At 43.0% G+C, this 44,551-nt stretch carries 38 protein-coding genes and 1 riboswitch; of the genes, 16 read left to right on the forward strand and 22 right to left on the reverse strand.

Going from position 1 to position 44,551, the window contains the following annotated elements; genetic code table 11:
* The first annotated feature begins 134 nt into the window (after positions 1 to 134).
* The gene (gene pncB, locus INT03_RS05270) at positions 135 to 1,376 is read left to right on the forward strand and encodes a nicotinate phosphoribosyltransferase (RefSeq protein ID WP_193007904.1); all 1,242 of its coding nucleotides are present in this window, start codon (positions 135 to 137) and stop codon (positions 1,374 to 1,376) included.
* Positions 1,377 to 1,383: 7 nt separating this feature from the next.
* Here pncB and xseB read toward each other — a convergent pair whose 3' ends face one another.
* From xseB to INT03_RS05285, 3 genes are all read right to left on the reverse strand, one after another.
* Positions 1,384 to 1,629 carry an exodeoxyribonuclease VII small subunit gene (gene xseB, locus INT03_RS05275; protein WP_193007906.1) on the reverse strand — a complete coding sequence of 82 codons (246 nt, stop codon included), beginning with the start codon at positions 1,627 to 1,629 and terminating at the stop codon, positions 1,384 to 1,386.
* Positions 1,630 to 1,691: 62 nt separating this feature from the next.
* On the reverse strand, positions 1,692 to 3,206 hold the full coding sequence (xseA, locus tag INT03_RS05280; protein ID WP_193007908.1) for an exodeoxyribonuclease VII large subunit: 1,515 nt from the start codon (positions 3,204 to 3,206) through the stop codon (positions 1,692 to 1,694).
* Positions 3,207 to 3,439: 233 nt separating this feature from the next.
* A complete protein-coding gene (locus INT03_RS05285; RefSeq protein WP_055124199.1) occupies positions 3,440 to 3,808 on the reverse strand; it encodes a hypothetical protein in 369 nt (122 codons plus the stop codon).
* A 314-nt stretch (positions 3,809 to 4,122) separates the two neighbouring features.
* On the opposite strand from INT03_RS05285, the gene INT03_RS05290 reads away from it, so the two are divergent.
* The 11 genes from INT03_RS05290 (at position 4,123) to purF (ending at position 15,570) form a co-directional block, all read left to right on the forward strand.
* The gene (locus INT03_RS05290; protein ID WP_193007909.1) at positions 4,123 to 4,782 is read left to right on the forward strand and encodes an alpha/beta hydrolase; all 660 of its coding nucleotides are present in this window, start codon (positions 4,123 to 4,125) and stop codon (positions 4,780 to 4,782) included.
* Positions 4,783 to 5,082: 300 nt separating this feature from the next.
* Positions 5,083 to 6,183, forward strand: a complete 1,101-nt coding sequence (gene zapE, locus INT03_RS05295; RefSeq protein WP_193007911.1) for a cell division protein ZapE — start codon at positions 5,083 to 5,085, stop codon at positions 6,181 to 6,183.
* A gap of 248 nt (positions 6,184 to 6,431) precedes the next feature.
* Complete coding sequence (locus INT03_RS05300) at positions 6,432 to 7,016, forward strand: nitroreductase (protein WP_413469133.1); 585 nt, start codon at positions 6,432 to 6,434, stop codon at positions 7,014 to 7,016.
* Between the two features lie 185 nt (positions 7,017 to 7,201).
* Positions 7,202 to 8,497 (forward strand): NAD(P)H-dependent glycerol-3-phosphate dehydrogenase, encoded by a 1,296-nt coding sequence (locus INT03_RS05305; RefSeq protein WP_193007915.1) that lies wholly within the window; start codon positions 7,202 to 7,204, stop codon positions 8,495 to 8,497.
* Between the two features lie 84 nt (positions 8,498 to 8,581).
* Entirely contained in the window at positions 8,582 to 9,040 is a 459-nt protein-coding gene (locus INT03_RS05310) for a SixA phosphatase family protein (RefSeq protein WP_193007917.1), read from the forward strand.
* 230 nt (positions 9,041 to 9,270) lie between these two features.
* On the forward strand, positions 9,271 to 10,527 hold the full coding sequence (gspL, locus tag INT03_RS05315; RefSeq protein ID WP_193007919.1) for a type II secretion system protein GspL: 1,257 nt from the start codon (positions 9,271 to 9,273) through the stop codon (positions 10,525 to 10,527).
* Between the two features lie 65 nt (positions 10,528 to 10,592).
* Positions 10,593 to 11,159 (forward strand): type II secretion system protein GspM, encoded by a 567-nt coding sequence (gene gspM, locus INT03_RS05320; RefSeq protein ID WP_193007926.1) that lies wholly within the window; start codon positions 10,593 to 10,595, stop codon positions 11,157 to 11,159.
* A 161-nt stretch (positions 11,160 to 11,320) separates the two neighbouring features.
* Positions 11,321 to 11,866 (forward strand): DUF4870 family protein, encoded by a 546-nt coding sequence (locus INT03_RS05325; protein ID WP_226950349.1) that lies wholly within the window; start codon positions 11,321 to 11,323, stop codon positions 11,864 to 11,866.
* Positions 11,867 to 12,048: 182 nt separating this feature from the next.
* Positions 12,049 to 13,083, forward strand: a complete 1,035-nt coding sequence (locus tag INT03_RS05330; protein ID WP_060490895.1) for a quinone-dependent dihydroorotate dehydrogenase — start codon at positions 12,049 to 12,051, stop codon at positions 13,081 to 13,083.
* Between the two features lie 136 nt (positions 13,084 to 13,219).
* Positions 13,220 to 13,717, forward strand: a complete 498-nt coding sequence (locus INT03_RS05335; RefSeq protein WP_045446136.1) for a CvpA family protein — start codon at positions 13,220 to 13,222, stop codon at positions 13,715 to 13,717.
* A 317-nt stretch (positions 13,718 to 14,034) separates the two neighbouring features.
* Entirely contained in the window at positions 14,035 to 15,570 is a 1,536-nt protein-coding gene (gene purF, locus INT03_RS05340; protein ID WP_055124190.1) for an amidophosphoribosyltransferase, read from the forward strand.
* 182 nt (positions 15,571 to 15,752) lie between these two features.
* On the opposite strand, the gene INT03_RS05345 is transcribed toward purF, so the two are convergent.
* The 6 genes from INT03_RS05345 to yajC all read right to left on the reverse strand — a co-directional run bounded on the left by INT03_RS05345 (position 15,753) and on the right by yajC (position 22,957).
* Complete coding sequence (locus tag INT03_RS05345; RefSeq protein ID WP_193007928.1) at positions 15,753 to 16,118, reverse strand: AzlD domain-containing protein; 366 nt, start codon at positions 16,116 to 16,118, stop codon at positions 15,753 to 15,755.
* Positions 16,108 to 16,839: an AzlC family ABC transporter permease gene (locus INT03_RS05350; RefSeq protein ID WP_055124188.1), complete on the reverse strand. Its 732-nt coding sequence runs from the start codon at positions 16,837 to 16,839 to the stop codon at positions 16,108 to 16,110. The genes INT03_RS05345 and INT03_RS05350 overlap by 11 nt, the downstream gene beginning before the upstream one ends.
* Before the next feature lie 141 nt (positions 16,840 to 16,980).
* On the reverse strand, positions 16,981 to 18,402 hold the full coding sequence (locus INT03_RS05355; RefSeq protein ID WP_390890571.1) for an MATE family efflux transporter: 1,422 nt from the start codon (positions 18,400 to 18,402) through the stop codon (positions 16,981 to 16,983).
* Between the two features lie 485 nt (positions 18,403 to 18,887).
* On the reverse strand, positions 18,888 to 20,141 hold the full coding sequence (gene secF / locus INT03_RS05360) for a protein translocase subunit SecF (RefSeq protein WP_193007930.1): 1,254 nt from the start codon (positions 20,139 to 20,141) through the stop codon (positions 18,888 to 18,890).
* A 9-nt stretch (positions 20,142 to 20,150) separates the two neighbouring features.
* On the reverse strand, positions 20,151 to 22,028 hold the full coding sequence (gene secD, locus INT03_RS05365) for a protein translocase subunit SecD (protein ID WP_193007932.1): 1,878 nt from the start codon (positions 22,026 to 22,028) through the stop codon (positions 20,151 to 20,153).
* Positions 22,029 to 22,627: 599 nt separating this feature from the next.
* Entirely contained in the window at positions 22,628 to 22,957 is a 330-nt protein-coding gene (gene yajC / locus INT03_RS05370) for a preprotein translocase subunit YajC (RefSeq protein ID WP_045446152.1), read from the reverse strand.
* 539 nt (positions 22,958 to 23,496) lie between these two features.
* Between yajC and INT03_RS05375 the strand changes: the two genes are divergently transcribed.
* The 3 genes from INT03_RS05375 (at position 23,497) to INT03_RS05385 (ending at position 29,068) form a co-directional block, all read left to right on the forward strand.
* Complete coding sequence (locus INT03_RS05375; RefSeq protein ID WP_087815657.1) at positions 23,497 to 24,780, forward strand: CNNM domain-containing protein; 1,284 nt, start codon at positions 23,497 to 23,499, stop codon at positions 24,778 to 24,780.
* A 445-nt stretch (positions 24,781 to 25,225) separates the two neighbouring features.
* The gene (locus tag INT03_RS05380) at positions 25,226 to 25,720 is read left to right on the forward strand and encodes a nuclear transport factor 2 family protein (protein ID WP_060490899.1); all 495 of its coding nucleotides are present in this window, start codon (positions 25,226 to 25,228) and stop codon (positions 25,718 to 25,720) included.
* A gap of 348 nt (positions 25,721 to 26,068) precedes the next feature.
* Positions 26,069 to 29,068, forward strand: a complete 3,000-nt coding sequence (locus INT03_RS05385; protein WP_193007934.1) for a LysM peptidoglycan-binding domain-containing protein — start codon at positions 26,069 to 26,071, stop codon at positions 29,066 to 29,068.
* 139 nt (positions 29,069 to 29,207) lie between these two features.
* Here the strand turns inward: INT03_RS05385 and INT03_RS05390 are convergent, their stop codons facing one another.
* Both INT03_RS05390 and INT03_RS05395 read right to left on the reverse strand, forming a co-directional pair.
* Positions 29,208 to 30,416, reverse strand: a complete 1,209-nt coding sequence (locus INT03_RS05390) for a transglycosylase SLT domain-containing protein (RefSeq protein ID WP_193007940.1) — start codon at positions 30,414 to 30,416, stop codon at positions 29,208 to 29,210.
* A 1,064-nt stretch (positions 30,417 to 31,480) separates the two neighbouring features.
* Positions 31,481 to 32,314, reverse strand: coding sequence for a Nif3-like dinuclear metal center hexameric protein (locus tag INT03_RS05395; protein WP_193007950.1), 834 nt, complete (start codon positions 32,312 to 32,314; stop codon positions 31,481 to 31,483).
* Between the two features lie 315 nt (positions 32,315 to 32,629).
* Here INT03_RS05395 and INT03_RS05400 point away from each other — a divergent pair, with 315 nt between their 5' ends.
* Complete coding sequence (locus tag INT03_RS05400) at positions 32,630 to 33,958, forward strand: S1C family serine protease (protein ID WP_193007952.1); 1,329 nt, start codon at positions 32,630 to 32,632, stop codon at positions 33,956 to 33,958.
* Positions 33,959 to 34,099: 141 nt separating this feature from the next.
* Here INT03_RS05400 and yfaE read toward each other — a convergent pair whose 3' ends face one another.
* The 11 genes from yfaE to INT03_RS05455 form a co-directional block, all read right to left on the reverse strand.
* Positions 34,100 to 34,366 carry a class I ribonucleotide reductase maintenance protein YfaE gene (gene yfaE / locus INT03_RS05405; protein ID WP_045446158.1) on the reverse strand — a complete coding sequence of 89 codons (267 nt, stop codon included), beginning with the start codon at positions 34,364 to 34,366 and terminating at the stop codon, positions 34,100 to 34,102.
* Between the two features lie 52 nt (positions 34,367 to 34,418).
* Positions 34,419 to 35,552 carry a class Ia ribonucleoside-diphosphate reductase subunit beta gene (gene nrdB / locus INT03_RS05410; protein ID WP_045446160.1) on the reverse strand — a complete coding sequence of 378 codons (1,134 nt, stop codon included), beginning with the start codon at positions 35,550 to 35,552 and terminating at the stop codon, positions 34,419 to 34,421.
* A gap of 72 nt (positions 35,553 to 35,624) precedes the next feature.
* On the reverse strand, positions 35,625 to 36,008 hold the full coding sequence (locus tag INT03_RS05415) for a hypothetical protein (RefSeq protein WP_193007953.1): 384 nt from the start codon (positions 36,006 to 36,008) through the stop codon (positions 35,625 to 35,627).
* Positions 36,009 to 36,044: 36 nt separating this feature from the next.
* A complete protein-coding gene (locus INT03_RS05420) occupies positions 36,045 to 36,332 on the reverse strand; it encodes a type II toxin-antitoxin system RelE family toxin (RefSeq protein WP_193007955.1) in 288 nt (95 codons plus the stop codon).
* Positions 36,322 to 36,573: a type II toxin-antitoxin system Phd/YefM family antitoxin gene (locus tag INT03_RS05425; RefSeq protein WP_193007957.1), complete on the reverse strand. Its 252-nt coding sequence runs from the start codon at positions 36,571 to 36,573 to the stop codon at positions 36,322 to 36,324. Before INT03_RS05425 ends, INT03_RS05420 begins: the two co-directional genes overlap by 11 nt.
* A gap of 300 nt (positions 36,574 to 36,873) precedes the next feature.
* Positions 36,874 to 37,794 (reverse strand): hypothetical protein, encoded by a 921-nt coding sequence (locus tag INT03_RS05430; protein WP_193007958.1) that lies wholly within the window; start codon positions 37,792 to 37,794, stop codon positions 36,874 to 36,876.
* A gap of 172 nt (positions 37,795 to 37,966) precedes the next feature.
* Complete coding sequence (gene nrdA, locus INT03_RS05435; RefSeq protein WP_193007960.1) at positions 37,967 to 40,243, reverse strand: class 1a ribonucleoside-diphosphate reductase subunit alpha; 2,277 nt, start codon at positions 40,241 to 40,243, stop codon at positions 37,967 to 37,969.
* A gap of 525 nt (positions 40,244 to 40,768) precedes the next feature.
* Positions 40,769 to 41,089 carry a YbeD family protein gene (locus INT03_RS05440; protein ID WP_045446256.1) on the reverse strand — a complete coding sequence of 107 codons (321 nt, stop codon included), beginning with the start codon at positions 41,087 to 41,089 and terminating at the stop codon, positions 40,769 to 40,771.
* A gap of 256 nt (positions 41,090 to 41,345) precedes the next feature.
* Positions 41,346 to 42,044, reverse strand: a complete 699-nt coding sequence (locus tag INT03_RS05445; protein WP_193007962.1) for a class I SAM-dependent DNA methyltransferase — start codon at positions 42,042 to 42,044, stop codon at positions 41,346 to 41,348.
* Positions 42,045 to 42,232: 188 nt separating this feature from the next.
* Entirely contained in the window at positions 42,233 to 42,880 is a 648-nt protein-coding gene (gene tenA / locus INT03_RS05450; protein WP_193007964.1) for a thiaminase II, read from the reverse strand.
* Between the two features lie 138 nt (positions 42,881 to 43,018).
* Positions 43,019 to 43,138: riboswitch (TPP riboswitch) on the reverse strand.
* 373 nt (positions 43,139 to 43,511) lie between these two features.
* Complete coding sequence (locus INT03_RS05455; RefSeq protein WP_193007966.1) at positions 43,512 to 44,438, reverse strand: bestrophin family protein; 927 nt, start codon at positions 44,436 to 44,438, stop codon at positions 43,512 to 43,514.
* Between the last annotated feature and the right edge of the window lie 113 nt (positions 44,439 to 44,551).

Here is a 44,551-nt window from a genome sequence, read left to right on the forward strand (position 1 = left end):
CTTGCGGTCGGGCTTGGCCGTCTTTAGTAGGAATCCCCCTCCTTTGAGGGCGGGGAGGAAGTCAAAGTTATGTATACCTATTTCGTCGCTGGATTTATTTGGCGGCTTTTCATTTTTGTATTTAAGGCTGTAACATGACCGTTACTCATACCTCTAAACCTTTCGAACCTATTATTACCTCTTTACTCGATAATGATTTATATAAATTTACGATGCTGCAAGCCATGCTGCATCAGTTTCCACAGACACATGGTGTTTATCGCTTTCGCTGCCGTAATAACAAAGACACGCTGTATCCATTGGCTGATATTAAAGATGCGCTAGAGCAGCAGTTAGACAATTTATGTGAATTACGATTTTTAGAGGATGAACTAGAGTACTTACGTGGTTTGCGCTTTATGCGCTCAGACTTCGTTGACTATCTAGAATTGTTTAAGTTGAAACGTCGTTTTATTACCGTCAGTACGGATGATAAAGGTCGCTTATTTATCGATATCGAAGGGCCGATGATTCAAGCGATGTTCTTTGAAGTATTTGTACTCGCCATCGTTAATGAGCTGTATTTTGATGCGCTATCGAATGCCGGTGTGATTGAAGAAGGTCAGCGCAGATTGGATGAAAAAGTCACATTGTTGCATCAATATGCGAGAGAGCAGGAAAAATGTGATGCTAATACGCCGCCATTAATCATCGCTGATTTTGGTACTCGCAGACGTTTTAGCAAAGCTTGGCAGGCTCATGTGGTTGAGACTTTGCATAAAGCGGAACCAAAAATAGTGAGCGGTACTTCCAACGTGTATTTAGCGAAAAAGCTGGGAATGACGCCAATCGGTACGATGGCACATGAGTTTATGCAGGCATTTCAGGCTTTGGATGTGCGTTTACGTGATTCACAAAAAGCGGCGCTTGAAGCATGGGTACATGAGTATCGCGGCGATTTGGGTATTGCGCTGACCGACGTAGTTGGCATGGATGCGTTTTTACGCGACTTTGATTTGTATTTCGCTAAGCTGTTTGATGGTCTGCGTCACGATAGCGGCGACCCGTATATCTGGGGTGATAAGGCGATTGCTCATTATAAAAACCTTAAAATAGACCCAAGAACGAAGATTTTGACCTTTAGTGATGGCTTAGATTTGGATAAAGCTTGGGATTTACATCAGTATTTTAAAGGTCAAATAAAGACCAGCTTTGGTATTGGTACCAACCTCACCAATGATATGGGTATCACCCCGATAAATATCGTCTTAAAATTGGTTGAATGCAATGGGCAGCCAGTCGCTAAACTGTCAGACAGTCCAGGCAAGACCATGATTAATAACGACACGTATCTTGCCTATTTGCGCCAAGTATTTGAAGTCGACGAGCCTGAATAGAATTGACTTAACTGTCGCTATTCTCTGTGTTATCTTCTTCAGCAAAAGCGGCATCTAGTGCTTGCTGTACCGCATTGATACGGGTTTCGCAAACGCGATAAGCAGCAATTGACTCTTCCACTGTGGTCATCAGATTATCAATATCTGGCTCATCTTGTTGCTGTAATTCAGCGGCATTGGTTTTTAGAATATCATAAGCCGCCTTAAAGGTTTTTGGGGCGGCTTTTTTGCGTTTGCGAGTAGGGGTTGTCATAAGGTTTCCTAATTTTAAAATAAAGTCTTTGATTAAGTTGAATCGACGGTAGGTTGTACTTCTTATTTATTAATATTTACGTCAATAATCTGTGCTTTTGCTTTACCGTCCTTTAAGAGGATGTGCACCGTTTGTTCTGGATGGAGCTGGATACCGCTGGTCAGTATTTGCTTATCTTTTGCATCAGTAAGCATGGTATAGCCTTGCTTGAGCACCCGAGAAGGGCGATGCAGGAGCACAATATCACGCAGATGTTCGCTATCACGCTGTGCTTGTATTAACTGCTGCTGTGCCGAATGCATAATCGTTTTTTGGTTATTTTGACTGGCGCTAGCAGCCACTGTTAACTGCTGATAGGCAGCCGTTTGAGTCTGTGAGCGTAGCTCGCTGGTGAGTCTGGCGGCTTGCTTGACTTGGCGCTGAGCGCTTTGCTGAATACTACGCCACGCATAATCACTGTCTTTTTGCAGAGCGGTTAATTGACCAATCGTCTGTGATTGTATTTGGCTCAACTGGCGTGTCGTTTGCTGCTCAGCGGTGTTTAATTGACGCTGAGCCGCTTGTTTGATTTGCGCTTGGTATTGCAGCGTTTGAGTGACGAGCTGGGCTAAATGCGTCATGATAGCGGCAATCACCTTTGATGGGGTATCAAAGCTAGTATGCGCGACTTCATCTAAGATCACTTTATCACGCTCGTGACCAATGCCAACCCAGACAGGGATAGGCTGCTCGGCAACCAATGCTGCCAATTCATAATCATTTAGATAGGCTAAATCACCGACCGCACCGCCGCCGCGAATAATGACTAATAAGTCTGGCAGGTGCTCATAAGTATCAAAAAACTGCTGCTGAGCGTTAACGATTGCTTGGCGGATCTCGATTGGCGCATGATTACCCTGAAAGGTCGCATTATGATAATGGAAATGACAGGCACCTGTGCGCGCTAAGCGATCAGCGTCAGCTTGAAAATCACCTAATCCAGCGGCTTTTTCAGGGGCAATGACCAGCACATGCTCAATATCAAATGGAACAGGTAGCTGTTGATTCAGGTTTAATAAACCTTCTCCCGTCAAGCGATCGACCATTTCGGCATATTGCCGTGCTAAGTCGCCTAACGTGTAGCTAGGGTCAATATCTTCAATAGTGAGAGAGAAACCATATTGCGCATGGAAGCCTGCGGATACTTTGAGCAATACCGTCAAATTACGGTCAAGCGGCATGCCAGTTGCGCGCTCAAATTTTGCTAAGACGCGTGCTGCTTTAAAGCGCCAAAGATTGCCGCGGCAGCTAGCAATGACCTTACCGTCATCATCTTTTTCTGCCAGCTCAAAGTAATAATGCCCGCCTTTGCTAGATAGATTGCGAATCTCTGCTTTCACCCATACACGGTGGTTAAAGGTCTGTTTGATAACCATATCAACGGCTGATAAATAGTCACTTAACCGCAGAACGGTATCCTCTAAATTGACTTCTATATTGTTTTCTTGCTCAGCTAACTCGGCCTCCAAGGTCGCTAAATCTTTAGCAGGCGCTAATACCTTAGCTGGTTTCATATTTGACAGGTTGGGTTTGCGCATAATAATAGACCAAAAGTAAGGGAGCTTAAAAACGGGCTGTTTATAGAGTAAGAGTCATAAAAAATCTGAAAGGGTAGTTTACCCCAAAAGCGAGCACACAAAAAGAGAAGCCAACCAGTCAGCGACTAATATATTCTTATCGCTGATTGGTTGGCTACATGCTTTATTAAATAACAAGATGCTTTATTAAATAACAAGCCGCCAAATAAGTGCTTTATGAAATAATAATTATTTTATTGGCAACGAAAGTTGATTTTATACTCGTAATCGTCGTCACGTGATAAGTTCGGCGAGCCCGTACCAAGGATCGTACCGAGGACGGCACTGGCTTGCCCAATCATCCGACCGGTATTTTCATCTAAAATACCGTTATAAGTGACTTTGTCATCGACGATAATAACTTGCTTACCTCTGCAAGTCTTTTGTGCGCTGTCTATCGCATTTTGCTGTGCTTTTACTTTGCTATCGGCGATGCCAGTCGTCTCATAAATAGAGTTGGCACGCTGGATAACTGGTGATGAAGGCGTAGTTTGGCAAGCACTTAGGGCGAGTGCTGTCGCCAAAGTAGCAGTCAGTGCAGCGGTTTTATTAATAGTATTCATAAACGATTCCTAATGTCTGTCAGTCATACATAAAGTTGAATATCACAGCAAAGTTGAGGATACGCCATGCACGTATCCGTCCATAGGTGGCTCAACAACTATGATGAATCTACCCTATTCGGCTCTGGGGTGTCTAGTCGGTTATTGTGTGCGGTATTGCAGAGACCGCACATATTCATCATATATTCATAGGCGACGTTTACTTATGATGAGCGAAAATGAAAATAAGCGGTACTATGACACAGCAAATCACTTGAAATATAAACCATATCTAGGATAATTGACCTATTCATTTTTAATCAATAAGTAATTTTATGCCATTAATTCCTGCTCCTGCTGGCGTGCTCGAAGTCGACGCGCTTTGGCAACAAGACAATCCTAACAATCCAAATACTGATACAGTGGCGTTACTGTGTCATCCCAATCCGTTATTCGACGGCACGATGAATAATAAAGTGGTGACGACGATGTATCGCTTTGCTCGTGATAATGGTATGCACGTGGTACGCTTTAACTTTCGCGGTGTCGGGCAGTCGACTGGCGAGCACGATTATGCGGATGGTGAAGTCGTAGATGCAATGACCGTGCTACAATGGATTGCAGAGCAAACCAATGCGCGCAAGTTATGGTTGGGTGGTTTCTCTTTTGGCGGTTATGTGACAGCACGGGTGGCTGAGCAGGTGCTTGAAGCCCCTCATATTTGGGGGCTAGGCGATTTTGAGATTACTAAAATCGCCCTTATTGCTCCATCCGTTGAAAAAAATGACAGCAGTGATATAAGCTTGCCAGCCGATAAAACGTTTGAGATTTATGGCAATGCTGATGAAGTGATTGACCCTGATAATATGCAAGCATTTGCGGAGCGATTGGGGATTGCTGTCAGCATCGTAGATGGCGCAGGGCACTTTTTTCATGGACGTCTGTCAGAATTGAAAGGCTTATTAGAAAAGCATACCTTTGGTAGCGACGCTTAGTTGTTACCTAGGGCGTGTCATCAATTAGCACATGAATACATTTAGTGGTCTTAAAATGGCTAAATTTTGCTAAACATCGTCAGAAATTTTGTCAATATGTTCATATTAACGGCAATTTCTTCCTTGTTTATCTACAATTTTTCTCATTTTAAGCCTCACAATCTAATTGATGACACACCCTAGTAATATTAGGATAGAGAACCGCTATCAAGTCATGAACTCTGATCGCTTTACTTTGACGAGTTCATGCAGAATCAACCATTACCTTACTATTTATTTTGTCTAATGATGAGTCGTATTATGAGTTTATCTCCATTGCAACGTTACGAGCAAGCCGTCAGTACAGATGAGTTTACTCGAGATGAGCAGCAATTTAAGGCCATGAGCTATCTTGATGAGATACATCATCAGCTCATCAATAGTGCGCCACAGAAGAAAGGCTTTTTTAGCTTTTTAAAGTCCAAGCCGACAGCACCAACGGGTTTGTATATGTGGGGCGGGGTAGGTCGTGGTAAAACATGGATGATGGACATGTTTTATGATTCATTGACCATTGATCGCAAGATGCGTCTGCATTTTCATCATTTCATGCAGCGTGTTCATCAAGAGCTAAATAAGCTGCAAGGTGAGAGTGACCCATTAGAAAAAGTCGCCGACATCATTTATGCAGAAGCGGTTATTATCTGTTTCGATGAGTTCTTTGTTTCTAACGTTTCTGATGCCATGATTTTGGGTGATTTATTTACCATGCTATTCAATCGTGGTATTACATTGGTCGCCACCTCAAATATTGAGCCATCAGGGTTGTATAAAGACGGCTTACATCGTGACCGTTTTATGCCCGCTATCGCTGAAGTGGAGCGTCATACTACGGTGATGAATATCGATTCTGGTATCGACTATCGTTTGCGCGTATTGCAGCAGGCAGAGCTATATGAATCGCCTATGACGAAAGCGAATCATCATTGGTTAGCCAACCGTTTTGCCAGTTTATCCAATAACCAAAAAATCAGTAATGAGCCGATTACGATTAATGGTCGCGAAATTAGAATTAACGCTCGCACTGAGGATATTTTATTCTGTGATTTCCGTCATTTATGTATGGAGCCACGATCAGCGTCTGATTTCATCGAAATTGCCAAGCAGTTCAGTACAGTATTGGTCAATGCCGTGCCTGCCTTAGACGATGACTTACGTGATCCGACCCGTCGGTTTATTTATCTGGTTGATGAGTTTTATGATCGCCGTGTTAAGTTGCTGGTTAGAGCACAGCAGTCGATTTTGGACCTATATCAAGGAGAGAAGTTGGCGTTTGAGATTGAACGGACACGCTCGCGCTTGCTTGAGATGCAGTCAGAGGATTATCTGCGCATGGAGCATCGGGTCGATGATGCGGCATAATCAAAGCCTCTTCATAGCCGATGATAATCTACAAGTTGTCGATTAAAGCACTCATGGTTTTTCATTCAAGTCACTCATACTCAATATTGGCATATATTCGTTTGACATAACATGTTTTTTGACAGTATTGAGAGCAAACCAAAGCATTGGTTTTTTGCATAAAAGATAATAATAAATAAGGAGCGGTAATGACTATATCCGACGAAAATGATAAAAAACTGTCGACCAAAGACATCGCCACAGACAGTATGCCGATTAGCAGTGAAGAAATGATTGGTTGGATCAACTCAAGGCGCAGTATGGGTAATTTGGATACGCCAGCACCCACACATGCCCAAATCGAAACAGCGATTGAGTGTGCGGCGACAGCGCCAGATCATAAAAAACTGCGTCCATGGCATTTTATAGTGACACAGGGGGACGCCCGTCATGAATTGGGCAATGCCTTGGTCGAAGCGGCTCAAGCCAAAGCGGTGCAAGAGGGCGAAACGCTGTCCGAAAAGGACATCGCAAAAACTCAGGCAATGCCATTAAGAGCGCCCGTCATCATCACGGTTGTCACAAAAATACAAGCGCACAAAAAAGTTCCTCCTTTTGAACAAATGCTAAGTGCGGGTGCAGCTGTACAAAACCTGATTTTGGCGCTAAAAGCCCAAGGTTTTAGTACAGTGTGGCGTACGGGACTGCTATGTAATGAAGCTGCTGTTAAATCATATTTTGACGTTGGTCCAGATGATTATGTAACGGCTTTTGTTTATACTGGCACCAGTCCCAAAAATGAACCCGCCCGTAAACCGATTGATATCGAGTCTTTAGTGCGATTTGAGTCATAATATATCTAAGCGCTGTTTAGTGGCGCTTTTCTCTTGACGAATACCGCTCTCTAAGAAGACAGTCGGTCGTGTAGCAAAAAGATAGATAGCCTCAATACTCTAAAGCTCTAAAGCGTCATAAGTCATGATAAATAACCCATGATAAATTCTATTAATAATAAATTAGCCAATACGGATAACAGCAAATGACCAGCCCTAATGAGAGCAATAAAGACATCAGTAGCGATAATACTGAGGTGAATACGAATGCCCCTGAAAAGCAAAACAGTCTGCTGGCAGGTATCATCGAACGTGCTACCAAATCGGGTATTGGTCGTAAAAAACTCAATCCTAGCGCGGTAGAATCAGCAGTGGCAAAAAACATGGCGGATATTCACAGTAATCCTACCAAGCTACGTTTGGCGTTTTTAGGCGGTGGTAGTTTTGGTACAGCAATGGCAAACTTGGCTGCACGCAATGGCTGTGATACCACGCTATGGGTACGTAACAAGCGTACGGTAAAGGCGATGATAAAGACACAGACCAATAAAAAATATTTACCAGGTTATAAGCTTGATGACAGCCTTAAATACAGCCATGACTTGGCAGCAGCCGTCAAAGATAAAGATATCGTTTTTATTGCGGTGCCTGGTTTGGCTTTTCGTGAGACCCTAAAGAATATTGCACCATTTATCAGTGGTCAGTCTATTGTGTCATTGACCAAAGGTATGGAAAAAGATACTTTTGCCATGATGAGCGACATTATTAAAGATGAGCTACCTGAAGTGAATTTTGGTGTCATGTCGGGGCCAAACCTTGCGATAGAGATTATGAAAAACATGCCATCGGCGACCGTTATCGCCAGTGAGTCTGAGCCATTGCGCCATGCCGTACAAGCCGCGCTACATAGTGCGTTTTTTCGAGTGTTTGCCAGTGATGATGTCAAAGGTGTGGAGCTTGGCGGCGCGCTAAAGAATATCTATGCGATTGCCATGGGAATGGCGGCGGCCTATGATGTCGGTGAAAATACCAAGGCAATGATATTGACTCGTGCTTTGGCAGAGATGAGCCGCTTTGGGGTTGAGGCGGGTGCGAATCCGCTTACCTTCTTAGGATTGTCTGGTGTGGGTGATTTATACGCCACTTGTAGCTCAGAGCTCAGTCGTAACTATCGTATCGGCAACATGCTCGGTCGCGGTATGAGTATTGAGGCTGCGGTGAAAAAACTCGGTCAAACGGCTGAAGGGGTTAATACTATTCAGCAAGTGCATGAGAAAGCCACCAAAGAAGGCATCTACATGCCTATTACCCATGCATTGTATGCGGTCATTTATGAAGATAAAGCAGCATTAGGTGTGGCGTTACATCTCATGGAAGCGGGCTTCCGTAGTGATGTTGAATTTGTAATGGCACATGACCATAGTAATGCGGCGCTAACTGCGCAGATGAAGACGTCAAGCGATAGCACTGATGATGAAAGTGGCAATACTGACAGTAAGTAAAAACCCCAATGTTAAATGATGACGTTGTTCTAAGAATGATTATTCTGTAAACAACGTCATCATGACAATGCATAAAGGAAGGTTATGAAAATTATACTAGTACGTCATGGTCAAGCAGAAGATGAATCGCGTCCAGACAGCGCGCGCCAGTTAACTGACTTTGGTCAACAGCAAGCAGTGCAGACGGCAGAGTATGTGATGACTCACTATCATCCTGATTATTTTGTCGTCAGTCCCTATGATAGAGCGCAGCAGACGCTAGCAGCATTTCAGACGCGCGCGCCCAAGGTTCCAGTAATCGTACAGGGAAATATCACGCCTTCTGATGATGCGCGTCAAGCTTTAATAGATATTGCGAATATTGACGCTGAGTGTCTGGTAGTGGTGTGTCATATGTCTATCGTTGCTTATATCGCTGGTCTATTAACCGGTGATTATCCTGAATCATTTTCTCTTGCAGAAGCAAGGATGTTTGAGATGGACTTTGTAATGGCAGGTATGGCAAGAGAGATTGATCGTTTTGTGCCTGAGCAGCCGTATTGAGATTAGGTCGAATCGTCAGTGATACTGTTGGCACTTAGTCTATTGATGCTTAGTGGTGTTAAACTGGCTAGATAAGGGTTGGCTACTAAAATTTCAGTCGCCAATGCATCAGGTTTTAGCTATTACAGGAGAACAATGATGATAGTAGACCAACCTGCATCAGCATGAAATTGTCTGAATCCTACCTTATCCTACCTTTAAAACAGCTTTAATAATTAAGGACACGCTTAGTGTTACATGTTTGGTTACGAGCGCAGCATAGCCCGCTAGCTGTCTGGCATGAAGATATTCAGCAATGGCAAACGGTCGATGGTTGGCAACAGCTGCAAACGATCTATGGCAATTATAAAACCAATGCACAGAAGACTTTGTGTCTATATTTTCCATCAAGCCATATATTGCAGGTAGATACTGAGCTGAATGCGACTCAGCTTAAACAGCTGGGCAATAGCGGCAAGCAATACTTGTTTGAAGAGACATCCTTGACCCCTGTTGAGCAATTGGCGATTCGGCAAATCAGTGAAGCCGATAATCACCAACTGTATGCACTGGCACAAAGCGATATCGAGTCATGGCAGCAGAGTGCTAAGCTCGCTGGTATGAGCATAACGGCGTTACTGCCTGATTTTTTATTGCTGCCAACGCCGGATGAAGGGGCAGGTCAGCAAGTAACACTGTATCAAGATGAGCACACCATGCTACTGCGTCAGTCATTGCGACAAGGTATGGCTGTCAGTTATTTGCCCTTGATTTTTGAACGTTTCCCGCATTTAAGTGAAGTGAATATATTGCCGCCCATAACGGCTTTAGATGATTTTTCAAAGCCAACAAATTCGGCAATGCCCACGAGCTTTATGACAGAAACGGCCGCGCTTGTTGCAGATCACCAGTTATTATTAACCACATTGACCACGCCGCCCAAGCCTGTTGACAGCCCTGAGCGTCACGCGCTTAACTTCTTTATTAAATCAACGGACTCAAAGCTCTCACCGTATTTGCGTGTGGCAGCGATGGTCGCGTTATCGGCACTGGTATTACAGATGGCGACCGATGGTCTGCAGTGGTATCAGTATAATAAGGCGACGGTAGCGACCAAAGCTGAGATTGCGGCGCAGTATCAAGCTTGGTTTCCAAACGAGCCATTAAGCTCGCGCACCAAACTGCAAGTGCAGTTGCAACCAAAGCTGCGCAGTGACAGCCAAGCACCAGCCTCTCATATGGCAGCATTGACTCGCATATCCCCGTTAATCAAGCAGTCTTCACTGCGGGCGCAAGCGTTAGTGATGGAGCCATCAGCACTCAGCTTTACCTTGATTGCCCCTGATCGTAATAGTCTTGATAAGTTTACGAGCACACTTGTTGCGCAGGGTTTAAATGCCAAGCTTGCACAGGTAAACAGTAATGAGCAAGGGCAGTTTAGTGGTCAAGTTACGGTGAATGTCGTAGAAAATAATGACACGACGCAAACCAATGTAGCGGCATCATAATTTATTTGCCAACTAAGCAGTGGTAATAAATAGGCAGTGGTAATAAAAGTCAAAAAGGTTGGAAAATGAAACGATTACAGCGCCGCACCAAACGTAATAACATCACGCTAGAGACTAGTAACAGTATTGGAACCAATGTGCTGTCAACGCGTGTAAATAATTTCCAACAGATGCTATCGTTACGCTGGCAGGCACTTTCGCCACGTGATCAGTTGGCATTGGCCGTCCTGTCTATTTTCTTATTATTGTTCATTGGTGGCTATGGTGGTTATAGTATTCATCAAGCGGCAAACGATAGTAAGCGCGACTATCAAGAGCAAGTGGCTGATTACTTTTGGTTGCGTGCCCAAGCGGGCAATATCGATAGTAATGCGATGAATACGGCGGATGGTGAAGCCGCCATGCCACCTGCCAATAGTATCAGTGCATTGTTAAACAATTCAGGTATTGCCAACGCCCAAGTCGTTGCGACGGGTGATGCCGTGCAACTGAGCTTCAATCATGCCAGTCAAGCGGTGGTCAGCACCGCACTTGGAAAGCTGGAACAGCAAGGTTGGCAGTTCAGTCAGCTATCGATACAGCAAGACTTGGTTACCAAAGCCATTCAAGTACAAGCGACTGTCACCTCATAAATCGATATGCTGTGGAAACTGGAAGTATTTTAATCCTTGTCTACTATTGCCCCAAATTAACTGATCATCAGTTTCTAAAATAGCCATTTATCATTAGTGTCATTGAAAAATTGCACGTTTGACACAATTAACTATCACACAGCCAGAGATGGATACTTAAGATGAACCAATCTTCTGATCGCAAACCTGACACGCGTAGCCATCAGCAGACCAGAACTGCTGAACACCAGAGTAATGCGTCAGTTGAAGCTGCATTTGATCATGAAATGACTCAGCAAAGGCAGAGCTATGGGGCTAGTGACAATATGAGCAATGGTAAACGCCGTTCTTTAATCACTTATAATCACATTACTTATTTTTTATACGTAATCAGCTATTTTACCGCTGGATTACTGTGGGTTGTACCAATTGTGATGAACTATGCGAAGCGCCATGACGCAGAGGGTTCGTGGTTGTCCACGCATTTTGATTGGCAGATTAAAACCTTTTGGTATAGCATCGTATTTTTCTTCTTAGGCATCATTATCATTACCTTTGCATTAGGGGGTTTTGGCATTAGTATGCTGGCTGATAGTAATAATATTGCCATTGGTTCGGTATTATTAGCGGTATTTGGCCTGCTAATCATGATTTTTACCTTCATATGGCATCTTTATCGTATCGTCCGTGGTTGGATAGCCCTGACGGATGGTCGTCCTGTACCTTAGGGACTGTAGAATACATCTGTCAGTTCCTTAGCCAATATGTAGGTATAGCTATTAGCACTCTAATACAGAAATTTAGCGCATGAAACTTTGCTCTTATTTCTGTTAAGCTGATATAATCGCAGCGCTTGATTTTATTCGCACTATTCACTCACTATTTCTTTCGAGCAGGGTCTGCCATTACTATGTCTTATGCCTTACTTCGCCCTTTTTTGTTTAAGATGGATCCAGAGCACGCCCACGAGATGACCTTATCTTTATTAGATAAAGCTCATAAAGCACGTGTTTTAGGTTTGGTATACGGTCAGTCAATGCAGCCAACAGACTGTATGGGCTTGCAATTCACCAATCCGGTCGGCCTAGCGGCAGGACTGGATAAAAATGGTGATTATATCGATGCGTTGGCTGAGCTGGGCTTTGGTTTTATAGAAGTGGGCACGGTTACGCCAAGACCGCAAATAGGCAATGATAAGCCAAGGTTGTTTAGAATCAAGCAAGCGGACGCTATCATCAATCGAATGGGTTTCAATAACCAAGGTATCGATTATCTGATTGAAAACGTCAAGCGCTGTCAATACAAAGGCAATATTGGGATTAATATTGGTAAAAATGCCGACACGCCAGTAGAGCAAGCTGCCGATGATTATGTCTATTGTTTAGAGCGTGCTTATCCGCATGCCTCCTATATCACCGTTAATATCTCCTCACCAAATACTAAGAATCTGCGTGATTTACAAAGTGGCGAGGCATTGACTCAGCTTTTGGATACGATTAAAAATCGTCACAGCCAATTAGCCACTGAATATGGTTTTTATGTGCCACTGGTATTGAAAGTTGCGCCTGATCTAGAGCCGCTACAAGTGGATTATATCTCGCAGCAATTGCTCGATTTTGAGATAGATGGGTTGATTGCGACCAATACAACATTGAGCCGTGTTGGTGTTGAAGATTTACCTGATGGTGAGCAAGCAGGTGGTCTATCCGGTCGCCCAGTCAGCCACATTAGTACCCAAATTTTACAACAGTTCTCCGATCAGCTAGATGGTAAAGTCGCTTTAATAGGCGTCGGTGGTATTGACAGTGGTGCAAAAGCCGTCAAAAAAATCGAAGCGGGTGCAGATATGGTGCAGCTCTATACGGGGCTCATTTATCGTGGTCCTGGGCTGGTACAGTCTTGTATTCAAGCAATCGGTGGCTATTACGACGCGATGGAGCTATAGCGGATTAATGTCCCTAGCTCATTACCTATCAGATACACAAGACGACTGTATTTTGAGCTGAGTCATCATAGATTAATGTGTCACAAAAACGAAAGTAAGCATCCGATAAAAATCAATAAGGTATGAGGCGTAGAACATGAGTGGTCTGGATATCGTGATTGCTATTGTTGTTTTGATCGGCTTATGGCGCGGCTTTCAAGTCGGATTGATCAAAACAGCCGTTGGTCTAGTCGGTTGGTTTATTGCCCTGATCGCTGCCACGCGTTTGGCAGGAGTAGTTTCGCCGCAACTATCAGGCATGGTACAAAACCCTGTTTTACAAATGGCAATGGCATTTTTATTGGTGGTGATAATCATATTGGCCATCATGCACTTAGTGGCATTTGTATTTTCAGGCGTGCTTAAAACCTTACGCTTGGGTGTCGTTGACAAAATGGCAGGTGGTGTACTGGGTGCTGCTAAAAATGTACTGATGGTCTTAGTTGTGCTTAGCGTCAGTGCGCCGTTACTGGTGCAAATGCCACAATGGCAAACGTCAGTGCTCGCACCTGAGCTATTGCCTTATGCCCCGATGGGTAAAGCGTTGGTCTCAGATGTATTAGGTATGGCTTGGGATCAAGTCAATCAGTCGTAAGTATTTTTACGGTTAACCTTTAATGTTTCAATGCTTCGATGCTGATAGCTTGGGTTTGTGGTGCTAGAGGTTATCGCTTCTATCATATCCTCTTTGTAAGTTATCCTTGATAAAAAATTATTTAATCGCATTTAGAGACCACAAATGCCAATAAATAGTGCATTTTGTTAATAGTCAAAAGATAAATATTCGTTAAATTCTGAACAACAATCATCAGGTCGTCGGTGAGTAACAGTACGCATTTTTGATAATCTACTGTTAGCAGTCTTGCCACTATTGTAGTACTAATTAATGAGTCAAAATAGGATATAGCTATTATGTGTGGAGTCATTGGAGTTGCAGCTCACGAACCAGTCAATCAGATTCTTTATGACGGTTTGACGATGCTACAGCATCGTGGGCAAGATGCAGCGGGTATTGTCACTTTGCAAGATGGACGACTCTATCTACGTAAAGAAAATGGCATGGTACGTGACGTATTTATGAATCGTCATATGATGAAACTGGTTGGTAAGTTTGGTATCGGTCACGTTCGTTACCCAACAGCAGGCACTTCAAGCAGCGCCGAAGCGCAACCATTTTATGTTAACTCACCTTATGGTATTACCCTTGCGCACAATGGTAACTTGACCAATGCTGAGAGTTTAGCCAAGTCTTTATACATCGAAGATCGCCGCCATCTTAATACCGATTCAGATTCAGAAGTATTGCTAAACGTACTTGCCCATGAAATGCAAAACTTGGGTAAAACCAAAGCAACGCCTGCTGATATCTTTGAAGCAGTCACTGCTGTATATGGTCGTGTCGAAGGCGCTTATGGCGTGGTCGCTTTGATTACTGGTCATGGTTTGCTCGCATTTCGTGATCCAAACGGTATTCGTCCGCTTATTTTTGGTAAGCGCATGGCACCGAATGGCGGCACCGAGTATATGGTTGCCTCAGAGTCAGTTGCGCTGACAGGATCAGGATTTAGTATTATCCGTGATGTAAAACCTGGCGAAGCCATATTCATTGATTTAGATCATAAATTGCATACCCATCAGTGTGTTGAGCAGCAAGAATACACGCCTTGTATTTTTGAATATGTGTATTTTGCCCGCCCAGATTCTATCATGGACAACATCTCAGTTTACAAAGCACGCTTACGTATGGGTGAAAAGCTGGCTGATAAAATCCTTGCTGAATGGGGCGAAGATCACGATATCGATGTGGTGATTCCTATTCCAGATACCTCGCGTACGTCAGCGATGGAGCTGGCACTAAAAATGAATATTAAGTACCGTGAAGGGTTTATGAAAAACCGCTATATCGGTCGTACCTTTATCATGCCAGGTCAACAACAACGTAAAAAATCAGTTCGTCAAAAACTCAGCGCCGTACCACTTGAGTTCAAAGGTAAAAACGTCCTGTTGGTTGATGATTCTATCGTTCGTGGTACCACTTGCCATGAAATCATCCAAATGGCACGCGATGCTGGTGCGAATAAAGTGTTTTTTGCTAGCGCCGCGCCACCGGTTAAATATCCAAACGTCTATGGTATCGATATGCCAGTACGCAGTGAGCTTATTGCCTCAGGTCATACGGTAGAAGAAGTACGCGATATCATCGGTGCTGATAGATTGATTTTCCAAGATTTGGACGACTTGATTGATGCGGTAAAAGATACCAAGTACAGCAAAGTTGAAGGTTTTGATTGTGCCGTATTTAATGGTTGCTACATCACTGGGCAGATCAATGAAGCGTATCTTGAGCATCTACAAGAGCAGCGCAATGACACTGCCAAGACGGGCAAAAAAGGCGTACAGATAGTGGCTGATACCCCAGTTGATATGATGGGCGTCGAAGAGCTTTAAGCTATCAATTTCTTAAAAGTATCAGTTTTTTGCAGCACTGTTAGAAAGTAAAAGGCTGGATTCTCATAAGAATCCAGCCTTTTTTCTATTTTGAATATAGTTCAATTACAGGGTTTAAAATTATTCATATGATCTAAATGCTGTCATCCATTCACGTGTTTATCAGTTTTCTACGACACGCCCTAGTATCCACTTAAAAAATTAGTAAATACCCATAGCAAGCCATTAATGGCGGCGATGCCAACGATCATACTGACCAATAACTGACGGCTGATATGATAAACGAACAACACCAAAATAAGGGCACCAATTTGTGCCATCAATAAATGTAGTTCAGCACTATTTAGCCCAGTCGTTGCCGATAAATTTTGATAAGAAAGACTGGTTAAAATAAGCAATACCATGACTGATAGCGGCAAGCTCTCATTGAGCCGATGCAGCCAAGGTGTGTCTAACAGCTTTCTGGGTATTAATGCAGGTAGCGCGCGGGTAATAAAGGTCACGGCGGCCATCGCAAAAGTTGCAAAAATAAGGTAACTACTGGTCATTGTTGGCTCCTGTCATATTACGCTGCGTCCAAAACCCACGAGCTAAAATCAATAGCATACAAATGGTGATCGCCACCAATAACAACCAATTGCTAGTAAATAAGGAGGCCACCGCTAAAGAAATGATAGCAATAGCAATGGGGAAATAACGTTTGATACTTTGGAACTGCTCATAAGCTAAGATCGCAAACAGACAGACTAAGGCAAAATCCAAATGTGGTACTAAATCGCTCAGAGTACTGCCGATCATGACACCAACCGTGCTCGCTAGTACCCACCAGCTTTGATTAAATAAGCTCAATGGTAGTATCAACGCTTGTCTTGACTCATTAGGTAAACTGGTCATAACAGAGAAAGTTTCATCAGTCAGGGCAAATAGGCAATAGGTTTTGGCAAGCTTATGTTCTGGTAGGTATTGCAATAATGGCATACCATAAAATACATGACGTAAATTAATAGCGGCAATATTGGTTGCGATGCTACCAATCGGTAAACCAGCGCTCAGCATCGGCAAACAAGCATATTGAGCGGCGCCCGCATACAGTACAATACTCAGCATAATCGTTGCCCATACAGGAATACCAGCAACTTGTGCCAGCACACCAAAGGCGATACCCGCAGGTAAATAGCCCATCGCCACAGGTAGGCTTTTTTTGAACCCCGCCGCCCAGTCGTAGCTGGTCTCATGCTGTTGATGTAATTCTTTTGAATGAGTAGTCACATGACATCCTAATTTTTGCTGTTTTTTGGTTATTATTAATATTTTGCGGAAAGATTGATGTTAGAAAACTGGTTTTAAAATGAAGCCTAGCCCGAACAATGGCAAAAACACCCTAGAAAAAATGCACTTAATCGAAGAACATTACACAGACGGCTGGAGCTTTTCATAGCTGGCTGTTTGATGAGCTCGGTACAAGAAGCCACCCAAAATAATCAGCCGAAGTAATAACAAACACCACACGCTTAGCCAAATACCAGTCATATCCCACTGTTGGTAGAGCAACCAGCTGAGTGGAAAAAAGATAGCGGCGAGTATCAAAGCTGCGTTACGAATCACATTGCCGGCAGTTAAGCCAAAAAATATACCATCTAGCCAATAGGCACCAACGCCAACGAGAGGTAGCAATACCGCATAAAGATGGTACTCATATGCCAGCGTAAAAACGGACTCGATATTGGTCATAAATTGCAAATATGTTGGCATTGCCAGCCACCATATAGCACTTAACATTATCGCTAGACCATAACTGACGATACCGGTGCGCTTGACGATAGTACGAAAGCGTGGCCAATCCCGTCGTCCTGCTGCTTGACCGCTTAATGTCTCAGCCGATACTGCCACGCCATCAAGAGCAAAGGCTGAGATACTTAATACTTGAAGCAAAATAGCGTTGGCGGCTAGGATGACGTCACCACTTTGAGCCGACAAGCGGGTAATCCAAGCGAAACTCAACGTCAAGATCAGAGTACGGATAAAAATATCTTTATTTAATGAAAATAGCCTAAGCATTTTTTCTTTAGAAAAATGTTGCTTGTCGGCAGTGAATAAGGCTTGCCAAGATATTTGCAAATGCTGACGGCTGAGCCACAATGCTAGTATCACGCCCAGCCAAAAGGCAATAGTGGTTCCTAACGCCACCCCAACCAAGCCCATCTGCATCCCATAGACAAAAAACAAGGTTAGAATGATATTCAGCATGGCGATAAAGCCTTGCTGGTAAAGCATGTAACGAGTCTTACCTTGACCAGCAAACCAACCAATAAAGGCAAAATTCATTAGCTCAGCGATGACGCCCCAAAAGCGTACATCCAAATAAGTCTTTGCCGCTTGCCCACTTTCGGGGTTGGCGGATAGGGCTTGCAAGCCAAAATCTATCAACCAAGGCTTTGCCAGTAACAGAATACTTCCGATAGCAAACGCTAATAATAGGGCACGTTGTAAGATTGATAGTAGGGGTGATGGGGTTGGGCTTGACGATTTTGTGATATGAGTAGAATTATCAACATGATTGACCGATTGTCCTAGCGCTTGAGCCGATAGCCCAGACGATGCGTATTGTAAGAAGTTAAAACTCACGAGTAATAAAGACAATAACTGTATCGCCAAGCCCATACCAGCAAGTTTAGCCGTGTCATTCATGTTACCCACAATCGCGGTATCGATGACGCTCTGTAGTGGCATTGCTAGGTTGGCTAATAACACGGGCAACGCAATAGCAATGATACGTGTATAGCGAGTATCAATCGGTGGCATAGCACTAGGTGGCGAGGTGGTCATTGACATTTTTGGCTCGTTTATCGCTGAAAAACAAGAAGGACAGAGTTAATGTCATTAACGCTATGACATTACCGTATAGTCAATTCACTATAAAGGCGTTACGGCATTAACCTTACTTGAAGTATGACTTATATATTTGTACTTTGTTGCCTTGACTCTGTTTTAAATGGAGTTAGCTCTAGTAGGTGTGATATTCAAGGCAAAAATAGCTACAAAGACAAAAGCACCTAGACTCATTATTCACGAGTCAGGTGCTTTTTTTGATGCTTGCTTAAATACTATCTTAGCTAAGGTATGTCCTCAATCTGAGCATAAAACTTTAAATGGGCTAAAAATGGCTAAATCTTTGCCAAACTGCGTCAAATAGCTGGTTCATATCTCGATATTAACTGTACTATTTTCCTTGTTTAGCTGCGATTTATCTCATTTTTATCACCATTTTCAAAATGAGGACACACCCTAGCGATTAGCTTGAGAAAGTATAAAATTTATTAAGCATTATCTTGTTCAAACATTTTTGGATCATTGAACGTAACAATTTCTTCTTCAAACTCAGGTTTTACTTTCACAATAAAGTCATCGCGTGATAGACCCATACGTAATGGAATCGAGCTTGCAATATACGTTGATGAGTAAGTACCAGCAAGCAGACCAATGAAGAGTGCTACTGAGAACCAATATAGTCCATCACCGCCTAAGAATAGCATGGCAAGTACGACCAGTAAAACAGTGGAGATGGTCATAATGGTACGGCGCAGCGTCTCTGTCAAAGACAAATCAATTGTCTGGCGAGGTGTGATACCACGGACACGACGAAAATTCTCACGAATACGGTCATACACAACAATTGTATCATTGATAGAATAACCAACCAGTGCCAAGACGGCCGCCAAGACGGTTAAGTCGAAAGGAAAGCCAAATAAGGCAAAAACACCAATGGTCACGATAGCATCATGAAACAGCGATAATACCGCACCAAGAGCGAGTTTAAATTGGAAACGTAAGGCAACATAGCCCAACATACAGACCAATGCTAATACCAGTGACATGACTGAGTTTAGATAAATTTCATTACCAACTTGGCTGCCAATAATATTAACGTTACTGATTTCAACATTATTATTAGGCAGGGTTAATGCTTTAGTCAGGCTACTATTTAGGCCGTCTACGTTATCAGACTGTGGTGGCAAGCGTACGAGGAGTTCTTCTCGCGTACCAAGATACTGTACCACGGCATCATCAAAGCCATTATCGGCCAATGCTTGTACGACTTCAACTTGCTCAACAGGCTGCTCGTAACGCACATCTGCGGACACACCACCCGTAAAATCAAGTCCTAAGTTTAGACCGTTTACTGCAATTGCAATGATACTACCAATAACCATCAATAGAGATAAAAGTGCCATTGGCTTTTCTATCTTCATAAACGGAATAATACGCTGGTTGCCAACGGCTTTGATACCGCCTTCAGCGATTGCAGCAGCATCATCAGCGGCATCACCCGATTCTATCTCAGGATTGGCTGACAGTGCTTGACTGCCTTTACCCGCATCCTTACCACTGCTCAGAGCTTTGTCTTTTTTTGATTTAGCGGTAGTTGGGTTATTGGCTTTGGCATTACTACCTTTCCCATCACGGCGTGGTTTTTTACGGCGGTGTGTGCTTGCCTCAACATTTGAGCCACTTGAACCATCTCGATCTGGATTATTCTGCTGTTCTAAAGGATTGTTCTTATCAATCGTCATAATGTTCTCCTAACCGATGCTCAAACGTTTGATAGATTTACGCTTACCATAAGCAATCTGTACCAGCGCACGTGTCACCATAATAGCGGTAAACAGTGAACTGACAATACCAATAGCCAATGTAACCGCAAAGCCTTTAATCGGACCCGTGCCAATTGCAAATAGAATAAAAGCAATCAATAGGGTGGTGATGTTGGCATCGAAAATACTACTAAAGGCTCGATCAAAACCTGCCACGATGGCGGATTTGGGCCGTACCCCGTTTGCTAGCTCTTCACGTATTCGCTCAAAGATCAGTACATTGGCATCGACGGCCATACCGATGGTCAAAACGATACCAGCAATACCAGGCAAGGTAAGTGAAGAGCCTAAGATTGACATAATAGCAACGATGATAATAACGTTCACGGCCAGCGCCACGTTGGCAATCACGCCAAATAGACGATAGAAGATAATCATAAACGCAAACACTAATAGATACCCGACTTGCGTAGAGAATAGACCTTTATCAATATTGTCTTGACCTAATGATGGGCCAATAGTGCGTTCTTCTACAAAGTACATCGGTGCGGCAAGTGCGCCTGAGCGTAGCAGTAGTGCAAGCTCGGCAGCTTCCGCGCTACTATCTAGCCCAGTAATACGGAAAGATGAGCCAAGGACCGCTTGAATATTGGCACGGTTAATGACTTTGGTCTCAGCATAAGGTGTTCTAACTTCGACAGTTTCGCCAGTCTTCGGATCTTCTTCGTAAGTGATTCTTTGCTTGTTTTCGATGAACAACACGGCCATCTGTTTGCCAACGGCGGTACGAGTGGCATTTTGCATGAGCTTACCACCAGCACTATCTAAAGTAATGCTGACTTCAGGAGAGCCGCTTTCATCCACACCAGTTTGTGCATTGGTGACTTTATCACCAGTGACAATCGCTTGACGTTCAAGCAGTACCGGCGGACCATCAAGTGTCTCAAACGGGAAAGCTTCGGTACCCGCTGGAGGGATGCCGCCCGTATAGTTTTCGCTGTCTTCAGCAACCATACGGAACTCAAGGTTTGCGGTGCGCCCTAAGACACGTTTTGCCTCAGCAGTATCTTGTACGCCAGGAAGCTCGACGACGATACGGCTAGCACCTTGAGACTGTACTAAAGCTTCAGTCACACCAAGCTCAGCAATACGATTGCGAAGGGTGGTCAAGTTCTGATTGACCGCATAGCTGTTGATTTCATCAAGCGTTGCATCATTGTACGCTAAAATCAGCGCAGGACCTTGCTCATCAATAGAGGATTGCAAGCTAAACGTATTGCCCATTGAGCCTTGCAAAACATTCTGTGCACGGTTACGAGCATCTGTATCAGCGAAATGTAATACCACACTTCGATCTTCGGTCTTAATGCCTTTGATCGCAATTCGCTCAGCACGTAGCTCGCGACGCATGTCACGACTGGCACTGGTCAAACGCTGTTCAAGCGCCTTATCCATATCGACTTCTAGTACAAAACGCACACCGCCACGTAAATCAAGGCCGAGCTTCATCGGTTTTGCACCGATATCACGTAGCCACTGCGGCGTCGTTTGCGCCAAGTTAAGCGCGACGACATAGTCTTCGCCCAAGTTTTGACGCAGTACTTCCTGAGCTTTGAGCTGATCGACTGGATTGTCAAGACGTACCAGTGCACTATTGCCCTCAAAGGTTCCATCGTGGTTATTGATGCCAGCCTCTTCAAGCAAGCTTTGAGACTCAGTCAAGATACCTTCAGACAGCTGTGTACCTGCAGCGGCGCTTGTAATCTGCACGGCAGGTTCATCAGGATAGAGGTTAGGAGCAGCATATAGACCGGCAATGATTAGCACGACGGCAATAAGTAAGTATTTCCAAGCGGGATATTGCATAATCACTTCTTTAGGTTGATAAACGACTGGCGACGTAGGCCACAAGTTAGCAGATGGGAAGTTAGCGATAGCAATGGTTGAGTGCTGTATCTAGCAGTCGTCATCATGCACCATTGCGATCATCCGCGATGATAGTAAAACAGTAGAGCAAATAATACAGACGTATCTTTATATAATCATCAAAATATAATCATCAAAAATATATAGTCAGCAAAATACCACTGATAAAATCAATAAAGACAGCATGGTCAAAAGCATAAACATAAATTGTCTATACTCTATGAGACTGTTTTTACATCATTGCTCTATAGCGAAAAATGACCGTAAAATAAGGTACGGTCATTCTTAGGCACTGTATTAATCACTATATTTATTAATGAAAGATTAGGGCGTGTCCTCAATTCAATCGATTATCCTCTAAATGGGCTAAAAATGGCTAAATTTTGCCAAACGTCGTCAAATAGCTTATTAATATCTCGATATTATTTGCGCTACTTTCCTTGTTTGACGGCAGTTTATTTCATTTTTACCCCCATTTTTAAAATGAGGACACGCCCTAGTAATCATCAATAAAACACGACTAATATTTCAATCAATCATTAAACGCTTTCGATTGTGCCAGCAGGTAACACTGAAATAACAGAAGCACGTTGTACTTTGACATCAGTATTATTGTTTAGGCTGACCACTGCATAGTCACCTTCAATGGCTTTGATACGACCCATCAAACCACCAGCAAAAATGATTTCGCTACCGACAGTCAATGCATTGACCATGGCACGATGTTCTTTGGTACGCTTAGATTGCGGACGAATGACTAAGAAGTAAAAAATCGCAAAAAAAGCAACAGGTAATAGTATTTGACTAAATAGTGACATCGCACCAGCAGCTTCTGGTGCAGCATGGGCAGCTTGGATAAATAACAACATAATTTCTCTCAGTAAGTCATAGGTAATAATAAAATTAAACGCATAGTAACAAAAAATCCCAGACTTGGTAACTGTTAATCATAGGCTGAGTATGTTTTTCTTAAGGTAATGGCATGCTAGCGGTCATTACTTTTTGCGGTAATATTTTTGCCACATCATATAAGTGACGCCAAAGCGCTGAAAGTATAACAAAATTCAAGCAGCGAATGGATGCTAGGTAGTAGTAGCGTAGCAAAAGATATGGTCAAGGATACCAAAAAACAAAGACTTAACAATAGCGTCTTATTGTGAAATAGCATCATCAATGCTACTATCAAATGGCAATAATTCCCTGCATTTAGCACACGGTTTATTAGTATATAATAGATCCTATTATCTGCTGCTAAATCAGTTTTGAGCAGCGAGTTACCATCGTTTTAGCAGATAACTAATAGCTAGTTAATCATGTTTGTTTTTAGTGATTTAGTATCGTTTGCTCATTATATTATTATCCCTTTTACTTTTTTCTGTTTAGGTTACCTAACTTGTTTACCACTTTTATGTTTGTACCTCGTTTATGTCGTCCGCGCGCTTGTAAAGAAGCGTCTGCTAAACCTCCTCCGACATCACGCTATTCAAAGCGTCTTAGTCGTACCAATTCAATTGCTGGATTATCAGCACTGACGGCGATGCTGCTATTGCCATATCCAGCTTTTGCCGCTGATGCTTTAGCAGAGCCGACCGCGATCAGTGTGCTATTACTCATACTTTTTGTGGTTGTCGCTATCGGTATCTCGTTTGTCTGTTCATTGGCTGAGTCTGCATTACTGAGCATGACGCCGTCTTATATCGCTGATGTTCAAGAAAGCAATCCGAAAAAAGCAAATATGCTAAGACGCTTAAAGGTTGATAATATCGATCAGTCATTGGCGGCTATTTTGACTTTGAATACAGTGGCTCATACATTAGGTTCTATCGGTGCTGGTGCCCAAGCCACGATTGTGTTTGGTAGTGCTTGGTTTGGACTGTTTTCTGCCATTATGACCTTGGCGATTTTGTTTTTATCTGAAATTATTCCAAAAACGCTTGGGACACTATACTGGCGTCAACTAAGCGGTATGGTCGCTTACTTCGTGCGAGGCATTATCCTGCTGTTGTATCCACTTATTTGGATCTCAGAAAAGTTAACCAAATTGCTAGTACGTGGCAAAGAACCCCAAGCATTCAGTCGTCGTGAATTTGCGGCACTTGCCAGTATCGGTGAAGAGTCAGGACAGATTGACCCACTAGAATCGCGCATTATTCGCAATTTACTAGCATTTGGTGCGATCAAAGTCGAAGATATCATGACCCCGCGTTCGGTGATGTTGGCGTTTGAAGAAAACAAAACAGTCGCTGAATTATTGGTTGATCGCCCAAAATTGACGTTTTCACGACTGCCAATTTATGATGGTGACTTAGATAACATCACAGGTTTCGTATTAAAAACAGACATGTTATTAGCAAAAGTAAATCATGCGATGCACAAGCCATTGACTCAGTTTAAACGTGACATTACTTTTGTTTTTTCAAAAATGAAACTGTTTGATTTGTTAGAGCTGATGCTAAAAAACCGTATACATATTGCGATTACAGTCGGTGAGTATGGTGAAGTCAAAGGTTTGGTTACTTTAGAAGATGTATTTGAGACGCTATTGGGACTTGAGATTGTGGATGAAATAGACCGCGTCGAAGACATGCAAGCACTGGCTCGACAAATGATGGACAGACGAGTAGAGCGATTGGGCATGAAGCTTAGTGATGATGAACAACAATACGAAGATAATAGTACGGACGCTAAGTAAGCTTCCGTTTGGCTTATTAAATTTAGATTAGATTGACAGAAAGCGAATCAAAACTGGAGCAAAAACTGAATCGTGTACTGCGTAAGCGGCTCAGTTAGTATATTTTGTATTTATGATAACGATGGGCAGTGACTCATATTTTCAGAAATAATTGTGCCATATGGTTGGTATTTTAGTATTCGCAATAATTACACAGGGTGTCACATAGCTGTGAGAATTGAATGATAGTCTCACTCTATGGTAAAAGTACGCTGTCATCATTAATAAGTAGGTGATGATTAAACAGATATTTTTTACAATTAGAATGAAGAGGGCACATGCTAGCCAGTGCTCGCTTCATTTATCATGATGTTAATTAGTAATAAACGACTACTATATTTAATCAATAAAAAACGTTAGTCATCAAAAGATGGCAACAACGATAACAGCATTGCTAAGGATTATGATGAAACGATTATGGGGAAAAGGGCTTTTGGCATTATTGCTAAAAAGTGCCAGCGTGGCGGCGGTAGTGACCGTTGTAAGTACTGTAAGTATCAGTGCACAAGCGGCAGCCATGACCGAAGCTTTGGTACAGAACTATATAGCAGCAATGAAGTCATCAGCGAATAGCCAAAATGTCAATCAGGTCGCGCGTCTTGTCTCTGACGATGCACTGATTTCATTATCTAGAAAAGGTAAGTCTACCAGTTTAGATAAAGATGCTTATTTGAAGTTGTTGCAAAATAGTTGGAATAATACCTCTAATTATCGTTATGATATTTCTGTGGATAACATTGTTATTACGGGCGATCAGGCCAAAGCCAATGTGACGACCAATGAGAGTTGGGTAAAAGATGGTAAAAATGTTTCATTTGTCACTACATCAAGAGTGACGCTGACGTTATCGACTGGTAATGCGGTGCTGCTACGTGCCGTATCACAAGTAACGATTAATTAATCGTTACTCGACCAATAACTCAGTACTGGCTAGTCAGCAATCAGGCATTATCAACAATTAGGTATTAATGGATAAGCATTGATTAAGAAGCGTCTTTATCAATGGATAATCAAAAAATAGTGCTTTAAGTAGGGTCTTCTAAAGCTAAGCATTCCATCATAAATAGCCATACAGATCCACAATGTTGAATAATTAAATGATTGATTGCATTTCGTGAGAGGTCTGAAAATTGACTCAACTTATGATGATTATCTTTTTATATTAGACTGGTCTTTGCTTCACATTGCATACTATACTAGCAAGCAACTTTATCTTATCACTTTCTGTCGTTAGGAAACTTCCAATATCATGTATACTGTGCTATCAAAATCTCGCTCATTTATTGCGTTGCCATTGACGCTTGCGGTATCAACTCTACTTATCAGTGCTTGTAGCAATACGTCAGCGGTAAAAAAGGGTGCGACCAATAGCTCATCTGTTATTACTAAACGCCCAGCTACTAAAGCGCCTGTAGCAAGCAGCAGTACGGACTATTCAACGGCATATTTAGATGCAGATAGTTTGGATGAGTTAGCCGATTTACTCGAAGCCACTGACATGACTATGGTGGAAGGCAACAAACTTGCTATTCAGCAGTATGGTGATTTATGGAGTCGCTTACGTGCTGGCTATCGTATGAATGGCGGTCAGCCGACTTATAATCAGCGTATCGAAGGGCAAAAAAGCTGGTTTACCAGTCGACAAGACTATTTAAATCGTTTAACTGCACGTGCCAGTCGCTATATCTATCACACCGTACGAGAAGCTGAGCGTCGTAATATCCCGACAGAGCTGGCTTTGTTACCTGTCATTGAGAGCTCTTACGATCCAAGCGGTACCAGTAGTGCGGCAGCAGCAGGCTTATGGCAGTTCATTCCAAGTACGGGTCGTATTTATGGTTTGAATCAAAGCAGTACCTATGATGGTCGCCGTGATGTCATCGAATCAACTCGCGCCGCTTATGACTTCTTGACCGCACTGCATAACCAGTTTGGCAGTTGGGAGTTAGCATTAGCCGCTTATAATGCGGGTCCTGGTCGCGTGCAAAAGGCCATTGATGCTAATAGAGCTCAGGGTTTACCGACAGATTATTGGTCTCTGAGATTGCCTACTGAAACGATGAACTACGTGCCGCGTTTCTTGGCGGTAGCGGAAATTGTTGCCAAGCCTGAGCAATATGGTGTCTACTTGCCTGCTATTGCCAACCGTCAGCATTTCCGTAGTGTACCAGTGAACTATGGCGTGAGCTTGGCTGAAGTTGCGCAAATGACAGGCGTGAGCTACGACGAATTAGAAAGGCTAAATACTGCCTTAACATCAGGGCGTGTAGACTCTTCTGGTCCCCAGCGTATTATTATTCCTAATGATGTGAGTCTTAATACCGACGTTAAATTGAGCTCATTGAGAGGCAATGGTACGGGCAATATACTGGCATCGAGTAATACAAGCACACCAAGTAGCACGACCACGACGCCAAGCTATAACAACAAACCCTATACTGGCTCCTCATTACCATCGACAGGTAGCGCCTTGGCTGATTATGCTGCAAGCGCTAGTGTGCCGCAGCAAACGACCAGTTATATATCACCATCAGCCACGCCTACTAGCAGCTCTGTCTACAGTAATAACGCCTCGGTGCGTACTGAGCCACCATTGAGCACGGCAGAAACCAACAAGATCAATGCTGAGCTAAAAAGCAGCAACAGTCTACCGACCACCTCTGCTCAGATTACACAGAATAATACGATTGTCCAAGAACCACCACTGAGCAAAGAAGAGCGTGATTTTATTGCCAATCAAATTCGCAGTAACACGCCTGAAACCAATGTGATCAATGCTGATGGTAATATTAATTTATCCGCCGTACAGACGCAGCAGTCTATTCTAGAAGCCAGTGGCGAAGAGAAAAAGCTTAGCTTTGCAAAAACATCAGTAAGCAAGCCAAAACCCCAAGGTGCACGTACCACTTATACCGTCAAGCGTGGTGATACCTTGTCTAATATCGCCAGCCGTGCGGGTGTCAGTTGGCGCGATATCGCTGAATGGAATCAAATAGATGCCAGCTCTAAGCTGCTATCAGGCAGTACCTTATACTTATACAATGCAAAAACCATCGAACCGTTAAGCACAGCTAACAATGCCTCGGCAAGCCAACCAGAGAGCTATGTAGTACAAAGCGGCGATACGCTGATTGGTACTGCTAACCGCTTTGGTCTATCGGTGACTCAGTTGGCAACCTACAATAATTTGAGTAGTAGAGCGGATTTACTACGTGGTCAAAAGCTATGGCTGATACCAGGTAAGGTGACTGCGCCAGTGACCACACCTGCCGCTCCCTCGACCAAGCCAAGTAAATCAAGCACCGCTACTAAGAACTATAAAGTAAAAGCGGGCGATGGCTTGATTGCTCTCGCACGTCAGTTCAATGTTTCAACTGATACACTTGCCAGCCTCAATAATATGAGCACTACAAGCTCACTATATGTTGGTCAAACTCTAAAAGTACCTGCAAGTGTCGATTTCGATGTAGCAAACACCTCAAGCGCTAGTAGCCGTAACAGCAGCTCAAGTTCGGTGGCAACCACCAACTATAAAGTAAAATCTGGCGATACTTTGATTGGCATTGCCAATAGCGTAGGTATTAGTCCAGCTGAGCTGGCGGCGGTGAATAGCAACTTTGACGCAAAAGCACGCTTACAACGTGGTCAAACCATCAAAGTACCCGTGTCTAAAGGATTGGTTGATCGTCAGCTAAATGATAAAACTGTCAGTTATAAAGTAAAATCAGGCGATACGTTAACAGGCGTGGCGCAACGTTATAATATCGGTCTTAGTGACTTGGCAACAGCGAACAACCTGAAAACCAACTCTAATTTGATACTCGGTCGTACGATTACGATTCCTGCCAGTGGCAGCGTTGTAGCGACCTCTAGTAGCAATAATCAAAGCAGTAGTTCGGTTAGTAGCACTGCCGCGACTAGCACAGCGAGCAGTGGCAAAAAATTGGGCAATACCGAAAGCTATAAAGTTAAATCAGGTGATGGTTTGATTGCTTTGGCACGTCAATTTGGTGTTTCGATAGACGACTTGGCTGCGACCAACGATCTCGCGACCAATGCCCAGTTACAGCGTGGGCAAACGCTTAAAGTACCAAAGCTCACAGTGAGCTACACCGTTGGGTCAGGAGACAGTTTGATTGGCTTAGCACGTAAATATGGCGTCTCTACGCAAGAATTGGCTGAAATGAATAATATCGCGGCGGATACGATGCTACAGCGTGGTCAGCGCTTGACCGTGCCTAATCGTTAAGAGTAAGTGGCTTAGTAAAATAATAGCCAAGTAAATACGATTAAGACAGATCATTCTGCACAAAAAAGCTGCTCTTTATAAGAGCAGCTTTTTTGATCTATAAAATTCAATTCTCAAAATATCTAATAGCACTTATTAACTAGACGGTTTGAGTTTTGATAGTCTCAAGATAACTTCTAATATTGCTAACATAATGCATGGCTTGGCCATAACGACTATTGGTAGCTTTATTGTCACCTAAGTACGCATAAACGTTCGCCCAGCTTTTATCATCAATACCCTGATCTCGCAGTTTACGCTGAATACTCTTTACTGCATTTGGTCCCATGTTGTAGCCGGCAAGCGCAAACCAAATACGATCTGTCTTTGGCACATCAGCAAAGTCATCTTTCATTTGCTCTAAATAACGTGCGCCGCCGCCGATACTTTGGTAGGGATCGACGCGATCTGAGACCCCCATTGCTTTGGCTGTATTATTGGTCAACATCATAAGCCCACGCACGCCCGTTGGAGATACGGCATTGGCATCAAGGTGTGATTCTTGGTAACCCATGGCCACCAATAATTCCCAATCATGATTATAATTGCGTGCTTGCTCTTCAAAAGACGATTGATAATCAGGCAGTTTTTCGGTCAACGTTTTTTGGAAATGATCTTGGCTATAGGCGTCTTTTAGCAAGTTTTGATTGTAAAAGGCAGCAAGTTTTTGTGTGTTTTTTAGCTTAATGCTGTCACATAAAAAGTAACTGGCTTTTTGTGATAATGGGTCATTGGATGAATTGAACGTCCAACTGACTTTTGGATGTAAACCATTCTTTGTTAAGCTGGCGTCATAGCCGCAACTGATGTTGATAGAGGATAAGTTAAACTTGCTCTTTAACTGTGTACTGGCCGTTGTCAATGCCATGTCTACCTCGCCCGATCTCAGCGCCTTTAGGGCAGTTTCTTCATTGGCATACGCTTTTAGATCGATATCAACGCCAAGCTCGTCAGCATAAGTACGTACCAAATCAAAACCAAAGCCATGTTGAAAACCGTCAGTCGCAAAATAAGTGCTGTCACCGGGGACGGCAGCGATGGTTAACGTGCTTTCTAGCATGACGTTATCATAGGCTGGCACTGGCGCACGCATCGTCGTCAGACTCTCAGCAGGTAAAGAGAGAAGGGCAATACTAGAAACTTGGGCCAGCTTTTTGGTTCTAGAAAAACGACTCGATGTCGTCGGGGTAACGGATGAAACGATGTTACTTTTAGTGTTCGGTAGGCGTTTAGATGGACGCAGTAAATAAGAAATACGGCATCTAGCCCCTTGCGCAGATACTTTCACACGATAAGTAATACGCTGCATGGATGTCTCCTGATTTTAGCCATCCTGCTTACCGTAAAACGCTTATGAATGTATGCTTATAAAGTAGTCATACATCGATGTCGCATTTTAGACAAACACGCACTTCTTAATAAGATAAGTGCGTCGTCATCTTATTTAATAATAGTGCCGCTAATGAATTTTTATCAGATGTAGCGGTGCAGTTTTTAATTAGCTGGTTATCTACTGGCGTATTCGGTGTATCACATAAGAGGGCTAAAAAATCTCTCAAAATATCAATATAAAACATCGATATAAAGTATGAATACAAAATTATGAACGCACAACACCGAGAAGGATATAAATCGGATGATTCCTTCATCGATGCACAGATAGAGCTAAGAATAAAACAACTATATATTAAACATAGGTAAGGTCATGAACTAAGTTATTGAGACAAAACATAGAATGTGCGGGGTGCTTATACACCCAGCTTTTCTATGCTGATATTAATGACCATGTCGTCTTTAAATCATTTGTAATAGAGTCAACAGTGATTAATTTTTTGTCCAGCAATAAGGGTAAGCAAGTCACTATTCTCATTATTAATAAAAAAATGATAGAAAATTTACTCAAACATTCTATCAATTAGCGGTTGCTAACCCAGTATCGCGACACTTAAATCAAGACATACCATGCTGCTGAAAATATATCACGCACAGTGTGTCTATTAGTAAACCGTCCAAAATCTCGTTATCTATATGACCTCAATAGCTATACAACATAGTGAGATTTTAGGCGGCTATACTCATTTAAGTACCATAACCGGAAGCTGTAATAAATGGGAAGCCTCATGACAAGACATTCTTTCTTCGGATATTAATATGCGGATATTCCCTGGATTATTCAAGTGTGGTTAAGAAATTAGCGATAAAACTTAACAATTGGGCTATAGACGGTTAAAAAGGCCATTGTTATTGATGCACTATTGAAAATTGAAGCCGCAAAAATCATGCATATTGGGCAACCATACTGATTGTTATTAGCCTTGTTTTTCGAAAATTATTCTAAATTTAGATAGCTATGAGTAGAGTTGAGGACACAGCTTAAGCAGGGTTATCAATATCTATAAAGGTCACGGGTATGCCAAATGCCTGAGAAACTAGGTGACCAAGTGCTTGAATACCGCCGCGTTCTGTCGCGTGATGTCCACAAGCGAAATAATCAATGCCCAGCTCACGGGCAATATGGGTGGTACGTTCTGATATTTCGCCAGAGATAAAGGCGTCACAGCCCATCAATGCAGCTTGTTCGATCATATCCTGTGCGCCGCCCGTACAAATGCCCACATGTTCGATAATTCTGTTATCATCGATATGAGCGCTTGTACTATTCGGTGCGCTATAATTGGCAGAGATATGTAATGGCAATCGTCCTAGCGTCTGAGTAATGTGAGTAATGAGGCTTTGAGCATTCTGCGGGGTACAAGTGGCGATATTACCCACTGGATGAGACTCACTAGGGTATAAAGCGCCGATAACGGTCATGTTTAATGCGTCAGCCAGCTTGGCATTATTACCAATGACGGGATGGGCATCGAGCGGCAGATGATAACCAATCAAAGAGATACCATGCTGCATAAGTTTACGGATACGCTGACCTTTCATACCAGTGATGGGGGCAGGTTCGCCTTTCCAAAAATAACCATGATGCACCATAATGGCGTCTGCATTATCAGCAATCGCCGCATCAATCAACGCCTCACAAGCCGTTACACCAGTGATGATGCGTTTGATAGGTCGACCCCCATCTACTTGTAAACCATTAGGGGCATAATCTTTAAAAGCATCTGCTGATAAATAGTCATCACAGAATGTGGTTAGCGCTTGAACGGTAATGGCGGTATTTGAGGGCTCGGTTGCGATATTGTGTGTGGTCATGGTATTCCTTTATAATTGATTCAGTGGGGCAAGCATTTATCGCTAACATGTGGCTTTTGATAATGAGTATTTTAACATGTGGCTACAGTAGGATAGACAATCCTACTCACTGAAATGGTACACGATACGTTACAACTGTGTAGTATTGGCGGTTATAATTTATACATGTAAGCGTGCCGTATAGATAGTGCAAAAAAACAACCATCTAGTGGACTGTGAACGTTTGATAAATGCTGCTCAATGCGTCCTAATATATACCATGCTTCTCACCTTATTTATCTTCGTCTGTTTGTATCAAATTTATAGAGGTTTTATATGTCGTCATCTCGGAACACCAGCAGCAAGGCGTCTGTATTAAAATGGTTACCTTGGGTTTTATTGCTAGTCGTGATTGCCGCATTTATTTGGTTGTTTGCGAGTATGAAGACGGCATCAGAGCAGGCATGGGAGCCGCCCAGAACCACACCTGCTGAGCAGCAAGCGTCAGCACCGGTTTCTGATACACCCGCAGCGATTTCTTCTTATCATAATGCGGTTGCTCGCGCCTCACAATCAGTCGTGAATATCTACACCACGCAAACGATGGCAGAGCATCCTTATATGAATGATCCTGTGTTGCGCCGCTTTTTTGAGTTCCATGGTGCACCGTCAGAAGAGCAGGGCAATACCAATTTAGGCTCTGGGGTGATTGTCTCAGAAGATGGCTATATCGTGACCAATGCCCATGTGATCGAAAAAGCCGATGAAATTACGGTCGCCTTTAATGATGGTCGTAAGAGCCGCGCTAGAATCGTTGGCACAGATCCAGACAGTGATTTGGCAGTGATTAAAGTAGATATGACCGGTTTGGCACCACTTGGTTTTCGTAAAGAACCTATCCGAGTTGGCGATGTTGCATTAGCGATTGGTAATCCGTTCGGTGTCGGCCAAACGGTAACGCAAGGAATTATCTCGGCGACAGGACGTACTGGGCTTGGGGTCAACAAGTTTGAAGACTTTATCCAGACCGATGCAGCGATTAACCCAGGTAATTCGGGCGGCGCACTCGTTGATGCTTATGGCGAATTAATTGGTATTAATACGGCCATTTACTCACGCTCTGGCGGCTCTATGGGTATCGGTTTTGCTATTCCTACCGCTATCGTTGAGCAAGTGATGAATGCCATTATCAAAGATGGTAAGGTGAGCCGTGGTTGGTTGGGGATTGAGATACAGTCACAGTTACGTGACCCAACGCAGCTTGAAACCTCGACTGGGGTAGAAGTGCTTAATGTCGTTCCTAAGAGTCCTGCTGCTAAGAGTGGTCTGCGTATCGGCGACATTATTTTGACGATTGACGGTGTTGAGATGACGGATGCCAATACCTTGATTCAGTATGTCGCTCGTAAAGCACCGAATACCACGCTGAATGCGCAAATATTACGCCGTGGCAAAAATGCCCAAGTTAAAATCCTGTTAGAAGAGCGTCCAGCGCAAGAGCCGATGGAACGTCCGGTCGTGATTCTTGATGAAAATGTTGGTGGTATAGAAGATCCAAATTTACAAGGTGAGAGACAAGATGTGCCGATGATGTCAGAAGCCGAGCGCGACCGTATGCGTGAAGAGCTGTTGCAGCTGTTTGAAAGAGATGGCGCGCCTTTATAAGGTGATTCTTCATCACATAAAGCTCAATCAAAATAAGCTTAGTCAAAATGGCTTGAACGATGTATAGACAGTAAAAAAGCGCGTTATCTTGAAGATAACGCGCTTTTTGTTTCGACTTTTTTAGCACTATTTTGGTTAATATTACTCTATAGTAGGCTCGTGATTGATATAAATCACACCCTGTACACGGCAACAGCAGGGCAGTATCTCGTCTTCATCAATCATGGCAAGGGGCGCAAACGGATAGTCAATGACGTGTGAGCTGGCGATACGCTTGATGCGACAGCTGCCACAATAACCTTCTTTACATTGATAATTGATATCATGTCCGGTGCGTAGCAATCCATCAAGCAAGCTTTCATCGTCATGCAAGTAAAATTGTTTCTTACTCGTCATTACCCAAGTCATAGTTTTATCCTGTTTGTTTCCCTAGCATTTTTCGCTGTCTTTTATACTGCCTCTAAAGCTCAAAATCATCAAAATCGCTGTCTGATAAATCTGAGTCAATTTGACCCACCAAGTATGAGCTGATTTCCGTCTCTTGTGGGGCAACTTGTACGTTGTCAGATGACAACCATGTGTTAATCCACGGGATTGGGTTTGATTTAGAATTCGGGAATGCCACTGGTAAGCCAACCGCTTCCATACGTAAGTTGGTGATATATTCGATGTATTGGCACAGAATGTCTTTATTGAGACCAATCATTGAGCCGTCTTTAAACAGATAGCCTGCCCATTCTTTTTCTTGCTCAGCCGCTTTACGGAATATCTCGATGCTTTCTTCATAGCATTCTTTGGCAATGTCGACCATCTCTGGATCATCACGACCGATGCGCATGAGGTTAAGAATATGCTGCGTGCCCGTTAGATGTAGCGCTTCATCACGAGCAATCAATTTAATAATCTTGGCATTACCTTCCATCAGCTTACGCTCAGCAAAGGCAAAAGAGCAAGCGAATGACACATAAAAGCGAATGGCTTCTAAGACGTTGACTGCCATCAAGCACAAGTAAAGCTGCTTTTTCAGCGATTTTAAATCGACGGTAATTTGCTTACCATTGATCGTGTGCGTGCCTGCACCGTATAAGTTGTATAGCGATGAGTTATAATACAAGTCATCGTAGTACTTGGCGATATCGGCGGCGCGCTCTAGGATATGATCGTTTTGCATAATGTCATCAAAGACGATAGCAGGGTCATTGATAATATTACGAATGATATGGGTATAGCTGCGCGAGTGAATGGTCTCAGAAAACGTCCACGTCTCAATCCATGTCTCAAGCTCAGGAATCGATACCAGTGGCAATAGCACGACGTTTGGGCTACGACCTTGGATAGAATCGAGTAGCGTTTGATACTTTAGGTTACTGATAAAGATATGCTGTTCGTGTGACGACAGATTACCATAATCCATACGATCACGTGATACATCGACTTCTTCTGGACGCCAAAAGAAAGACAACTGCTTTTCGATCAATTGCTCAAAGATAGGGTGCTTTTGTTGGTCGTAACGCGCCACGTTGACCGGATTACCAAAAAACATCGGCTCTGTTAGCGCATTGTTTGGCGTTTGGGAAAAAATCGAATAAGTCATGGGACTGCCTTTATCATTGATATGGTTATTAGGTTATAGGGTTTTGACTATATTTAGTTTGACTGAATTATATTACAAGTGCTCTAAAGATATCTGTTCTGACGTCTGTCCATCATTCATATACGCTTTAAATATCTCACTCAGCTCGCTATCGTCCAAACCTTCCAATTCATCGATCGCACTCTTACGCAGCGCACTCAAGCCATCATCATCTGATAGTTGCTGCATTTCTTTCTGTACGTCTTTTTTAGTCACTCTCTTTACTGGTTTTTTCAATACTTTTGTAGCGACTTTCTTTAATGCTTCTGGTTTTGCTGCTGTGCCTTCGCCTAATTGCTCACGGACGTCTGCGATGTCGACTTCTACTTGTACGATATGCGAGCCACCATCGTTTAGGTCTGAAAATACGTTTGGGATAAACAAACCACCGTCTTTGATGATTGCGGTATATTGCACATGACCTCCGTCGTTTTTATTGTTTGTGTGTTTTAATTATGGCTGGCGTGTCGCAAGCGCATCATATACTTTGTTATTCTCTCTTTTACCTACTGCTAATACATAAACCACTACCACATCATCTTTTACGGTATATACCAGACGATAGCCTACGGTGCGTAATTTGATTTTATAAGTATCGGTATGTCCCGATAGTTTTGACGCAGGCACATGAGGGTTTGACAATCGCTGCTGTAATTTTTTCTTAAACTGTTGCTGAATACTGGGCGCTAGCTTTTTCCATTCTTTTAACGCGAGAGGATGAAACTCAAGATTATAAGTCATCCAATGTGACCTTTATAGATGTTTGCCCGTCATTCATCCGTGCGCTAACGGTTTGGCTTAATGCCATGTCGTCCATCGCTTCCATCATGCGCTCGAATACGTCTGTGGAAACTAAGTAAGCCACGGGTTTATTGTGGTTTAGAATAGCAATGGACTCGCCGTCTGACTGTTTAATCAGTGCCGAAGGGTTGGTCTTTAACTCTGATATACTGGCTGTTTGTGTTGCAAATATTGGCTGCATAATTTATTCTCCACTAATATTAGGTCTATATATAGGGCTAATATTAGCACAGAAATTAGGTCTTATTTGTTAATCTATATATTTTGTAGGGTGCGCCTCGCGTATGGTTAAACACAATTTTCATGTTGTCGGTGCGCTTGGCGCACCCTACAAATACTTCGAGCGACCACTCCCAAACACAGCCTGCATCGCCATCGTCGTTAGCAGGATATCGCTATAGTCAGGGCTAAAAAGCCTTGTTAAGGCGTCTTTATTTTTTCTTAACGGCTTTTTCGTTTGAGCGCACCCTACAATTCTAACTCACCCTATGCCGTTTGATATGGCACGATTTATAGATAACGCCCATGCTCTATTATGTATAATTCGTTGATGTGGAAGATCGCTATTGATAATTTGATTTTTCGTTAGCTTTGATAGTTCTTCCCATTCACTATTAAACACATATGTCGCATTATCAAATTCCATACTTTCAAGAATGTATACATCTTCGCTAGTAAAACCATAAACAAAGTAACCATTAAACCCTGCGCGTCCCGTAGCTAAAAAGTCTGGCTCTTTCTGAGAGATTACTCTCATTCTGTATTCAATCACTTTTCTATCTTTCTCTTCTAAATGCTCTATTCTCTGAGAAATAATATCTTTAGCTTTACTCCAAGGATACTGACCTGAAGGTAAAATATCCCATTGTAGGTGCTTTAATCGGGGACCGACTATCTCTTGTTTTTCAACATCGTATATATTGAACTCTGAAAAGCATTCAAGCATTAAATTCGTTACATGTATATTTCTAGTTTCATCTGTATCGTTTAAATCCAAAATAGAAGAAGATAAAAATAAGCTATTGTCAATATCAACTATCTCAAAGGTTTCAGAAGGTGCAGCAACATATTCTCGAGGATACTTTTTAGCAGTTCTTGTTTTCAAACCATAGTGGGTGCCACCTTGCCAATCTCTCGAAGCTCCATAAAACATAATAGATTGTGGTACTTTGGGAAGATCTTCACGCTTTATTTCTTTCCCACTAGCATTAAACTTTGTAAAGTTACCCAATATAGCAGGAATCAAATAATCACCTATACTAGGATTTTTATCAAATCCTATAAGCGTCAGTAAATTTTTGGAAATATCTTCCAATGGAACTGCTAATCTAACTTTCTCAGCATTTCCTGCAATTTTTAATAACTTAGTCAATGAACGTACGGAATTCCCTTTAAATTTCATCTAACTTTCCTTATAAAAAATAAGTTACTAACTTGAAAAATGAATACTCACTTATAATGTTTTACTTTCGGCCTATACATGGACTTTGTATATTAAAGTGAACAGCGAGCTTGACCCAAAAGCCAAACCCGCTATCCGTCAAAATTCTATTTAAAGAGTTTCTCTTGCAAACCTAGATCTTACATGCACCGCCAGCACAATCATCTTCCATATCCGCTTGCGCATCGTTCGCACCATCACGCGTGTTATGGTAGTACAACGTCTTCACGCCCAGCTTATACGCGTTTAGCAAGTCTTTTAGCAATATCTTCATCGGTACACGACCGCCTTCATAACGAACGGGATCGTAGTTGGTATTGGCAGAGATACTTTGATCGACGAATTTCTGCATGACAGCGACCAGCCTTAGGTAACCATCATTGTTTGGCATTTGCCATAGTAGCTCATACTGATTTTTTAGCTTATCAATCTCAGGCACGACTTGCTTTAAGATGCCGTCCTTTGACGCTTTGATAGAGACCAGACCGCGTGGTGGCTCGATACCGTTGGTCGCGTTGGCGATCTGACTAGAGGTCTCAGACGGCATCAAGGCAGTTAGAGTAGAGTTGCGCAGACCGTGAGTAGTGATTTCAGTACGCAGCGTTTCCCAATCGAGATGTAGCGGCTCTTGGCAGATTTTATCCAAGTCTTTTTTGTACGTATCAATCGGCAAGATACCTTGTGAGTACGTCGTCTCATTGAACGCAGGACACGCGCCTTGCTCTTTTGCCAATTTGTTTGACGCTTTCAAGAGATAAAATTGCAACGCTTCAAACGTTTGATGGGTGAGACCTAATGCTGAGTCGTCCGAATAGCGCACGCCATTTTTCGCAAGGTAATACGCATAGTTAATCACGCCCACACCGAGCGTACGGCGACGCATGCTGCCGTTTTGAGCTGCTTTGACTGGATAGTCTTGATAGTCGAGCAGGGCATCAAGCGCACGGACGATGAGCTCGGCTGGCTCTTCGATATCGCTGACGTTGTCGACTTTACCCAAGTTGACCGCTGATAACGTACAAAGCGCGATTTCGCCTGCTTCGTCATTGATGTTATCTAGTGGCTTGGTCGGTAGGGCGATTTCCATACATAGATTTGACTGACGAATCGGCGCAACGCTCGCGTCAAATGGGCTATGGGTGTTGCAATGATCGACGTTTTGGATATAGATACGACCCGTACTCGCACGCTCTTGCATCATTAGGCTGAACAAGTCGGCTGCTGGGATTTGACGGCTACGAATAGCAGGGTCATTTTCGTACTTGGTGTATAACTCTTCGAATTTGTCTTGATCTTCAAAGAACGCATCATACAAGCCAGGGGTGTCACCTGGTGAGAATAACGAGATGTCTTGACCTTTGATTAGGCGAGTGTACATGGTTTTATTTAACTGTACGCCATAATCCATATGACGGACACGGTTGTCTTCCACGCCGCGGTTGTTTTTGAGTACCAGTAATGACTCGACTTCTAAATGCCATAGTGGATAAAACAACGTCGCTGCACCACCACGGACGCCGCCTTGTGAGCAGCATTTCACCGCAGTTTGGAACAGTTTATAGAATGGGATACAACCCGTATGCTGCGCTTCACCGCCACGGATAGGGCTACCAAGGGCGCGGATGCGACCCGCGTTGATGCCGATACCAGCACGCTGTGACACATAGCGTACGATGGCGCTGGTGGTCGCGTTGATCGAGTCTAGGCTATCACCACATTCGATCAATACGCATGAGCTAAACTGACGCGATGGGGTACGCACGCCTGCCATGATAGGTGTTGGTAGCGAGATTTTGAATTGCGACGTCGCATCGTAAAAACGCTTTACGTAGTCCAAACGGTCTGACTTGTCATAACGGCTAAACAAACACATACCAACCAGCATGTACAAGAACTGCGGGCTTTCAAAGACGGTCTTGTTGACACGGTCTTGGACGAGGTATTTACCTGCCATTTGCTCAACAGCGGCATAAGCAAGGTTCATATCGCGCCAGTGATCAAGATAAGCTTCTAATTCATCAAACTCAGCACGGCTATAATCAGCTAGGATATGCTGATCGTATTTTCCTGCGTCGGTCAGTTTTTTGACATGATCATAAAGGTGCGGCGGGGTAAATTTATTGTAAGCAATTTTACGCAGATGGAAAATCGCCAAACGCGCAGCCAAATACTGATAATCAGGCGTATCTTCAGAGATAAGATCTGCTGCTGACTTGATGATGGTCTCGTGAATATCGCGAGTCTTGATACCTTCATAAAACTGAATGTGCGACTTTAGCTCAACTTGCGACACAGACACATTATCCAAATTGTGAGCTGCCCACTCGATTACCTTATGAATTTTATCCAAATCAATAAGCTCTAATCGTCCGTCACGTTTGGTCACTTTGATTTTGTCGATGTGTGTCATGTTGCCCTCTTAAGTTGATAACTTGGTAATTATTTATAATGTTGCTTATAGTGATGCTGCACAGTCAGTAAACGGCAGGCATTCTTTATAATGCTACGATGCTTGCGCCGCGATAGGTGTTTTTTTAGGCAAAAATCTACCGCTACTCATAGTGACAATTAAATTCACTGAGTACTACATATAGCGTGTTTGTTAGTAGGTAGGCACAATATAGCGGGAAAATTTTGAAAATACTATATTGATTTTAGCATCAAACTATGTTGCTGTGAGGTTGTGCTGTGTCCGAATTTTAGCAAAGGACGATGGGGTAAGGGTTAGACGCGATTGACTCAAATAATAAGTTTTTTGTAAAAATCGTATGATCATTTGCTTTTTATTCGCGAGTAAATGACCCACCAATAAGGGGACATAGAACAATAATAATGAGGGCGCAGATTGTACAGCAAACCACAAAAAATCGCCACCCGTATGAATGACGATTTCGACGGAAAAGCGGCTGGCTTTTTTTAAACGACAATTATCTATTTATACGACCAAACGAACTGTTTTGGCAGCGTCGAGTGAGGCATACAGCACATTGACCTGATCGGCTGCTGTAAGATATAGATTGACCCGTGCTGAATGGAAGCGACCCGTTTTAGACGGTTTCACTTCTATCGAGGCCAAATCAAAATCAGGGAACTGACTGCCCAAGATAAGCTTCACTTCGTTGAGTAAGTTCTCACGCTCGCCTTCATGACCAATGATGCTAAGTGGATAGTTCATTGGAAAGTCCCAAAGCTCAGGATTTTGAATATCCGTCCTTTTGCCTGTGATCACACCTTGATTGGGCGTTAGGTTGGTCATTTTTACTGATTTTTCATTTGTTGGTGCTTGGTTGTTGTTTTGATTGGTGCTGTCTTTTGGATCGTCAGTCATGATGTGTGCCTCGCTTTATTAAATGTTAGCTATTAGCATAAGAGCTTTATCCACCATTTATAGTGGCACTAAACTTATAATTCAAGTGCTAACATGGCAATGACAGTATGCTATGGATCACTGTGATCTGTCATAAATTTTGCTCAGTCATCCATGCTAATCACACGCAAATACACCTATCAGCTCATTTTTTATAAGCACAAACAGCGACATAATCCCCACGGTCGTAGCCTTCGACGACTTCTTGCACCTTGTCATTGGCATACATAGGATGGGTCAGTAAGGTTTGTGCATACTCAAAATCGACGAAACCATTGGCTTGCATCAGCGCGATTTTTTCATCAGAGGTGCGCCAATTTGCTGATTTAACCAGCTCAATAGGATAGGGGTCAGCAGGAGAGATATGCGCAAGTAGCGGATGCTCCCAAGTATTTAATGAGCTTGCCAAATTATATAAGCTCGCAAAACCGCTTTCTTTTGGCACATCGATAACAATCAATTTGCCGCCCGTTTTTAAGGCATCAAATGCTTTTTTAATACAGATATCCAAATCGTTGATGTAGCTGACACTGCCGTTAAACATGATGATATCAAACTTATTTGGCTCAATATCGCAAGTCTCGGCAGGACTAATATCCACTTGCAGACCGCGTTTTTCGGCAATGGCGGCCATGTCTTTTGAAGGCTCAATGCCGTGCCTGATATGGATATCATAATCCTGCGCCAATAGTGACTCAAGCAGTCCACTACCGCAGCCGATAGACAATATCTCACTGTCCTTATCTAAAAAATGAGCGACCAGTTTTAGCTCACTGGTCAGTAAGTTTTGGTTGTCAAAAAACCAGCTGTCATACGCGCTTGCGTGTTCATCGAATGCTGCCATGATGTTTCTCCTTGAGTATTTTTTGTTGTATCGTTAATCCACTATAAAAGAGTGACAGCGTTAACCTCGCTTAAAGTATTACTCATACATCTGCACTTGGTTGCCTTGTCACTGTTTTAAATTGAATCAACTATATTGAATAGTACGTGACGTTAAATTTGCCATAAAGCTAGCACCTTGCATAGGGGCTAGGACAGATCAAGCGCCTGCTGCCAAAAATTCACTTCCATACGTGAAGCAGTATTAAATAACTGTTTGAATTTGTCTGCCTGAGTGGGGTTGGCCTGCGCTAGTAGCGTATTAATCTGCGCTTCATTCTGCGCGGTAATCGCTTGAAATTCGTCACTGGCAAAGACATCAATCCATGGCTGGTAAGGATTGTCCGCGACAAAACCTTGTTCTTTAATGCGTTTGCCAATTTCGCCATAACCCATCAAACAAGGAGCAATCGCCGCATAAAGCTCAGCCAATGAGCCTGACATCGCAGCGTCCAATAGGTAGCGGCTATAGGCAATAGTCACGGCAGATTCAGGGGCGCTTTCTACTTCTTTAAGTGGGATGTTCCACTCATGACATAAATCGAGATACATGCCAATTTCCATATCGAGCATGGCGTTGATGCCTGCTTGACCGACATGCATTTGTGCCAGCGTATCACTCTTATACACGCTCAACGCCATCACACGGGTATAGTGAATAAGATATAAATAGTCTTGCACAAGGTAGTGACGAAAGCTGTCAGGGGCGAGCGTACCTGCCGTTAGCTGTTTGACAAAATCATGCTGAATGTAGTCATCCCATGTTGGGCAATGGTGGCGTAACGTTTGGTAGTTCATAGTATTCACTTACTGTTATAAAATGCGAGTAAGCAAAGAGTAGGAGGTGATCAGTGAGCAGGCACAAAAAAACCTTACCAGATTATGTGAATAAACCAGCAAGGCTTGCTTAGCAATAGATGCTTAAGAGGTGTGCTATAAAATGTCACGCTTGTTTCCTACGTCAGTGCTAACTGCATCAGGTTCGCGGGTAACTCTCAGCCATGATTTTGAATTGTAGTTAAAGCATCAAAAATCAAAGCACCCCGACAAGGTTTATTTTTCAGAAATAGATATAAAGTTTACATAAGTTTAAACTGCTCGTACTTAAGCAATCGGCTCTATGGTAGACGAATTCAGCCATCATTAGCAAGTGATGCGCAAAAAATCATGAATAAAGGTTGTCTTACAAGCGTAAATAGGCAAGTTTTTACCTTTTATTAAGCTAGTCAAATACCACGATAATGGCGAGAGAAAGCACTATTTTCAAATGCATTTTTTATTCATAAACGCTCTACTATTGCCTATATTATTTAGCTACCCGACGGTAGGGTATATAAAAAATATCTCATAAATTAAGTCAATATGTTTATGGGGCACTGTCTCATTTAGCATTGATTGCTTTATGATTTATAGGCGTTCAGCTAAGAGGCTATGGTAAATAACCATTGATAGGAGTGATCTCAGGCGGAATATCTGCCTCTTCTAGTGCTTCTCGCAGATTAATCTCGATAGTACGCGACAATGCAGTCAGGGGTAGCTTGTTGGCGGCTAAGCCGAAAGGCTCTTCTAGCTCTTCACTGAGGGCATCCAAACCAAAAAAGGTATAAGCGATCACGGCACAAATCAGTGGGGTCACCCAACCGAGCGAGGCCACCAAGCCAAAAGGCAACATGATGCAATACAGATAGGTCGTGCGATGGACCAGCAGCATATAAGCAAACGGTAGCGGTGTATTATGAATGCGCTCGCAGGCTGCCAATACAATGGTCATAGACGTCAGGCGCTCGTCCATATTCTGTATGACTTGCTCTGATACCAGTCCTTGACGCCGAATGTCGCCGAGCTGCTTACCCATGAGGCGCATAATATAATCAGGTAGGTTGCGCGCTTGGCGCATACTATCATGGTGTTTTGATGCGACAAAAGGCTCGACATCATGCCAAGGTGACGATCCGCGCAGGCGATGGCGCACAGCATGCGCAAAAGCAATGGTTAGGTAAATCATCGTTCGCCCAGTCTCGTGCCCATTCTCGGTATTAGCATCTATAAAAGAAAGCACTTGACGGGTTAAGCTACGCGCATCATATACCAACTGACCCCAAAGCCCTCGAGCTTCCCACCAGCGTTGATAACTGGCATTGTTACGAAATCCAAGAAATAGCGACAACGCGATTCCTAGCAAGGTAAAAGGAGCCATACCATAATAAGGAAAAGAGTCAGGAAGCCAGTGCTGAATAATTGTTATAAGTGTGCTGAGAAGCGCGATCAGCAAAATTTGCGGATAAATTTTTGGAATGACAGAGCCGTGCAGGGTAAAAAGTATCTTGAGAGCGTTTGGGGTTTGCCGGACAATCATGGTGTTTCCTAGCGGTGGTACGTATATATTTCTAGCATAGTATATAGTGTAAGATTGCATTATAGGATAAAAACCTACTAATACCAAACCCAAAATATATAGTATAATTCACT

The organism is Psychrobacter sp. PG1 (genome assembly GCF_014897815.1).
In the GTDB taxonomy this organism is placed as follows: Bacteria; Pseudomonadota; Gammaproteobacteria; order Pseudomonadales; family Moraxellaceae; genus Psychrobacter.

Coding starts and splice junctions, on each gene's coding strand:
- INT03_RS05440 (WP_045446256.1), bottom strand. CDS start 41,089: ATGACCAACCTAACGCCCAATCAAGGTGTGATCACAGGCAAAAGGACG.
- nrdB (WP_045446160.1), bottom strand. CDS start 35,552: ATGACTTATTCGATTTTTTCCCAAACGCCAAACAATGCGCTAACAGAG.
- INT03_RS05425 (WP_193007957.1), bottom strand. CDS start 36,573: ATGCAGCCAATATTTGCAACACAAACAGCCAGTATATCAGAGTTAAAG.
- INT03_RS05305 (WP_193007915.1), top strand. CDS start 7,202: ATGACCAGCCCTAATGAGAGCAATAAAGACATCAGTAGCGATAATACT.
- gspM (WP_193007926.1), top strand. CDS start 10,593: ATGAAACGATTACAGCGCCGCACCAAACGTAATAACATCACGCTAGAG.
- INT03_RS05310 (WP_193007917.1), top strand. CDS start 8,582: ATGAAAATTATACTAGTACGTCATGGTCAAGCAGAAGATGAATCGCGT.
- INT03_RS05375 (WP_087815657.1), top strand. CDS start 23,497: ATGTTTGTACCTCGTTTATGTCGTCCGCGCGCTTGTAAAGAAGCGTCT.
- secD (WP_193007932.1), bottom strand. CDS start 22,028: ATGCAATATCCCGCTTGGAAATACTTACTTATTGCCGTCGTGCTAATC.
- pncB (WP_193007904.1), top strand. CDS start 135: ATGACCGTTACTCATACCTCTAAACCTTTCGAACCTATTATTACCTCT.
- INT03_RS05330 (WP_060490895.1), top strand. CDS start 12,049: ATGTCTTATGCCTTACTTCGCCCTTTTTTGTTTAAGATGGATCCAGAG.
- INT03_RS05290 (WP_193007909.1), top strand. CDS start 4,123: ATGCCATTAATTCCTGCTCCTGCTGGCGTGCTCGAAGTCGACGCGCTT.
- yfaE (WP_045446158.1), bottom strand. CDS start 34,366: ATGACTTGGGTAATGACGAGTAAGAAACAATTTTACTTGCATGACGAT.
- zapE (WP_193007911.1), top strand. CDS start 5,083: ATGAGTTTATCTCCATTGCAACGTTACGAGCAAGCCGTCAGTACAGAT.
- xseA (WP_193007908.1), bottom strand. CDS start 3,206: ATGCGCAAACCCAACCTGTCAAATATGAAACCAGCTAAGGTATTAGCG.
- INT03_RS05335 (WP_045446136.1), top strand. CDS start 13,220: ATGAGTGGTCTGGATATCGTGATTGCTATTGTTGTTTTGATCGGCTTA.
- INT03_RS05355 (WP_390890571.1), bottom strand. CDS start 18,402: ATGTCAATGACCACCTCGCCACCTAGTGCTATGCCACCGATTGATACT.
- yajC (WP_045446152.1), bottom strand. CDS start 22,957: ATGTTGTTATTTATCCAAGCTGCCCATGCTGCACCAGAAGCTGCTGGT.
- INT03_RS05325 (WP_226950349.1), top strand. CDS start 11,321: ATGAACCAATCTTCTGATCGCAAACCTGACACGCGTAGCCATCAGCAG.
- INT03_RS05285 (WP_055124199.1), bottom strand. CDS start 3,808: ATGAATACTATTAATAAAACCGCTGCACTGACTGCTACTTTGGCGACA.
- purF (WP_055124190.1), top strand. CDS start 14,035: ATGTGTGGAGTCATTGGAGTTGCAGCTCACGAACCAGTCAATCAGATT.
- INT03_RS05455 (WP_193007966.1), bottom strand. CDS start 44,438: ATGATTGTCCGGCAAACCCCAAACGCTCTCAAGATACTTTTTACCCTG.
- nrdA (WP_193007960.1), bottom strand. CDS start 40,243: ATGACACACATCGACAAAATCAAAGTGACCAAACGTGACGGACGATTA.
- xseB (WP_193007906.1), bottom strand. CDS start 1,629: ATGACAACCCCTACTCGCAAACGCAAAAAAGCCGCCCCAAAAACCTTT.
- INT03_RS05345 (WP_193007928.1), bottom strand. CDS start 16,118: ATGACCAGTAGTTACCTTATTTTTGCAACTTTTGCGATGGCCGCCGTG.
- INT03_RS05380 (WP_060490899.1), top strand. CDS start 25,226: ATGAAACGATTATGGGGAAAAGGGCTTTTGGCATTATTGCTAAAAAGT.
- tenA (WP_193007964.1), bottom strand. CDS start 42,880: ATGAACTACCAAACGTTACGCCACCATTGCCCAACATGGGATGACTAC.
- INT03_RS05395 (WP_193007950.1), bottom strand. CDS start 32,314: ATGACCACACACAATATCGCAACCGAGCCCTCAAATACCGCCATTACC.
- INT03_RS05385 (WP_193007934.1), top strand. CDS start 26,069: ATGTATACTGTGCTATCAAAATCTCGCTCATTTATTGCGTTGCCATTG.
- INT03_RS05430 (WP_193007958.1), bottom strand. CDS start 37,794: ATGAAATTTAAAGGGAATTCCGTACGTTCATTGACTAAGTTATTAAAA.
- INT03_RS05390 (WP_193007940.1), bottom strand. CDS start 30,416: ATGCAGCGTATTACTTATCGTGTGAAAGTATCTGCGCAAGGGGCTAGA.
- INT03_RS05420 (WP_193007955.1), bottom strand. CDS start 36,332: ATGACTTATAATCTTGAGTTTCATCCTCTCGCGTTAAAAGAATGGAAA.
- secF (WP_193007930.1), bottom strand. CDS start 20,141: ATGACGATTGATAAGAACAATCCTTTAGAACAGCAGAATAATCCAGAT.
- INT03_RS05445 (WP_193007962.1), bottom strand. CDS start 42,044: ATGGCAGCATTCGATGAACACGCAAGCGCGTATGACAGCTGGTTTTTT.
- INT03_RS05300 (WP_413469133.1), top strand. CDS start 6,432: ATGCCGATTAGCAGTGAAGAAATGATTGGTTGGATCAACTCAAGGCGC.
- INT03_RS05400 (WP_193007952.1), top strand. CDS start 32,630: ATGTCGTCATCTCGGAACACCAGCAGCAAGGCGTCTGTATTAAAATGG.